Below are 57,319 nucleotides of genomic sequence, written 5' to 3'. Positions count from 1 at the left end.
TCCAGCGAGGTGACGTCGCCGTCGCGCGTGGGCTTGCGCACCACCCAGGCGGTGTGGACGTGGTCCGCGCGCACATGCAGGTTGAAGCCCGGGTCCATCACGTTCATCCATGGGCCCATGGGCCGCACCGTGCGCACCGGGCCGGTGTGGATCTGGATCGCGCCTGGGTTTCCCACGAACACCATGATGGGCAGCGCCGACGACGCGGCTCGCTCCAGCGTCCAGCCCAGTGCGTCCGGCGTCACCGGCTGCGCGAACTCCGTCCCGGCCAGCCGCAGTGCCTGCGTGCGAGCCACCTTGAACCGGTGGAGCAGCGCGAAGAACTCGTGCGTGTCCTGGAGCGCGCGCCAGCCGGCCTTGAGCCCCGGCGTGTCGATCTCCGAATCCGGCCGGGGCCCGGCGGGCGGAGCCACCGGCACCACGTCCAGCACGTGGCGCGGGTCCTCGTGCTGGAGCTCGCGCACCAGCCCCTCGAAGGCGGCGACGTTCGCGTCGTCCTGGAGGTAGAGCTTGTGCACCGCCGTGCCCGCCGCGTCGAACACCTGGAAGCCGCGGCGCACCTGGCCGGAGAGGTCCTCGCGCAGCGCGAAGACGAAGCACCAGCGCGACAGGAACAGCCGCAGGTCGATGTCCTCGTCCAGCACCAGCGCCCGCGCGCCGTGCAGCTCCACGTTGCGGTAGACGCCCTTCTTCTCATGCACGGCGGACGCGTTGCGCGTGAGCGCCATCACCCGGCCCAGTGATTCCAGCCGGGGCAGCAGTACGTCGAAGCGAGGCTCCAACCGCACCAGCTCGCCGCTCACTCCGGTGACGAGCAACTCCGCCTCGCTCACCCCCAGCCGCTCCGCCGCGTCGCGGATGCGCAGGCGCGGCTCGGCTTCACGCAGGGCCTGCCAGAGCTCCCGCAGCGCGGCGAGCGGGCCTGCCACCGCCTCCGTGCCGCCCATCACGGCCGCACCCCGGCCGGCGCGTCCACCTTCGCCCAGAGCAGCTTCATCATCCCGGGCGTGCCGGCGGCGTCGTAGTACGACTGCACCCGCACCTTGAAGTACGCCCCTGAATCCGAGCGCACGACGTAGAGCTGGTCGCGCGGCGTGAGCATGTGGGTCGACAGGTCGTAGAGGTACCAGCCGTCCCCCGCGTTGAAGACGGTGTCCGGGCTGCCGCCGGTGTCGGGGCCGTCCGCCGCGTCCGTCAGGTAGCCGGACGCGGGCGCCTGGGTGAGCGCCGCGAACGCCACGTTCGGCACGATGGCCACCTGCACGCCGCCCGTGCCGCTGACGCCGCCGCGCGCCTTCACCGTGTAGCGCTGGAAGGCCAGGTCCCAGACCGCGTCCTCCGCCGCGCTCACCTGCTTGCCCGTGTCCAGATCCACGCCCACCCACGCCTCCGCGTTGGACGCGTCCACGACGGAGGTGAAGGAGCCATCGCCGTTGTCGTGGTGCTTCAGGTTCGCGCCGTCCTGCGGCGTGACGATGGGGTCCTCGTCGTCGCCGGGCCCGGGCGTGGGCTGGAGGTCGTTACCGCACGCGGTGCCCAGGGCCGCGATGAGCAGCGCCGCGCGGGCGCGGCCCAGGAAGGTGGGACGGAGGGGAATGGGGAACATGCGGACTCCTTCAGGGTGCTGGGTGGAGGAATCAGAACCGGGCGGAGACGCCGGCCTGGAGGGTGCGGGGGGGAATGGGCAGGTCCGTCGGATTGCCCGCACCGGTGAGGTTGCTGCCCACTGCGAAAAGCTGGAGCCCGCCCGCTGGCATCCGCCAGGCGACCCGGGCGTCCAGGGAGACGGTGGGGCTGGCACGGTAGGAATCCGCCACACCGTCTCCGTTGGTATCGGGATGGAAGGGACGCTCGCCGGTGAGCGCGCCGCGCACGTGGGCCTCCAGGCCCCAGGGGCGGTGGCGCCACGTGGCCTGCGCGGTGAGCCGGTGGCGCGCCTGACCTTCCAGCGCGAGGCCGTTCTCCTCGTCGGTGCCGTCGGTGAGCGTGTAGCCCAGCTCCAACTGGACGCGGCCGGGCAGCGACTGTCGCAGCCCCAGCTCTCCGCCGCGCACGCGGGCCCGGGCGATGTTGACGTACGAGTAGCGCAGGAAGTCGCCCTCGGACTGGAGCGACGCGGAGATCATGTCGCGCAGCGAGTGCTGGAACAGGCCCACCCACACCCCGGAGTCGCGCGTGGGATGCGCCTCCACGTCGAGGCTGAAGCTGCGCGAGCGCTCCGGCTTCAGGTCCGGGTTGCCGCGCACGGTGTAGCCCACCGAGGGGTTCTCGAAGTCGATGAACAGGTCCTGGAAGCTCGGCGCTCGGTAGCCCCAGCCGTAGCCGCCACGCACGGTGAGCCACGACAACGGGTCCACCTTCAGCGCCACGCGCGGCGTGGCCGCGAACCCGAACCGCGAGTCCACGTCCAGCCTTCCGCCCGTCACCAGCACCAGCCCCGGCTTCTCCGCCAGCGTCCAGTGGTCCTGCGCGTACACGGAGCCGCGCCCGCGCCGGCCGCTTCCACCGTCCAGCCGGTCCGAACGCAGCCACTCGCCCAGGTACTCGGTGCCCATCACCAGCGCGTGTCCGCCGCCGGGGCGCGTGTCCACCTGCGCGCCCACGCGGGCCTGCTGGTCGCGCGTGTCCTCCACGGTGTCCAGCGCGGAGGCGTTGCGCTGGTCGCGCAGGTAGCGCCGCTCGAAGTGCCCGTAGGACACGTCCGCGCGCAGCGTCGTCGTGTCGCCCAGGCGCCAGGACGGAGATACGCGCGAGGCGATGCTGTTGTCGCGGCTGGCGCGATCGAACACCGCGCCCGCCGCGCCCAGGTCCACGCCGCGCTGGATGCGGTGGGAGAAGGACGCGGTGCCCTCCAGCGACATCGCCCCAGCGCCGCGCCAGTCCCCGCGCGCGGACAGGTCGTAGCCGCTCAGGCTGCTGCCCGTGGTGCCGATGTCCGAGGCGTCCAGGTCATAGGCCGAGCGCCGCTGGAGCCCGGCGCTCATGCGCAGGCCCCACGCGTCGCCGCGCGTCTCGCCCGTGGCGTCCAGGTCCAGGCGCCCGAGCGTGCCGTACGCGGCGCGCAGGTCCGCGCCCAGCATGCGCTGCGCGCGGCGGGTGATGAAGTTCACCACGCCCGCCACCGCGTCGCTGCCGTAGAGCACGGAGCCGGGGCCCTTCACGATTTCGACCTGCTCGATGTCCTCCAGAGACAGGCGCGACAGGTCGATGGTGCCGTCCACCTTGCCGGTGACGCGCTCCCCGTCCACCAGCACCAGCACGTACTCCGGGGCCAGTCCCTGCATGGACAGTCCTGCGCCCGCGAAGCCCTGCTGCACCACGAAGCCCGGGCGCGAAGAGAGCAACTCCGACGCGTCTCGCGCGCCGCTCGCGACAATCTCCGAACGGGTGATGACCTCGGTGGCCACCGGCGTCTCGCTCAGGCGCTCCCGCGTGCGAGAGCCCGTCACCACCGTCTGGAGCGCGGCAGGCTCATCCACCGCGAGCGCGGCATTCACCGCCTGAGCTGGCTTCGCGGGCACGGCTTCCGTGGCCCTGGCGGTGGCTGCCAGTTCCGACGGCGACGCAGCCGCAGCCTGAGCCACGCCTCCATCCGAGGCCGGCACGTCCTCCGCCCGGGCCAGGCCCGACAGGGCACTCCACAGCAGCGCGCACAGCCACCAACGCCCCTGCATCCCACGTCCTCCCGGCACGAAAGCCGGGGGCCTCCCCTCACGGGAAGCCTGACGGGCGCTGGGCTCAAAGGGCCTCGGGCCTCAGGAAACACACTGCCTCGGGCCCCTCACCGGAGGCCCGTCCCTTCACTGCGTCTCAGCCGCGACCCCTCCGGGGAGCACCGCCACCCCGTGGCTCCGCCGACGCCCCCGGCTCCAGCGGCACCACCCGCGTCCGGTGACACCGGCGGCACTTCAGCTCCACACCGCCCGGCACCAGCCGCGCCAGCAAGCTGCCGCACAGGCAGCGCAGCTCCCCGGCACCTCCCTGTGGCCCGCATCCCTCGTGCATCGCGGCTCCCGCGCTCGATGGGGCCAGACGATATTGATACTGACTCTCAAAGTCAAAAGACTTCCGGCGCCCCCTCCCAGTGGGCGTTCAGGGAAGGACCGTCTACTTCGTGCCCGTCTTCGCCTCGGGGCGCGGGGCGGGCGCGGCGGCCTTCGTGGGGGTGAGCAGGGGCACCCGGCCTTCGGGATAGAGCGCGGTGAGCCGGTCGCCGCGAAGCTCCAGCGCGGCCAGGTGGCGGCCGTAGTGGGTGCTGAGTCCCGTGTCGATGACGATGACGCGGCCACCGAAGCGGATGGAGAGCCGGCCATCCTTCGAAGGCGTGTGGCCCATCACCATGCGGCGGGCACCGAAGCGCTCCAGCACCTGCGTGAGGCCCGCGTCCCACTTCGCCTCGTCATCGATGGCGTAGCCGCGGAACCACACCGGGCCCTGCGGATCCACGCCGCCGCCGGGCGCCTGCCCCGGCGTCAGGTCCTGCCACACCCAACGGTTCACCTCCTCCAGCGTGGTGCCGGGGACGGTGGGCGCCAGGCCGCCGTGGAGGAAGAGCGTGTCGTTGATGCGGATGACCGCGGGGTGCGAGCGCAGCCACTTCCCATAGCGCCCGTCCGCGGCGTAGGCGGCGGCGTGGCCCCGGAGCCCCCGGGGTTCACCCGGGCCGTCAGCGACGGGGGACTGGTCCGCGAAGGAGGCGAACTCGCCGGGCGTGACGTAGCGCAGGTCTCCGCGCATGTTCATCAGCTCGTGGTTGCCCAGGAGCGGGTGCACGCGGCCGCCGGCCTTGCGCGCCTCGGTCTCCAGGCGCATGAGCAGCTCGAAGGCGTCGCGGGTGTGGTCGCCCCGGTCCGGCAGGTCCCCGGTCTGCACCAGGTGCGCCTTGCCGCCAATCCAGCGGTCCTTCGCGTCGATGAGCCCCGCGAGCCGGAGCACCTCCTTCAGCGCCTCCACGTCCCCGTGCACGTCCGCCACGGCGACGATGCGCTCCACGCCCTGGAAGACGTACGGGTCCTGCGCCTTCGGGGCGGCGGCACCCGCGAGCGCGGGCAGGAGCAGCAGGGACAGGAGAACGGGACGCACGGGCTTCCTTCCTTCGAAGAGGGCGGAAGCCTAGCGCACGTCCCGCCCGGCCTACGCGTTCGCCGCGGCGTAGATGTCCAGCAGCGTGACGCCGGCGACGGCGCCGGTCGCGGCGAGCAGGCGACCCTTGCGCACGCCCGGCTCGCGCAGGCCCTTGCCCAGGGTGGCCAGGTCCAGCGCGTCACCGGCCACGCGCGCCCACAGCCACGGGCGCTTCCTCGCGGGACTCAGCAGCGCCACCCCGGCGGCGAGCTCCCGGGCGCCGTAGGCGCGCACCCACCGGTCCCCGCGCGAGATGCCGAAGAACCGGAGCAGGTTCCACGCTCCCAACAGCTCCGTGACGCCCAGGCCCACGCTGAACCATCCCAGCGCGCGCGGCAGCTTGCCCATCGCCTTCGCCATGACACCGCCTCCTTCCAACAGAAAGGTCCGGTGGAAAGCTGAGGGCGTCTCCGGCGCACGCCAAGACCCTTGGCCGTCCGGGCGCTGGCGCATGCCGGGAGGCAGCCAGGCGACGGAGCCCCTGCCCTACGGGGAGTTGCCGCGGAAGCGGGCCGGGACGGCGCGCAGGAGCTGCGGATCCCTCCAGTCCCAGACGCGCTCCGTCGCGCTGTCCACGTCCACCGGCACGGAGTTCCACGCGTGCACGTCATAGGAGGTGGAGGCGCGCCAGTGGAAGACGACGCTGAACGCGGCCGTCGCGGCCAGCACGCCCGCCAGGACGCGGTGCTGGCGAGGCGCCTCCAGCGCGAGCTGCACCGGATTCGCGAGGAAGACGACGAGATAGGGCAGCACGTCCGTGAAGAAGCGCGGCCCCACCGAGTGCCCCGCCCACCAGATGGGGAACGCGGAGATGGCCACCCAGTGCAGCAGCACGATGACGGCGAAGGCCTTCTCGGCGGGCTCCAGCTCCCGGCTCCTCCACCGCTGGACGAACCCCACCCCGGCGAGCACCAGGAACGGCGAATAGAGGAGCAGCCCGCGCGACGGGCTCACCAGGTTCGCGGCCAGCGCCATGACGAAGCGCGACCCCATGAGGTCCAGCGGGTGCGTGTAGTACGGCGACAGGAGCGAGCCGTAGACGTGGAGGTTGTACCCGCAGAACGGCAGCGCCACGAGCGCCGCGCCCGCGAAGTACGCGGGCAGCAGCCGGCGGAAGCGCAGGACGAAGTACGCGGTGACGACGACCACGGAGAGCGAGTGCGTGGGCCGGCACACATACGCGAGCGCCACCGCGAGCCCGGCGAGCGACGCGGTGCGCGGCGTCTGCGCGGGCCGCGCCAGCAGCAGCACGACACAGGCGACGGCGAGCAGCCCGGGGCCGTGCTGCCAGAGGACGCGGCTGGCGGTGGAGTACGCCGTCGTCCCCAGCCCGAAGAGCAGCACGGTGACGAGCGCGGCGCGGGGGGACACGCGCCTTCGCAGCGCGACGAACAGCACGCCCGCGGCGGCGCACACGTAGAACGAACCGATGAGCTGCTCGGTGCGGTGGAAGGAGCCCAGGTCCACCTTGCCGGTGCTCCGGAACAGCTCCAGCCACGCCAGCGCCTCCGCGCCCGGAGTCCCCAGGTGCGCGAGCAGCGGCCGGCCCAGCGAGAACAGCCCCTCCGCGGCCGCCAGGAACGGGAGCGCGGAGACCATCACCCCGGGCGGGTACTCGTAGTAGGTGCGCCCGCCGTGGACGCCGCGCGCGTACGCGGTCGCCGGCGTGAATGACGGCGCGTACTCGTCCAGGTCGGCGTTGCCCTCGTGGAGGATGCTGGCCGCGGACGGGATGGACCACAGCGAGTCCGTCTGCATCTGCACCTGGCTCGCGGTGTAGACCGCGAACAATCCCAGACACAGCAGCCAGACCGCCAGGGACGAGGCCGCGAAGTCGCGAGGGGACGGGGAGGACGCCGGAAGCATGACATTGCTTCTAGCGAATCCCCGTCCACCCCGCGCGCCCTGACGTCACCTACGGCGTGGACACCTGCGTCCACTCGCCCATGACCATGGTCCAGTTGCTGAGGAAGTCGACCTTCTTCGACGGCTGGCTGGGGTCCGGCGCGTACGACAGGCCGGACTGGTTGTTGAGCCGGCTGGTCATGTAGATGAGCCGCGACATGGCGGGGCCCGGCGACTTCGGCTGGCCCTGGATGTTCGTCAGCCCCTCCTTGAAGCGCGCCGCCAGGTAGAAGGGCGGGATGGTCTGGTAGTTCACCCGCACCCGCGCGGACTTCCAGCCCGCCGCGCGGTTCGTGGGGACGCGGTACGTGACGCGGTCCAGGCCCGGCGCGGACTTCGCGCTGTAGTCCGGATCGCTGGTGACGCTCGTGTCACCGGCCCCCAGCACCGTGCTCATCGGCTCCGTCAGCGTGGCGAGCTGCTGGAGGTTGAGCCCCAGCAACGCGTCCGAGGGATTGCGCGCCGAGGGCGGCACCCAGCCCAGCGGCAGGATGCGGTTGTCCTTCACGCCCTGGAACTGCTGGAGCTCCGTGGAGGTGAGCTGCTTGTAGTCGTCCACCACGCGCAGCTCGTAGATCTGCGCCTGCGACTCGTCGGTGATGACCTGGCGGTGGGGCTGGAGCTGGCCGGCGGTGGTGGCGAACTCGGAGGGCAGCGTGTTGCTGCCAGCCACGTTGCACGCGCCCTGGCAGATGGCACCCCAGGCGTTCGGCTGACCGGACGCCCAGAGGACCCGGCCGCCGTCGCCCAGCAGCTCGAACTGCACGAAGGCCCGGCGGAAGCCCGCGCCGCTGGGGAACTTGTGCCCCACGTTGTTGGTGACGGTGACGGCGAAGTCCTGCGTGGCGCCTGCGTTGGTGGGCGGCGCGACGGACACCTGCACCGCCGGCTTCAGCGGGTTGAAGACGCCCTGCGACGTGTTCACCGCCAGGTCCAGGATGGACTGCTCCGCGTTGAGCAGGTTCTTCGCCACCGCGTAGCTCCGGCTCGCGTCCGTCAGCAGGGGCGCGGCGGACTCCGGCAGCGTCAGGGACAGGAACAGGTCATCCACCCCGATGTTGGCCGGCAGCACCACGGTGACCGAGCGGGTCCCAGGGCTCAGATGGACGTTCCGGTTGAAGCTCAGCCACGTGCTGTAGGGCGGGTTCTTGAAATCGGGCACGTCCGGGATGTGGCTCGAGCCCCCGAACGTGAGCTGGATTGGCAGGTTCTTCTCGAAGGCGTTCCGGTAGAACACGCTCGCGCCCCAGTTCAGGTCCACCTCGCCGCCGTTGCGGTCGATGTACTGGGCGTACTGGGACACGTCGAGCGTCAGCGTCGCCCCCTCGGTCCCGGAGGCGCCACCGCGCACGGTGAAGAAGTATTGGCCGTGCGCGGGCTTGACGGTCCCTTCGCTCTTGACGGCCTGCATCTGGGTGCCCGCGAGCACCTTCCAGCCCTGCGTGTCGCCATTCTCCGCGCCCGGGTTGAGGATGAGGTTGCCCGTGCGCGTGCGGATGGGAGCCGACTGGAGGAACGGCGGCACCACCGAGTTCTCAGACGGGTAGTACTCGATGCCCAGCACGTCCGGGAACTGCTGGAACATCTCGTGGACGAACAGGTTCACGCCCAGGAGCGTGTGCCGGTTGTACTGGCGCGGCGTCGTGGCCGTGTTGCCCTGGTAGAACTTCGCCAGGTCCGCGTTCACCTGCGCCACCGGCTCGAAGCCGTCGTTCGTGGACACGCTGGCCAACTGCATGTGGCACGTGAGGCAGGACGCCGTCTGGGTGGCGTAGCCGCTGTTGAGCCACTCGAAGTACGTCGTCTGCTCGTAGGCCAGCCCCACGCAGGGGTCCGTGAGGAAGTCGCCGGTGAAGTTCTTCTGGCCCGTCGGGCAGCTCGCCGGCTTCACGTAGCCGCCGCGCGACTGCGCCTCTTGAATGGTCAGCGCATTGCTGTACCGGTCCGGCACCTTGGGCAGCACCACCACGTGGCAGGAGCCGCACACCGTCGCGTCGCGCAGGTACGGTTGGCCTCCCGCCGCGTTGGTGGCCGTCTCCAGCCCCAGGCCCGCCGCGGCCATGGGCGCGATGTTGAGCCCCGTGTCCGGCCCCACCACGGAGCCCGGCCGGGTGTTCATGTGCGAGGTGAACGGGAACGGCGGAGGCTGGCTGGAGTCGCCCGCGTCCTTCAGGCGGTTGGACAGGTTCCCGCCGAACACGCTGTTGGCTTCGCTGCCGTAGAACGTCGTGAAGTCCTTGCCGTCCCAGGGCAGGCCCTGCTGGGGCGCCACGTCGTGGCACGCGGCGCACGACACGCCGTCGCGGCCCAGCGCGCCCAGCGTGGCGTTGGCGGGGCTCGCGTTCGGGTCGTGGACGGGGCTGGTGTAGCCGGAGCCCTCGGGCGTCGAATACAGCATGAAGTGGCTGAAGAGCTTCCCCTGCTGGTTCGCCTGCCGCTGGCCCAGCGGCGAGTGGCAGCGCAGACAGAGGTTGTCCACCTGCTCCGGCTGGTTCGGAGACAGGGCGCGCGTGTTCTCCACCTGCGCCAGGAAGACGGGGTCGCGCGCCGCCAGCGCCTTGATGGAGCCGCTCCAGTCCCCGAACAGCGACCAGTTGGACGCCAGGTCCCGCTTGCCGGAGGGGTCCACCCGCGCCACGCCGGGCTGCGCCCAGAAGGACATCTGCGGCAGGTCCGTGCCGGACGCCTTCCAATCGCTGTCATGGCAGGACTGGCACACCAGCGACGAGTTGAAGTTGCCCGACGCCAGGTCCAGGCCGTTGTGCGCGATGTCCAGCGACCGCTTGGGCAGCGCGAACAGCGACGCGCGCGTCAGGTTGGGCACCGTCACGCCGGCCCGCTGGCTGTAGTACGTCAGGAACTGCTGCACCGACGGGTGGCTGTCCGCCAGGGATGACGTGAGCGTGTTGCCGTGCGGGAACACCGGGAAGGGCGGCGACAGGTAGCCGTCCATCGCGGCCACGGCCTGGGTGGGTGGCGCGTCCAGGGTGCGCTCCCAGGAGGTGCACGCGCCCAGCGCGAGGACTCCGGCGAGCGGGAGCGCCCCCGCGGCGGCGAGCAGGTGGCGCGAAGGTCGATGGCGTCCGGTTGTCATGCGTTCTTCCCAACGGCGAGGGGGTTCAGGGCTGCGGCGAATGGAAGGGGTGCGTGGGATTGCTGGCGGTTGCGCCAGTACGGCGCCGTGGGCCAGCGGCGCTCCAGGCGGTAGTAGCCCTCGCGGATGCGCAGGTGCTCCTGGAACTCGTGCCGCGTCCGCGCCTCGTGCAGGCGCAGCGCGGAGGGGTCACCCCGGAGGTACCGGCCCACCGCTTCGGCGGCCTGATGCGCCGAGCGCAGGGCCTGGGACGTGCCCTGCGAGGACAGCGGATCCAACGTGCACGCGGCGTCCCCCACCGCGAGCCAGTCCTCGCCGTGCAGGCGGTCCAGGCAGGCGACGTTCGCGGACACCGCGCGCAGGCAAGCGCCGGTGAAGTCACAGGCCTCCAGGCGGCGGCGCGTCTCCGGCGCGCGCGCCATCCGGGCGCGCCAGGCCCCGGCGTCCTTCGGAGACAGCCCCTGGAGCGAGTCCCGGTCGCCCATCAGCCCGAAGACGACCTGGTCCCCGGGCATCCGCGCGGAGTACCACCAGCCGTCCTCGCACGCCTCCACCAGCGTGAGCGCGTCCACGTCGCGGCCGGGCTGGAGCGCGAACGTGCCGCACACGCCGAAGGCGCGGTCCACCGTGTGGCGCCGGGCCCCCCGCGACGTGGCGAACACAGCGCTCCGTCCCGTGGCGTCCACCACGAAGCGCGCGTCCACGAAGGCCCGGGGCGCATCCGCCTCCATGGCCAGGAAGAGCCGGTGGCCGCCGCTCGCCAGGGGCGCCCAGTCCGTCACCGCCGCGCCGGTGCGCACGTCCACGCCGTGGCGCGAGGCCTCGTCCGCGAGCATCCGGTCGAACCGGGCACGGTCCAGGTGCCAGCCCGTCCCCCACGGCGAGCGCAGGTGGTCGTTGTAGCCCAGCGCGGAGTCCCCCCAGCGCGAGCACGAACCCATGGAGCGCAGGTGCCCCTGGCGCGCGAACGCCTCCCAGACGCCCAGCCGCGCCAAGAGCCGCCGGCTGTCCGGAGGCAGCGTCTCGCCCAGGTGGGGCTGCGCGTAGGTGGAGCGCTCGAACAGGACGACGCGCAGGCCCGGGTGCCTGCGCAGCGCCAGCGCCAGCGCCGCGCCCGCGGGACCGCCGCCCAGCACGGCGACGTCAAACCGGAGGTCGCCCACGGCTCAGGCCGTCCTGTCCTTGTGCTCCAACGGCCGGCGCTCGACCTCCAGGAACAGCGGGCCCGGGCCGGACTGCTTGAGGATGAAGCCCAGGTCCTTCCAGTTGAAGACCATGGTCTCGTCGACGACGAAGTTGGCGCCGGCCGGACGCGTCCAGTAGTCCTGCTTCACCTGGCCGCCCTCCAGGTACGAGACGAAGTACGGCCGCTGCGCGGGCCACCACCAGAGGTTGGTGTAGTCGGTGGTCTGGTTGGAGCACTCGTTGAAGTCCGCCTGCCACGGCAGCGCCATGTACTTGGTGGCGTCTCCGGGCTGGAGGCCGTGGCCCGCGGTGGGCTCGGTGTCCCACTGGAGGCCCGCGTTGCCGGTGGACGGCATGGGCTTGATGCGGAAGGGCTCCTCGTAGATGGCCGGGTCGCGGCACAGCCAGGTCATCTCGATGCCCGGGCAGAACGGCCCGCCCACGCAGTTCTCCAGCACCCCGCGGTCCCACTGCTCGCCGGGCCCCAGCGTGGACGCGGGCGGCGGGTCCTTGGAGTACACCTGCTTGCTGAACTGCTGCAGCAGGAAGTACTGCGTGCGCGTCAGCGTGAAGTACTTGCTCGGGGCGCTGGGGATGACGTTGGGCTCGCCCTGCAGCGGATCATCCCCGGCCAGCTTGGGCATCAGGCCCGGCGTCGGGTCGTTCTCATGGCCCGGCTGGCGCAGGTAGCCGAAGAAGTTGGACGGAGACCCGTCCTGCCGCACCACCCCGTCATGTCCCTCGGTGCCCTGCGCGTTGATGTTGGCGACCCACTGGTAGATGGAAGGCCGCGCCAGGATGGGGCGGATCTCCGCCTGGAAGTTGGGCACGTAGCCGGGGTTGAAGCCGTTGGGGCCATAGAGGTCCGGCGCCAGGTTCCTCGAGCGCACGAGCGCGTCGTAGATGGTGTCGTGGAGCGTCACCATGTTGAGGATCTGCGGCGCGTAGGCCGGCGGCGCGACCATCACCCAGGCGGGAGTCACCTCCACGGAGGTGCCGTTCGGGAGGATGACCCGGGCGGTGACGGGGCCGTCCGAGGTGTCGTCCCACCAGAAGTTGTTGTTGGCGTAGTTGTCGATGCGCGGCTGCTCGTACGCAATCGCTTCCACGTCCAGGGCCAGGCCCGTGCCGACGTTCTGGCCGAAGATGCCGATGATGGCCGCCCGGAACGCCGCCTCCGTGGGATACCCGATGTCCGCGATCTGCCGCAGCCCCGCGACCGCGGCGGGCGGCAGGTAGCCGGGCGCGTTGATGTCGGTGGTGTTGACGGTGTTGAGCAGCGCCGTGGTGACCATCCACCGCGTGGAGCACCCGGAGCGCCCGTAGCCGCCCCGGAAGTCCATGCGGCCCTGGCCGTCCACGGAGAGCTGGCCCAGCGTGGTGATGTCGCTCTGCTCCGGCACCAGGCCCGTCGCCGGGAAGCTCACCGGGTAGCCCCGGGGCGCGTGCGCCGCGTCCAGGGCGGACTGGGACGGCAGCCCCGTGTATCCCCGGGCCGCGACCGTGCGGGGCCCCGGGTCGATGATGAGGCCATTGCGCTGCCCCGACGGCGTCCGAGGGTTGCGCAGCGGCTGGCCGGCGTGTTTGCCATCCACGCCGGAGAGCTGCTGGAACTCGTACCAGGCCGCCTTCTTGTTGGCCACGTGCACGGTCCACAGGACGTCCTGGACGTCCTGCCCCAGCGCCACGGGGCGGCCCCGCGGGCTCTTGTCGTCATAGACGAACACCTGGAAGCGCGCCGCCTGCCGGCGGATGCCGCCCTGGGCGTCGCGGAAGGCCTTCACCTCCGTCTGGCCATCCTTCTCCAGCGGCAGCCCCCCGGCCGTCACCGGGCCCAGGTAGTAGTCCTCGCTGTTGCCAACGCGTGCGATGCCAATGGCAGGGTGGATTCGGTAGGTCGGGCTCATGGCCATGCCCCACCCCGCTGCAATCCACACACCAGGAAATCCATGCACAAGCCGCAAAGGATTCTGGAGGGTTGCGCGGGGCGCTTGCGGGCGCGCGGGCCGCCTGACGTGTCAGGGGTTGCGGCCGTGACGTGTCAGCCCGCGCGCTGACGCGTCAACGCGCCTGACCCGGGCGGGGCAATCAGCGAGGATGGCGCGCATGAGAATCTGGGTCGATGCCGATGCATGTCCGGGGCCCGTGCGGGACATCCTGCTGCGCGCCGTGCAGCGCGTGAAGGTGCCCATCGTCTTCGTGGCGAACAAGCCGCTGGCGCTGCCGCGCCTGGCGTACGTGTCCACCGTGCAGGTGGGCGCGGGGCTGGACGTGGCGGACCGGCACATCGCCACGTCCGCGGAGGCCGGGGACCTGGCCGTCACACAGGACATCCCCCTGGCCGCGCTGCTCGTCCCCAGGGGCGTCGTCGTGATGGACCCGCGCGGGGAGCTCTTCACGCCGGAGACCATCGACGAGCGCCTGTCGATGCGGAACTTCATGCAGGAGCTGCGCGACAGCGGCGTGAACACGGGCGGCCCCGGCGGCTTCTCACCGCAGGACCGCCAGCGGTTCGCGGCCACGCTGGACCGCGAGCTGACCCGGCTGGCGAAGCAGCAGGGCTGAGGCCACGGCGTCTGTCTAATGGCCCGCGCCGCCGCTGCCCTCCGCGGGAGGCGTTCCGGTGGACGGCGCCACGGGGCTCGTGCCGATGCCCTTGTTGCGGTTCCAGGCCTCCGGGATGATGTCCAGCCGCGCGCCGGGGTTCTGTGACGGCACGGCCTCCGGGGCCAGGTTGTCCACGTCGCGCATGTCGATGCTGCCCGAGCCGCCCGTGCCCACCTCGTTGATGTCCACGCATTGCTGGTCCTCGGGCTTCGAGGACCATGGGCTGCCCGTGCCTCCGGTGGCTTCGGCGTTGGCCTGGGCCTCGGCGCCCACGGTTCCGTAGAAGTTCATGCCGTGCTTGGCCAGCATCTCCTGCGTGCGCGGCGACTCCTCCGAGTCCCAGGACATCTCGTCGCTGGCGAACGCCTTGGCCGGGGACTCCTGTGGAACGGACGCGGTCTGCGTGGCGCAGCCGCCCAGCAGGAGCGCGGACAGCGAGGCCATGAGCGGAAGCTTCATCGGGATGTCCTCCAGAAGTGTCGTCCGCCACTCAAGTTGGAGGCACTCGCGGCGGGGGCAAGCGACAGGGAGCCAGCCGGGCCAGCGGCCCCGCTCCAGGCCGGGGCCCTCTTCAATGGTCCGAGGACGCATCGCCCCCGTGCAGGCAGGCCAGCGCCGCCACGGTGAGTGACTCGCATCCCCCGCGCAGTGAGCCCGCGCGGTCCGGGGCGTAGCGGCTGGAGTGCGGCCCCGGCACGTGCGCCATCTTCTCCTGGGGTGTCGCGCCCGGCGCCTCCTCCCAGGTCTTTCGCGGCGTGATGCCCAGGTACCAGTACGCGGTGGGCACCGGGTGCTCCGGCCCCCGGGCGAAGAAGGGGAAGTCCTCGCTCGCGGTGACGAGCACGCCCGGCACCAGCGCGTCGCGGCCGAACCACTCCGCGTGCGCGTCCCGGACGCGGCGGAGGAGCTCCGGGTCGTTGCGGTTCACCGGCCCGCGGTTGACGACCTCCACCTGGGGAGGCGCTGGCGCGCCCGCCGCCGCGGCCTCGCCCTTCGCGATGCGCTCGATGGCGGCGAGCACCCGCGCCTGCACCGCGTCGTCCTCCGTGCGCACCGTCAGCTCCAGGAGCGCCTCCTCCGGAATCACGTTGGCGCGCGAGCCCGCCTGGAAGTGGCCCACCGTCACCACCGCGGACTCCAGCGGCGACAGCTCGCGCGACACGATGGTCTGCAGGCGCAGCACCACGCTGGCCCCCAGCACCACGGGGTCCACGGACAGCTCCGGCTGCGCCCCGTGCGCGCCCCGGCCGAAGAGGCGGATCCGCACGTGCGCGGAGCCCATCATCGTCACGCCCTCGCGGTGCATGAAGGTGCCCACCGGCAGCGGCGCCGTGTGCTGCCCCAGCACCGCGTCCGGCGTGCCGAAGCGCGAGTAGAGCCCGGCGTCCAGCATCGCCTTCGCGCCCTGGAGGGTCTCCTCCGCCGGCTGCCCCACCACCATCACCGTGCCGCGCCACGCGCCGCGCGAGCGCGCCAGCACCGCCGCCGCGCCCACCAGGCACGCGGTGTGGACGTCATGGCCGCACGCGTGCATCACCGGCGCACCGTCTTCCGTCCGCGCGCGGCTCGCGTACGGCAGCCCCGTCTTCTCCTCCACGGGCAGCGCGTCCATGTCCCCGCGCAGGAGCACCGTGGGCCCGTCGCCGTTGCGCAAGAGGCCCACCACGCCGTGGCCGCCCACGTCCCGGCTCACCTCGTAGCCCTCCGCCTCCAACCGGCGCGCCACCTGGGCGGCCGTGCGCGCCTCCTGGCCGGACAGCTCCGGGTGTTCGTGCAGGTCGAGGTAGAGCGCGTCCACGTCCGGCAGCACCGCGTCCAGGTGCGCGAGGACGCGCCGGGCACGGGCCTGGAGGCCTGAGACGGTGGACGGGCCCGCTGCGGACTGGGGATGGGCGGCGTCGTTCATGGCGGTGGGCTCCCGTCCCGGACGCGAGGAGGTGTCGAGGGCATCCGGGTACGGCTCAAGGTGGAAGCCACGCGTCAGGCATCACAGGGGAGGGGCAGGGAGGCAGGCGGGGGCACGGCCTCGCGCGCCGCCTCCCCCACCCTCCGGGGCGCCGTGGGCCTCCGGGGTACCGCCTGTCCGTTCGTTGTCCGCCCCTCCCCCGGAGGCCACCTTCTGGCTGCGCACGCGACACATGGAGGGAGCGGTCATGAGGCGAAGCATCGCACTGGGGTTCTGCCTGGCGGGACTGACGGGTGGCGCCGCCAGCGCCCAGGACCCACCGTCGGACGCGCCCACGCAGGTGGGACGCGTGGATTGGCAGGGCCCCTACTTCCTCCTCGGGTTGGGCGTGGAGGGCTACACGGGCAAGCTCGCGCCCAACCTGGATCCAGGGCCGTCGTATGGCGTCCTCGTGGGCTACCGCGCCAATGACTACCTGGGCGTGGAGCTGGGCTACAGCGGCGGCGTGAGCAACCTGTCCGTCGCGAACGGCTCGTTCTTCGGAACCCCGGACATCGTGCGGAACGGAGGGCAGGCGGCGCTCACGGTCGGCTTCACCCACACGCGGTTGCAGCCGTATGTGCTCGGGGGCATCGGCGTCGAGCGCTACTCTGTGCGCGAGGGCAACTTCTTCCGGTTCTTCGACGACACCGGGGGCTACGCGCCCGTGGGCGCGGGCGTGCGCTTCAAGTTCAACCCCCAGCTCACGGCCGAGGTGCGCGGCACCTACAGCTTCCTCTTCGGACAGGACTTCGCGCCCGCGCAGAACATTGGCGCGGGGGATGGCCGCTACGCGGGCCTGCTGATGATTGGCGGCAGCTATTGAGGTGCGAATGTCCGTCACGCTGATCGACCTCCTCGACGAGCGAAGCCGCCGTCCCGCGGATCCACGCCTCTACACCTTCCTGGAGGACGGCGCGGAGGTGACGCTCACCCGGGGTGCGCTGGCCTCCAGCGCGCACCGCATCGCCGCCGCGCTCCAATCGCTCGCGGCGAAAGGCGAGCGCGCGGCCCTGCTCTATCCGCCTGGCGCGGACTACCTCCGAGGGTTCTTCGGCTGCGTGTGTTCGGGGCTGGTGGCGGTGCCGGCGTATCCGCCGGACCCCTCCAGGCTGGAGCGCACCCTGCCCCGCCTGCGCGCGCTCATCGCGGACTCCGGGGCCACGGTGGTGCTCACCACGTCCGTCATCCTGTCCATGGCGGAGTTCCTCTTCACGGACGCGCCGGAGCTGCGCGCGCTGAAGTGGGTGGCGACGGACGCGCTGGGGGAAGGCGACGCGGGCACGTGGAAGCGGCCGGACGTGACGGCCGACACGCTGGCGTTCCTCCAGTACACGTCCGGCAGCACGGGGGCGCCCCGGGGCGTGATGCTCAGTCACGGCAACCTGCTGCACAACCTGGGGGCCATCCGCCGCGCCTTCCAGACATGCGACGACAGCGTGGGCGTCATCTGGCTGCCGCCGTACCACGACATGGGGCTCATTGGCGGCGTGCTGGTGCCGCTGGCGCAGGGCTTCCACACGGCGCTGATGTCGCCGCTGACGTTCCTCAAGCGGCCCCGCGCATGGCTGGAGGCGCTCACCCGCTTCGGCGGCACCATCAGCGGCGGGCCCAACTTCGCGTTCGACCTGTGCGTGCGGCGCATTCCGCCCGCGGAACGGGAGGGCCTGGACCTGAGCCGCTGGGAGGTGGCGTTCTGCGGCGCGGAGCCCATCCGTCCGGAGACGCTGGCGCGCTTCACGGAGGCGTTCGGACCGCAGGGCTTCCGGCGAGAGGCGTTCTACCCATGCTACGGCCTGGCGGAAGGGACGCTCATCGTCTCCGGCGGCGAGAAGGACGCCGCGCCCGTCCTGCGAGACGTGGACGCCGCCGCGCTGGAGGCAGGCAGCGCGAGGGCCCCCATTGGCGCGGCCCGGACGCTGGTGGGCAGTGGCGCCACGCTGCCGGATCAATCCCTGCGCATCGTGGCGCCGGACACCGGCCACGTGCTCCCGCAGGGCGAGGTGGGCGAGGTCTGGGTGAAGGGGCCCAGCGTGGCGAAGGGCTACTGGAATCGCGAGGAGGAGTCCGCGCGGGTGTTCCAGGCGAGGACCGCGCAGGGAGACGGGCCCTACCTGCGGACCGGGGACCTGGGCTTCCTGGACAACGGGGAGCTGTACGTCACGGGGCGAGCGAAGGACCTGATCATCGTGCGAGGCCGGAACCTGTACCCGCAGGACCTGGAGACGGTGGTGGAGGAGAGCCACCCCGCGCTCAGGCCCGGATGCGGCGTGGCCTTCGGCGTGGAGGTGGACGGAGAGGAGCACCTCGTCGTGGTGCAGGAGGTGGATGCCCGCAGGTGGGACGGCGAGGTGGCCCCCGTGCTGGGCGCCATCCGCGGACGGCTGGCGACGGTGCACGAGGTGAGACCCCGAGCGGTGGTGCTCATCGAGCCCGGGAGCCTGCCGAAGACCTCCAGCGGCAAGGTGCAGCGAAGGGCCACACGGGAGGCGTTCCTCACCGGAGCGCTGCGCGAGTTGCACACCTGGTGCACGACCGCGATGGGAGGCGCGGGCCCGAACACCGAGCGTTCAGCGCGGGAGTTCCGGGTCCTGGCCCGAGTACCAGCACGCGTGGGGGACCTGGACGCCCACCTCCCCTGAGCCCAGGGGGCCCGCCGCGCGGCGGAAGCCAGGCGCCACCGGGGCGCGGTCCAAAGCATGAAGCCGGGGCGCCCAAGCCCCGGGCAACGGACCTCCCCCCGCCCGGCACAGGTCCAAAACCTGTCCGACAGTCGGACAGCTTTGAGCTTTCCGCTGTCCGGACGACGGGGGCCCCGCCAGCCCCGGTCCACAAACCTGTCCGACGGTCCGACAGGTTCTTGTCTCCCAGGCGGACAGGGGCGCCCCCACAGCCCGGTCCACAAACCGGTCCGACTGTCCGACAGGCTTTTGCTTCCCTGGCGGCAAGGGGCTCCCCCCACAGCTCGGTTCACAAACCTGTCCGACCGTCCGACAGGTTCTTGTTTCCCGGGCGGAAAGGGACTCCCCCACAGCCCGGTCCACCAAACCTGTCCGACTGTCCGACAGGTTCTTGCTTCCCGGGCGGAGGGAGGGAGTTCCTCGAGCCTCGGTTCTCAAGACCTGGTTGGTGGTCGGATGGGTTCGTGCGGTGGGCCGCTGACCGGAGGCTCGTGGGGAACTCGAAACCGGTCCGACTGTCCGACAGGTTTTGCTTCCCGGGCGGAGGGAGGGAGCTCCACGAGCCTTGGTTCTCAAGACCTGGCTGGCAGTCGGACGGGGTCGTGCGGTGGGCCGCTGACCGGAGGCTGATGGGGGACTCGAAACCGGTCCGACAGGTTTTCCGGCGCGGCGCTGGGGGACCTGGCGCTTGGGCGGATCCGTGCGGGAGGTCCGCGCGAACTCGTGGCCGGTGCTTCGGGCCCGGCGTGTCCCTGGCGGCCCGGGCGCGCCCTGCTAGCATCGGGTGCATCCCCCCGCTGAAAGCCGACTCCGCTGAACACCACCGAACCGCGCCATCTGGCCGGCCTGGACCTGCTCCGGTGCCTGGCCATCCTCGTCGTCGTCGTCTACCACTACCCCCGCCCCGAAGGTCACGAGGCCTACCAGTCGTTCGCCAACTTCGGCTGGACGGGCGTGGAGCTGTTCTTCGTGCTCAGCGGCTTCCTCATCGGCTCGCAGATCCTGGAGCCGGTGTCGCGAGGTGAGACGCCGTCACTGCGGCGCTTCTATCTGCGGCGCGCGCTGCGCATCCTCCCGTCCTTCCTCGTCGTGCTGGGCCTGTACCTCTTCGTGCCCTCCTGGAGCGAGCGGCCCCTGGTGACGCCCGCGTGGCGCTTCCTCACCTTCACGCAGAACTTCGGCCTGCGCATCAACGGCTTCTCCCACGCGTGGTCACTGTGCGTGGAGGAGCACTTCTACCTGGTGCTGCCGCTCACCGTGCTCGCGCTGCGCGGACGCCTCCGCGCGCCGTCCCTCATCGCGCTCGCGGCGGCCGTGATGGTCGGCGGCATGCTCCTGCGCGGCGGGCTGTGGCAACGCCACTTCTCCATGCTCGGGCCCGAGGAGCCGGGGTGGCGCGACTTCGACATGCTCCTCTACTACCCGACGTACGCGCGGCTCGACGGGCTGACGTGCGGCGTGCTGCTCGCGGCCCTGCGTGTCTTCCGGCCCCGGGCCTGGGAGCGCTGGACCCGCGGCGCCCGTGCGGGAGGGATGGCCGTCGTGGGACTCGCGTGCCTGGGTGGCGTGCTCTTCATCAACGAGGAGCACTACCGCTACCTGCCTTACGTCCTGCTGTCGTTCCCCCTGGCCGCGCTGGGCTTCGCGGCGCTGTTGCTGGCACTGGCGGGCCCCACAGCCTCGCGCGTCTGCGCCCGCATCCCGGGCGTGAAGACCTTCGCGGTCCTGAGCTTCACCGTCTACCTCACGCACAAGGCCGTGCAGCACGGCGTGCGGGAGGCGCTGGCGCCTCATGGCATGGACGCGTTCCACCCCGTCACGCTGCTGGGCGGCGCGGTGGCGGTGCTGCTCGCCTCGCTCGCGCTGCACCATGGCGTGGAGCGGCCCGCGCTGAAGTGGCGGGAGCGGCTGGAGCGGGGGCTCCTCTCCAGCAAGCCCCAGGCGCGGCCCGCCTTGCCCTGACGGCGGCCCGCTCTTCTGCTCGGCAGAAGCCACGCACGGGGGTGGCCCTGGGCCCGGGCGTCGCGTGCGCGCTAGACCTCGCGCATGCGCCCCTTCCTGACGGCGACGTGGCGGTACCTGCTGATGCTCAACTACGAGGTGGATCCGGCGGTGCTGCGGCCCCTCGTCCCCCGTGGCACGGAGCTCGACGCGTGGCAGGGCCGCACGTTCGCGAGCATGGTCGGCTTCCGCTTCCTCGACACACGCGTGCGGGGAATCGCGGTGCCGTTCCACCGGGACTTCGATGAGGTGAACCTGCGCTTCTACGTGCGCCGCCTGGGCCCCGAAGGCTGGCGGCGCGGCGTGGTGTTCGTGCGCGAAATCGTGCCCCGGTGGGCCATCGCCACCGTGGCGCGCGTCCTCTACAACGAGCCCTACGTCGCGCACCCCATGCGCCACGCCGTGACCATGGACGGCGCGGACACCGGCGCGCCCGGCCACGTCGAGTACGCCTGGAAGTCCCACGGCCGCTGGCACCAGTTGTCGGCACGGACGCTCGGCGCGCCGGCCGAGAGCGCCCCCGGCTCCCAGGAGGAGTTCATCACCGAGCACTACTGGGGCTACACCGCCCAGCGCGACGGCGGCTGCGCCGAGTACCGCGTGGAGCACCCGCGCTGGACCGTCTGGCGCGCCCAGGAGACCGCCTTCGACTGCGACGTGGCCCGCTTCTACGGCCCCGCCTTCTCCGAATGCCTCCGGGGCACGCCCCACTCCGCCTTCGTGGCCACCGGCTCGGAAGTGTCCGTCTTTCCTGGAAATGAACTCCCGCCCTTGCCAAGCCCGTAGAAATCAATATTCTCAAACTCTAAATTGATTTTCTGAAGAACCATCCATGACGACCTCCAAGTCCACCTGGCCCGTGCCCACCCGCTGCCCCGTCTGTGGAGGCGGCACCGTCATCGAGCGGGTGCGCTGCGATGGGTGCGCGTCCGCGGTGGAGGGGCGCTTCACGACGGGCTGGGTGCAGCAGTTGTCGCCGGAGCAGCTCGCGTTCGTGCGCGTGTTCATCGCGTGCCGGGGGAAGATCAAGGACGTGGAGCAGGCGCTGGGCCTCTCCTATCCGACGGTGGTGGCGCGGCTGGACGACGTGGTGGAGGCCCTGGGCCAGGCGCCCGGAGTCCCGCCGCCTCCCGCCCCTCCTCCGCCGCCACCTCCGCCCCGGGAGCGCGGCGCGCCGCGCCGGGCGCAGATCCTCGATGACCTCGCGGCCGGGCTCATCGACGCGGACGAGGCCGCTCAACGTCTCAAGAAGGCACGGGAGTAACCCCATGATGGACCCTGAAGCCACGCCGTCCTCCGACGCCTCGTCTTCCTCGCGCGAGGGCACCCAGCGCCACGCGATCCCGTGGGGACAGCACGCGGAGCTGGTGCTGCACGCGCCGGCCGCCACGCTCGTCGTGTCGCCGCTGCCGGAGGGTGAGAAGCCCTACCTGGTGACGCACGGCCGGGTGGAGGCGCGCATCCAGGAGCACGGCCGGGTGACGAAGGTGGAGCTGGTGCCGCGCGAGGCCGGCTTCCTGTCGCTGTTCTGGCGCCACGGCGGACAGGCGGAGCTGTTCGTGCCGCCGGACGTGCGCGCGAAGCTCCTCCTGGACGCGGGCGCGGTGCGCATCTCCGGCCTGAAGGACTGCGAGCTGGAGCTGAACACCGACGCGGGCACGGCGAGCCTGCGCGACGTGCACGGCAAGCTGACCCTGCGCACGGGCGCGGGCCGCATCATCGGCGAGCGCGTGGGCGGCACCCTGCACGTCCACGCCGCCGCGGGCGCGGTGAAGCTGGACGTGGACGCGCTGGACGTGGGCGAGCACCGCATCGGGACGCAGGTGGGCGCGGTGGAGCTGCGCCTGGTGCCCGGGCTGGATGTGAACATCTCCGCCCATACGTCGCTGGGCTCAGCGCAGACGCGCTACCCGTCCAACCCCCAGGCGGCCACCACCCTCCTGATGGAGACGGAGCTGGGCTCGGTGCGCCTCCGCGAGTCGGGGCGTTCACGCGGCGAGGACGCGGAGGCCTGGGAGGAGGACTCGCTGCGCTGGCAGCGTCAGGCGGAGCGCTGGCAGCGCCGCGCCGAGCGCCACGCGAACCAGTGGGCCCACGCCTGGGCGAACTCCTGGGGCGCGCCGCCCTGGGCAGGCCCTGGCGCCCGGCACCACCACCGGCCGCAGCCGCCCGCGCCGCCCCCGCCGCGCTCCCAGGGCATCCCCGACGAGGAGATGCGCCGCGTGCTGGACCTGGTGGAGGCCGGCAAGCTCAGCGCGGAGGACGCGCACAAGCTGCTCAAGGCGATGCAGCGCTGAGGCTCAGGCGCCCTGGGTGAGGAAGCGGAAGGGGCGCACGCAGTCCTCCCGGGTGCACCGGAAGAGGTAACCCCGGCCGTTGTCTCCGAAGTCCAGGCCGAACGGCATCGCGGCCAACTGCGCGACGAAGCGCATGGGGGCGTCGCAGCACTCCGGCGTGGCCTCGCCGTTGAGCCACCCGGGCACGCCGCCCACCTTGCTCTCCGGCGCCTCCTCCTGCGCGCGGTCCAGCGCCAGGAGCTGCTCCTCGGTGGCCTCGTTGACGTCCACCGACAGGGCCTCGGTGTCCTCGGTGGCGGGCTCGAAGCCGAGCGTCCACTCCGCGTAGGGCTTCACCGGCCCCGGCGGCGCGCTCACGGACGGCGCGCCCGCCATCACCGGCACGGCCGCGTTGGCGCCCTCCTCCGGGTCCCAGCGGAAGCAGGTCGTGTCGGGGTTCTCGCACTGGAAGACGTGGACCGACGCGTGGGGCGCCAGGTCCAGCCGTCCTTCGACGTGCGGCAGTTGGAAGAGGAAGCGCTGGGGGCCGCCGCACATCGCGCAGGCGGGCCACTCCAGGGGACCTGGCGCCTCGGGCGTGCCCCCCACCTTCATCAGGGGGACACCGGTGCGGCCAGGGACGAGCGCCCACAGGGGCGCGAGCGGACGGGACATGCCCGGGAGTCTAGAAGTCCGCGATGCGGTCGGCCAGCGACGCGTCGTCCACGAAGGGGTTGCGGTTCTGCTGGTAGGTCTCGATGGCGTCGTTGCGCGCGACTTCCGCCGCGTCCACCTTGTCCAACTGGTTCCACTGCTTGAGCACGGCCTCGTCGTCCGCGGGGATGTGCTTGTTGTAGACGGTGGAGAAGTAGAACAGCGCGCGCGCCACGTTGCCCTTGTGCTCGTCGGGCGGCTCGAAGACGGTGCGGCCCTTCTCGTCGGTGCCGAACTTGGCGCCGTTCTCCTGCCACTTCACGTTCTTCACCGTGCCGAAGGGGTAGTTGCCGCGGATGGAGTTGGCCTTGCTGTCCGTGGGGAACAGGTGGTGCAGGTCCGCCTTCGCCGCGCCCGTGGCGCCCTTGGACTGGGGCCAGGTGTGCTCGGTGTTCATCACGTTGCTGCTGGGAATCTTGTTCGTCTGCACTTCCTTGCCCGTGTAGACGCACTTCACCTTGCCGTCGTGGTTGTCCAGGGTGGTGAAGATGATCTTCCGCGCGCCGTTGTAGCCCAGGTCCTTGTGCTTGCTGACCGCGTCGTGCAGCGCGTTGATCAGCGCCTGGTCCTTCAGGCCGTCGTAGCGGGGATCCGACTTGGGCGGCACGTCCTCCACCGGCACCTGCGGCGCGGGCACGGGCACGGGCGTCGTCGGGGCCTTCTTCGCCGTCGCGCCGGCCTCGAACGTGGAGACCGAGGAGAACGCCTTCGGGGTGATACGGGCCGTGTTGGCCGGGGCCGACGCGGAGTTCGTCGAGGGGCGGGTCGCGGAGAGCGGGCGGGACGGGATGATCATGACGGCCCTCAAGATTCGAGGTGGGGGGATGACGCATTGTCGTCCGGGCGCGCCCCCGGTTGCGTGACGCGCCGCATTTTCCCTTCGAGCCAGTGGGTTTCTCCCGCCCGACCCGGGACATCCCGGGAAATGCCCCACCCCCGCCCCCCCGGAGCCGGGGAAAAGCGGGGCTCATCGGCGGCACCAGGACGGCCCGGGGGCCGCCTTCCGGGAGCCGGGCGGTCCGGACGGGGCGCGCGCTATGCCTCCGGGGGTCGCACCACATGAGGGGGTTTCGTCCATGAAGGTCGTGATTCCGGGTGGCACGGGGCAGGTGGGCGCCCTGCTGGCGCGGGCGTTCAGCGCGCGGGGGGATGACGTCGTGCTGCTCAGCCGGGGAGGACAGGGGGCGGCGCGCACGGTGTCCTGGGACGGGCGCACCCTGGGTGCTTGGGCGAAGGAGGTGGATGGCGCCGACGCGGTCATCAACCTGGCGGGGCGCAGCGTGAACTGCCGCTACACGGAGGAGAACCTGCGCCAGATGATGGACTCGCGGGTGGACTCCACGCGGGTGGTGGGCCAAGCCATCCAGCAGGCCGCGAAGCCGCCGCGCGTGTGGCTGCAGATGAGCACCGCGACGCTGTACGCGCACCGGCTGGACGCGCCCAACGACGAGGCCACCGGACTCATGGGAGGGAGTGAGCCGGGGGTGCCCGCGTACTGGAAGCGCAGCACCGACATCGCGCAGGCGTGGGAGCGCACGCTGGCGGAGGCCGTCACGCCCCACACTCGCAAGGTGGCGCTGCGCACGGCGATGGTGATGAGCCCGGACCGGGAGGGCATCTTCGACGTGCTCCTGGGCCTGACGCGCCGGGGGCTGGGAGGCCCCGCGGGCAGTGGGCGGCAGTACGTGTCGTGGATCCACGACCGGGACTTCGTGCGCGCGGTCCAGTTGCTGCTGGAGCGTGAGGACCTGGACGGGCCGGTGAACCTGGCCGCGCCGAACCCGCTGCCCCAGCGGGAGCTGATGGCGAAGCTGCGCGAGGCGGCGCACGTGAGCGTGGGGCTGCCGGCGGCGAAGTGGATGCTGGAGGTGGGCGCGTTCTTCATGCGCACGGACACGGAGCTTTTGCTCAAGAGCCGCCGCGTGGTGCCGGGGCGGCTGCTGGACGCGGGCTTCACCTTCGAGTACCCCGACTGGGGGACCGCCGTGACGAACCTCGTCGAGCGCTGGCGCGCGGGGAGCGGCCCCGTTCGGAGCTGACCGTGTCCACGAAGACGTACCGCGTCCGCTGGGGTCGCATCGCCGCGCTGGGGCTCGCGCTGGGCGCGCTGGGCACGGGCGGCGTCACGACGGTGAGGGGGCTGCGCACGGCGCAGGCGCTGGTGCACCCGGCGCGAGTTCCGGTGGCGCGGCCCTCCGGCGCTGACGCGCTGCCGGGCCTGGAGGACGTGTCCTTCGAGGCCGCGGGGCGGAGGCTCCGGGGGTGGTACGTCCCGTCGCGCGACGGGACGGCGGTGGCGCTGGTGCACGGCTTCGCGGACAACCGCACGCGCATGCTCTTCGAAGCCAGGGTGCTGTCGGAGGCGGGGCACGGCGTGCTGCTCTTCGACCTGCACGGCCAGGGCGAGAGCGAAGGCGGCGCGATTGGCTGGGGCGACAGTGAGCGCGAGGACGTGCGCGCGGCCCTGGCCTTCGTGCGGGCGCGGCCGGACGTCACCCCGGGACGCGTGGGCCTGTTCGGGTTCTCCATGGGCGGGACGACGGCCCTGCTGGTGGCGCAGGAGGACGCGAGGGTGAAGGCGGTGGCGGCGGCGGGAGCGTTCCCGGACCTGGCGGGGGACATGGGCTCGCACTACGGCCTGAGCACCTGGGCGGTGTTGTGGGGGCTGCGCCGCTCGGGCATCCACGTGGACGCGGTGCGCCCCGTGGACGGCATGTGCCGGCTGGAGGGCCGGCCGCTGCTGCTCATCAACGGAGGCAGCGACCCGGACGGCCCCCAGAAGCTGGACGGCCGCCTCTACCGCGCCGCCTGCGAGCCCCGAGAGCAGTGGGTGGTGCCCCAGGCGGCCCACGGCGAGTACGCCCAGAAGGACCCCGAAGGATACGCCCGCCACCTGCGCGACTTCTTCGCCCGCGCGCTATGAGCGCCGGCCCCGGGTGACGAGATCCAGCCGGCCGTCGGTGTCGGTTCTCTTGTAGATCTCTTTCGTGTGTTCCTTCACCGTGTGGAGGGAGAGCTTGAGTTCACGGGCGATGTCCGCATCGCTCGCCCCGTCGCTCAACAGGTCCGCCACCTCCAGTTGCCGGTCAGACAAACGCGGGACCCACTCCGGCCGCATCCAGTGCAGCTCCTCGCGGATGCGCACCTCCCACAGCGTGCATCCCGGGCGCAGGACGGTGGAAGGCTTGAAGCTCACCTTCAAGGTGTCGAGGCCCCGCGTCTTGTCTGGGAAGGGCTTCTCGGTGGGGAGCAGGAGACCGTCCAGGCTCGAAAGCCACTTCACGTAGTCCACCCACTCCTTCGGGACGTCATGGCTGAGTTCGTGGGGAGAGAACCACTGGCTCAGCAAGGCCCTGGCGGTGCCCGTCTCCTCGATGCGGCGTCCCATGGCGTTGAGGACCATTCCAGGCCACGCCTCCATCGACAGCGCCGCCAGGAGGTCCGCCTTAAACCCCTTCGCCTCGATGTACTGGACGGTGGACACCGCATCGTTGATGAGCGGGATGAACGACTGAAGCAGCGCCTCGTCCCGCTCCGTGAAGGCCCGGGCGGAGTCCTTGTACATCGCGATGCCGCCCTGGAACTTCTGCCGGGTCTCGAACAGCAGGGTGGCCAGCACGTGCTTCAGCTTCAAGCCGGCGGCCCGGCTGCGCTCATAGGTCTCCGTGCTGTCCAGGGAGCGCCCTTCCAGCATCTGGAGCTCCCTCGCGGCCTGGTTGGGCCGGGCCAGCGTGTACTGGAACACGAAGCACCGGGACGCCCACGGCGAGTACCCCGCGAGCAGGGGCTGCACGCTCGGCGCGACCCACTCCAACCCCGGAGACCCATCCGCGTGGGTGAACCCCACCGCGAGGTGATCCGCGCGGCAGATGCGCTCCATCACCGCCTGGATGGCCGCGTAGATGTCCTCGAAGGTCCTGACATTGCGCAGGCGTTTATCCATCTCCTGGATCAGCCGCAGCTCGCGTGACGTGAACGTCAAAGCCATGTCCATGGGTACCTCCCTCCCCGCGTTTCCCTACTCCTCAAGAATGACATGACCGGGACCCGGCCCCACCCCCTCCGAAGAGGGGGGGTGTCAGGGCAACACGGTGGCTACGCGCGGCGGCCCTTGGCGACGAACTCGCCTCGGCTGTGGATGCCGGTCTTGTCGAACAGCGACTTGATGTGGACCTTCACCGTCTCCACGGAGCACCCGAGCCGGGCGGAGATCTCCTTGTTCGCCAGGCCTTCGTGAAGACAGTCCGCCACGCGTGACTCCTGGGCGGTCAGCTTCTCCTTCCAGTCCGGGCGCAGCCAGTGGACCCGCTCGTGCATCCGCACCTGCCACAGGTTGCGGCTCCCCCAGTTGACGGCGGAGGGACTGAACGTCACGTCCAGCCGGTCCGCGTCGCGCTCCAGCGTGAGCGACTCCAGCCGCGGATCCGCCGCGACGTCAAAGCGGGACAGCGCCCTCACCCGCTCCGCCCAGGCTCGGGGGACCCCGTCGCTGAGTTCGTGGGACGGAAACCACCGCTCCAGCAGCGGAATCGCCGGGCCCGTGTCCACCACCTTGCGCCCCAGGCTGTTGAGCACCAGCACCGGGCTCGCCCCCATCGCGATGGCCTTCAGCAGGTCGCGCTCGAAGCGGACGGCGTAGAGCTCCTGGAGCCGCGCCACCGCCCGGGAGATGTACGGGATGATCTGCTGCAGGAACCACTGCGCCTTGAGCGTGAAGGGCCGGGAGGACTCCCGGTACATCGCGATGCCGCCCTTCAGGTCCTGCTCCGTGAAGAGCAGCGACGCCAACACGCGCTTGAGCTTCAACCCCGCGCCCTGGCTGCGCCGGAAGGTCTCCGTCTCCACCAGCGGCTGCCCCCGCAGCATCTGGGCGTCGCTCAGCACCAGGTTGGGCTGCACCACCGTGGCGCGGAAGACGAAATCCTCCTGCACCCACTCCGCGTAATCCTTGAGGAGGGGGTGGACGGTGTCGGTCCTCCACTGCAACCCCGCCGTCCCATCCGGATTCGCGCAGCCCACCGCGAGGTGGTCCGCCTCGCAGAGCGAGAGGAGCGCCCGGGACAGGGCCTCGTAGACGTCCTCCAGCGTCCGGGCGTCGCCCAGCGCTTCCTTCAACTCCGCGACCAACGCCTGCTCACGCGACAGGAACTTCCGTGCCTTGCCCATGGGTACCACCCCCGTTTGCAATACCCATCAAGTATTACGAGCGCGGAAAGAGGGCCCATCCCCCCAAAGAGGTATGACAGGCCTGTCGGCGGCGTCCGCCGGCTACACGCGGCGCCCCTGCGCGAGGAACTGCGTGCGGCTCGAGGTCCCGGTCTTCCGGTAGATGGACTGCAGTTGCTTCTTCACCGTCCCCTCCGTGCTCCCCAAGGGAATCGCGATGTCCCGGTTCGAATCCCCCCGGTGGACGCCATCCGCCACCTTGAGCTCCGCGGGCGTCAGCAATCGCAGCCAGTCCTCCCGCAGCCAGTGCGGGCGCTCGATGATGCGCACCTGCCACAAGGGATTGCCCGCCCAGAGGATGGTGGACAGCGAGAACGTCACCTCCAATCGCTCGCCGTCCTTCTCCCGCTCATCCTTGAGCAGGTCCGGGGGGAACATCCCCTTCACGCGCGACAACGCCTCCACGCGCTTCACCCACGCCTGGGGAATCCCTCGCGGCGCCAGCTCCGAGCGCGTGAACCACTTCTCCAACAGCCGCGTGGCCGCGTTCGTCCGGACCATCTCCCGGCCCCAGGGCGTCAGCACCAGCAGCGCCCCGGTCTCCACGGCGCCGGCCTTGAGCAGGTCCAACTCCAATCCCTGTGCATGCAGCCTCTGCACCCGGCTGACCGCGCGGTGGATGGCGGGCACCAACTGCTGCAACAACTGCTGGCTGCGCGCCGGGAAGGGGCGGGAGCCCTCGCTGTACACCGCGAGCCCGCCCTTGAGCCCCTGCTGCTCTTCAATGAGCAGCGTGGCCATCACGTGCCGCAGGTCCAGCCCCGCCTCCACGCTGCGGTGACGCGTCTCCATGGCGTCCAGCTTCTTCCCCTGGAGCATCTCCGCCGTGCTCAACACGCGGTTGGGCTGCGCGAGGGTGGCCTGGAAGACGAAGTCCTGCGTCACCCATTCGGAGTAATGCTTGAGCAGGGGCATCGTCGTGCGGCTCGTCCACTGGAGCCCCACGGAGCCATCCAGGTTGGCGCAGCCCAGCGCGAAGTGGTCCGCCCTGCACAACTGGAGGACGCGCGCCTCCAGGACGTCGTGGATGTCCTTGTAGCTGCCGACGTCAATCAGGTCCGTCAGCAGCTCCGTCCGAATCGACTCCTCACGCGACGTGAATCGCAACGCCCCACCCATGCGGAATGCCTCCCCCGGCAATGCCATACGTCTGGAGCATGACATGGACAGGCCCGGGGGCTGGAGGCCCCTCCCCCACCCGCCCGCCCTTCCGCTCCCCAACGGGGCGGCGACGTCGGGCTGGACGGCTCCCCCCCTGGCAGGTCAGCCTGGACATCCTTGGAGGATGCAACCCACATGGCCGCCCCGCTGCCCCCTGAATCCCGGTTCCACATCGAGGTCATCAAGCTCCTGCTCCAGGTGGCCACCAGCGACGACCGCGTCACCCGCGAGGAGATTGACTCCATCATCGAAACGGCGCGCGGCTTCAGCGTGCCCCTGACGGACCTCAGCGCCCTCACCCGCTGCCTCCAGGAGGGCCACCCGCTCCCGCCGCCGGACCTGGGCCTGCTCCGCGAGGACCCCAGGGCCGTCCTCGACGCCGTCCACGCGCTCATCGCCGGAGACGGCCACGTGCACGAGTCGGAGATCGCCATGGCCCGGCAGATCCGCGAGCTGCTCGGCATCGCCCCCTGAGGGCTCCACGTCACGCCGTCGCGTGCAGCGGGTGCCCGTCCTTGTGCTCGGGCGCGCCCGCGAGCCTGCGGGTGAGCCGGCGGCGCACGACGTCCACGTGCTCGCGGAAGAAGTACAGGTTCTCCGCGTAGGCGAGCGGCACCGCGATGCGGTTCACCTCGCGCTCGGCCTCCTCCAGCCGCTTGAGCATGTCCTGGAGCAGCTCCGGGTCCGGGTCCTCCTCCAGTTGGATTTCAATCTCCTTCAGCCGCGCGTACCACCGGTGGATGCGTGAGCGCACCCGCCACAGGAACACCGCGGGCACCGCGCGCCCCAGCGGCACCACCACCGCGATGATGGGCACCAGCATCACCCACAGCCGGTCCACCAGGTTCGCCGCCCAGAAGGGCAGGTAGCGCTGGAGCAGCGGAACGCCCGTCGCGTAGTAGCGCTTCGCCTCGCTGCTCAGCGCGAAGCCCGCCGCGAGCGGCGCGGGGAACTCGCCCGTCTTGTCCAGGATGCCCGCCGTGCCGTGGATGTCGCTGGCCGCGCGCATCAGCAGGTACGCGAGCGCCGGGTGCAGCGAGTCCTTCGCCAGCAGGAGCGCGTTGGGCGCGAGCAGCACCACGTCCTCGTCCGGCACGTTCCTGGCGAAGTCGAACACGCCCTGCGGCAGCACGTGGCGCGACAGGTACGGGTAGCGGCGCGTGTAGGCCTCCGCGCGCTTGAAGCTCAGGAGGCGCACGTCCTTCACCGCCGCCAGCTTCTGGATGCGCGGCGACTCCGCGGGCGACACCAGGAACACCGCGTCCACCTTGCCCTGCGTCAGCGCGTCGATGGCGGCGTCCCGGTCCAAGGGCAGCAGCTCCGTGGGCGCCGCGTCCACCTTGTTCGCCTGGAGCAGCGTCATCGCCAGCGCGCGCGTGCCGCTCTCCTCGGGCCCCACCGCGATGCGCCTGCCCTGGAGGCCGCGCACGTCGTCCACGGGCTCGCCCCGGTAGAAGACCCACAGCGGCACGTAGGAGAGGCTGCCCAGCGACAGCACGCGCTCCGGCACCTCCTGCCCCTTGCCGCCGGTGGTGCCGCTCTGCGCGAAGGCGATGTCCACCCCGCTGTCCTCCGCGCTCAACAGCGCCACGCTGCCCACGGAGCCCTTCGTGTTGCGCAGCTCCAGCGTCACCCCGTGCTGCGCGAGGAACTTCTGGTAGCGCTTCGCCATGTAGTTGAAGCCGCCTTCGTCCGGCGCCAGCGCCATCACCAGCGTCTTGGGCGGCGCGGGCTTGACGAAATAGAACGTCACCGCGAACGCCACCGCGATGAGCAGCGTCGCGGGAGCGACGGCGATCCACAGGTCGCGCCGCAACGTGCGCTTGAGCTGCGCCTTCAACGAGTCCGTCTTCATGAAGCCGCGCAGTATACCGACCGCGCCGTACGAGACCCCGCCGTACACCGCGTCGGTCCAGGCAGGCGAGCACGTCACGACCCGGGGGCACTTGGCGCAACCCCTTGCGCGACACACCCTCCCTCCCAGGCCTTTTTGAAGGGGTGCGGCATGGGTTGGCGCGGCGGGTGGGTGTGGTCCTTGCTGGTGGTGGGGGTCGGCTGCGGCGGCGCGCTCCCCGAGGAGCAGGCGGAGGCAGCGCTCGCACAAGAACCCACCTCCGCCCCCGACGTGACAGCGGAGGGCCTCTGCCTCCCCACCGCGGCGGGCACCCAGCGGGTGAAGACCCTCCTGCCCCCCTCGGAGCTGGGCATCCCGCGCTTCGCGATGGGACCGGGCAGCTTCGTGGACTTCCAGGGCACGCTGCACTTCGCGGTGAACGGCGAGGATGGCCGCCGCGGCCTGTGGCGGAGCACCGGCACGGACGCGGGCACCACGGAGGTGCGGTTCTTCCCGCCGACGCAGGGCCGGGAGACGCCGCTCCTGTCGGGGCTCACCGCCACGCCGTCGCGGCTCTTCTTCCAGGCGCCGGACGCGGCGCACGGGCTCGAGCTGTGGGTGAGCAACGGGACGACGGCCGGCACCCGGATGGTGAAGGACCTGACGCCGGGCGTGGAGAACTCGTACCTGACGCACCTGGCGGCGTCCGGGGACAGGCTGATCTTCTTCAAGGAGACGTACGACGCCTCGGCGTCCACCACGCGGTATGAGCTGTGGAGGTCGGACGGCACCGCCTCGGGCACGGTGCGCGTGCGCGACTTCGGCACGAGCGTGGACGTGAGCTACCTGGACGCGAAGCAGGGCAACGCGCTGCTGTTCTTCGTGCGCGAGCTCCAGGGCGCCACCTCCCTGTGGCGCACGGACGGCACCGCCGGGGGCACCTTCGCGTTGAAGCGGCTGGACGCGGGCCCCGACACCTACCCCAACGACGTGCGCACCTCCGGCGCGCTCACCCTCTTCAAGCTGGAGGAGAGCAGCGGCCTGTCGGAGCTGTGGAAGACGGATGGGACGGCGGGCGGCACGGTGCGGCTGGCGTCCTTCGGCCCCACGCGCGCCATGCGCGTGCTGGGCGCGCTGGGCTCGTCCGCGTACGTCACGACGACGTCCTTCAGCACCCAGTACATGGTCGTCTACCGCGTGCCGCTCGCGGGCGGCAACCCGGAGCCCGTGGTCACCCTGCCCAACGACTACGCGTCGCAGGGCCCGGCGTTCCCAACCATCGACGCCGTGAGCCAGGCACCGGGGGGCAGGAAGCTGTTCTTCTCGGTGGCCATCGGCAGTGACGGGCCCGCGCCGCGCGACACGCAGTTGTGGGTGACGAACGGCACCGCCGGGGGCACCACGCTGCTGCGCCGGCCGCTGAGCCTTTCGGACGAGTACAGCTCGCCGGTGTACGCGGTGGCGGACAACCTGGTCTTCTTCAGCGCCTATGAGACCCCGGCCGGCATCGAGCCCTGGGTGAGCAACGGCACGGTGGCCGGGACGCGCCGCCTCAAGGACATCGCCGGGCCGGCCCAGGGCGGCTCCTCCTACCCTCGCGAGTTCTTCCGCCTGGGCAGCCGCGTCTACTTCAGCGCCTATGACGACACGCAGAACTCGCAGCTCTGGTCCTCCCACCTGAGCACCGCCTGCGTGGCGCCGGAAGACGCACAGTAGGCGCGGGGCGCCTCCCCGCCTGGGCTCCAGGCGGGTGGCCGTGCCGGGCGGAGGGGTGGGTGTTAGACACCGGCGCATGCCCACCGTCAGCGACAGCGCGCGCAGCGCGGGACTCCGCCTCGAACGCAGCCGGGCCTCCCGTCAGTTCGAGGGTCACGGCTTCCGCAACACCGCCCCCGTGGGGCCCGGCCTCCAGGGGAACCCACTGCCCCTCCTGGGCGAGTACTTCTTCGGGGGTACGCAGCGCACGCCGCCCGCGCCGCTGCCGGTGGACGACCCTCGCGGCGCCTGGGCCCGCGCGCCGGACACCGGCCTGCGCGTCACCTGGCTGGGCCACAGCACGATGCTCCTGGAGGTGGACGGCGCGCGCGTGCTGACCGACCCCGTCTTCGGCGACCGGGCCTCGCCCGTGTCCTTCGCGGGCCCCAAGCGCTTCCACGCCCCGCCCGTGCCGCTGGAGGCGCTGCCGGACCTGGACGCGGTGCTGGTGTCGCACGACCACTTCGACCACCTGTGCCGGAGCACCATCCAGGGGCTGGCGAAGCGGCGGGTGCCCTTCGTCACCGCGCTGGGCGTGGGGCGCCACCTGGAGGCCTTCGGCGTGGCTCCGGAGCTGATCACGGAGCTGGACTGGTGGGAGGAGCACCGCATGGGCCCGGTGGCGTTCCGCGCGACGCCCTCGCAGCACTTCTCCGGCCGGGGCCTGGGCGACCGCAACGCGACGCTGTGGGCGTCGTGGGTGCTCACCACGGACAAGCACCGGCTGTTCTTCAGCGGCGACACCGGCCTCACGGCGGAGTTCGAGGAGATTGGCCGCAGGTGCGGCCCCTTCGACCTGGTGATGCTGGAGGTGGGCGCGTTCCACCCGAGCTGGGGCGGCATCCACCTGGGCCCGGAGAACGCGCTCAAGGCGCACGCGATGCTGGGCGGCGGCACGCTGATGCCGGTGCACTGGGGCACCTTCAACCTGGCGCTGCACGCGTGGGACGAGCCCGTGGAGACGCTGGTGAAGCTGGCCACGGAGCAGCAGGTGCGCCTCTTCACGCCGGGCCTGGGCAGGAGCCTGGAGCCCTCGCGCGTGGAGGGCGTGACGCCGTGGTGGCGCGACGTGGGCGAGCCCCGCCTCGTGCCCCGGCTGGCGCCGTGACGCCAGGGCTCGACGCCCACCCGACGCCCGGGCGTAGAGTCCCAGGCCATGCGCCCCTCCCTCCGGCTCCCCGTCGCGCTGTCCCTGGCCGTCGTGCTGTCGCCGCTCGTGGCGTGCGACCCCGCGGCCGGGGGGCCATCCCAGCCGGATGATCCGGCCCCCGCCGCGGCGAAGAGCGCGAAGCGGGGCCTGGGGTATGGCTATCACTCGGCGGCGGACCTGAAGGCGCTCTCCCCGGGGATGAGCTGGTGGTACAACTGGTCGCCCCGGCCGGAGAGCGGCGCGGCCAGCGTCTACGTCTCGGAGCAGGTCTCCTTCGTGCCCATGGCCTGGGGCGGCACGCCCACGGTGGCCCAGCTCGAGTCGGAGATTCCGGCGGGCGCGCGGTACCTGCTGGGCTTCAACGAGCCCAACTTCAAGTCGCAGGCGAACAAGACGCCCCGCCAGGCCGCGGCGCTCTGGCCCGTGCTGGAGGAGGTGGCCCGCCGCAAGGGGCTCGAGCTGGTGTCCCCGGCGGTGAACTACTGCGGCGACTGCGTGTCGGAGGACGGCGTCACCTTCAGCGACCCCGTGGTGTACCTGGATGCCTTCTTCGAGGCCTGCGCGAACTGTCAGGTGGATGCCATTGCCATCCACTGGTACGCGTGCGACCTGAGCGCGCTCCAGTGGTACGTGGAGAGGTTCAAGAAGTACGGCAAGCCCCTCTGGCTGACGGAGTTCGCGTGCGGCGACCTGCCGCCCCCTGCCAAAATCACCTTGGACTTGCAGAAGAAGTACATGGTGGATGCCATTGGCTATCTGGAGTCGGAGCCCGCCATCGAGCGCTACGCGTGGTTCTCCGGGCGCAACAACGAAATCCCCGCCATCAACCTGCTGGGCGACTCCGGCGAGCTGACCGAGCTGGGCCGCCTGTACGTCACGCTCGCCGCCGGGGCCTCCACGCCGTCTCCCTGAGGGGTGAGGCGCCAACCTACACACGGGGTTGGACAGACGCGAAGACGTCTATTCGGTGCTCCCAGGATTCTGGGGCTAAGGTAGACACCTCATGGCGCTTGAAGCGGGGGACACCTTCGGAAGGTATGAGCTGGTGTCCTGGCTGGGCCGGGGCGGCATGGCGGAGACGTGGCATGCCCAGTTGGTGGGCGCGGCGGGTGTCACCAAGTCCGTGCTCATCAAGAAGGTCCTCCCGGAGTACGCGGACGACGAGGCCTTCATCTCCATGTTCATCAGCGAGGCGCGCATCTCCGCCACGCTGTCCCACGGCAACGTCGCGCAGGTCTTCGACTTCGGGCAGGTGGAGGGCGAGTACTTCCTCGCCATGGAGTTCGTCGACGGCAAGCCGCTCGACAAGGTGCTCAAGCGCGCGATGCGCAGCGGGCTGCCCGCGCTGCCCATCCCCGTGGCGGTCTTCATCGCGATGGAGATGTGCCGGGGGCTGCATTACGCGCACTCGCGTACGGACAGCAGCGGCAAGCCGCTGGGCATCGTCCACCGCGACATCTCTCCGGACAACGTGCTCGTCAGCTACGAGGGTCAGGTCAAGATCGTCGACTTCGGCATCGCCAAGGCGCAGTTGCTGCGCGGCTTCAAGACGGAGCCCGGCGTGGTGAAGGGCAAGTATCTCTTCTTCTCCCCGGAGCAGGCGCGTGGTGAAGAGGTGGATGCGCGCACGGATGTCTGGGCCACCGGCGTCGTGCTGTATGAGCTGCTTTGCGGCCGGCTGCCCGTGGAGGGCCCGCCGCATGTCGTGATGATGAAGATTGCTCACGGCGAGATTCCACCGCTGAGCCAACCGCGGCCGGACCTGCCGGAGGCGCTCAACCGCATCGTCCTCCAGGCGCTGAGCCCGGATCCGTCCCAGCGCTTCGCCACCAGTCACGCGTTCGGGGATGCGCTGGCGGGGTTCCTGTATGCGAATCATCCGCGCTTCTCGTCGTTGAGCCTGGCGCACCTGCTGCGGGTGCTGTTCCGCGGAGACCTGCTGAACGAGGGCCGGGAGCTGGCGGTCCCCGACGACTTCCTGGCGGAGCTCAAGGCGTGGCGGCAGCCCGTGACGCCAGACCAGGTCCCCACGGTTCCCCACCTCCGGGCCGTCCCGACGCCCCGGCCGTCCCCCGCGCCGGTGGTCGTCACGCGCGAGTCCCAGGAAGAGGAGGCACCGGCTCCGCCCACGGCGGAGCTCGCGCCGGTCCGCCGCTCCCGCCTGCCTTGGGTGGGGCTCGCGGTGGGGAGCGCGGCGCTGCTCATGCTGGGCGGCGGCCTCTGGTGGACGCGGTTCCGGCGCGTGCCGGAGGTCCCGACGGGCGCAAGCCGCACCGAGCAGCCCGTGGTGGCGACGGCACCGGAGCCGGCACCCGCGCCGGTGGAGACCGTGGATGCGGATGCGGGCGTGAAGCCGGAGCCATCGCCGCCCCCTCCCGCGCCGCCTCCCGAGGACGCATGGAGCGAGACGCGGGTGCGCAAGCTGCTCGACGACGTGTACCGGCTGGGCAAGAGCAACAAGGAGCTGATGCGGGCGGCGAAGCTGGTCCAGCTCTGCGTGGACGCCGTGCCTGACAACGCGGACTGCCGGCTGGCAGCGGGGCTCACCCATGAACGGCTCCGCGCCTTCGACAAGAGCGCGCTCCACTACCGGGCCTTCTTGCAGCACACCCCCACCACCGACCTCCGGCGGAGCGCGGTGTCGGAGCGTCTGGCGGCCCTGCCGCTGCGCAAGCCATTGGACTCCACGCCCGCCAACGAAGCGGACCTGGAGTCCTCCCGCAGCGCGGTCCTGATGCACCTGACGCGAGGCCAACTGAAGGAAGCGCTCGACGCCGCCAGTCACTGCGTGGCACGGCTGCCTCGCGAGCCCGAGTGTCACCTGTTGCAGGGGGACGTCCTGGCGAAGATGAACCAGGTCCCGGAGAGCACGCGCAGCTACGAGCGCTTCCTGGCGCTCGCGCCCGCGGATCACCCCCGGCGTCCCTCTGTCTTGCGGAAGCTCGTCGAGCTGCGGGCCACCGCCCCCTGAGAGCCCCTACGGCCTCACGCCGCGAAACGGACGGGGATGCTCGTGAGCAGGGCAGGCAGGGAGCCTGCACTCGGGGTTTCCCAGGTTCCGTATAGGATGCGCGCCCTTATGGAATTGCAAGCCGGAGATACCTTCGGACGGTATGAGCTGGTGTCCTGGCTGGGCCGGGGCGGCATGGCGGAGACGTGGCGCGCCCAGTTGGTGGGCGCGGCGGGCGTCACCAAATCCGTGCTCATCAAGAAGGTCCTGCCCGAGTACGCGGACGACGAGGCCTTCATCTCCATGTTCATCAGCGAGGCGCGCATCTCCGCCACGCTGTCCCACGGCAACGTCGCGCAGGTCTTCGACTTCGGGCAGGTGGAGGGCGAGTACTTCCTCGCCATGGAGTTCGTCGACGGCAAGCCGCTCGACAAGGTGCTCAAGCGCGCGAGGAAGGCAGGCCTGGGCGCATTGCCCATCCCCGTCGCCGTCTTCATCGCGATGGAGATGTGCCGGGGGCTGCACTACGCGCACTCGCGCACGGACAGCAGCGGCAAGCCGCTGGGCATCGTCCACCGCGACATCTCCCCGGACAACGTGCTCGTCAGCTACGAGGGCCAGGTCAAGATCGTCGACTTCGGCATCGCGAAGGCGCAGTTGCTGCGCGGATTCAAGACGGAGCCCGGCGTGGTGAAGGGCAAGTACCTCTTCTTCTCCCCGGAGCAGGCGCGCGGAGAGGAAGTGGATGCGCGCACGGATGTCTGGGCCACCGGCGTCGTGCTTTACGAATTGCTGTGCGCGAAGCTCCCGGTGGAGGGGCCGCCCCAGACGGTGATGATGAAGATCGCCCATGGGCAGGTCCCCCCGCCGACGACGCTCCGGCAGGACCTGCCCGAGGAGCTGAATGCGCTGGTGATGAAGGCGCTGGCTCCGGACCGGCGGCGGCGCTTCGAATCCAGCCATGCCTTCGGGGACGCGCTGGCGGAGTTCCTCCATTCCCACTACCCGCGCTTCTCCTCGCTGAGCCTCGCGAACCTGCTGCGGGTGCTGTTCCAGGCGGACCTGACGCACGAGGGCCGCGAGCTGTCCGTGCCCGCGACCTTCCGCGACGAGGCGAGGAAGTGGGGCGAGCCCGCGCTGGCGAAGCTGCTGGAGGCCCCACCGCCGGAGCAGGTCCAGACCCGGCGGCTCCCGCGCGCCGTCGTGAAGCCCCCGCCCGTGGAGACGACGCAGCCGGACGCGCCCACGGTTCCCACAGGCCCCTCCCGCAAGGTGCTCTACGGCGCGAGCGCGGCGGGAGGCCTGGCCGTGGCAGGGGCCTGTCTCTGGTTCCTCATGGGCTCCCGTGCGCCGGAGCCCGTCGCGCGGCCCGCGCCCATCCCCGTGCCCCAGACGGTCGCGGTCGAAGCCCCCGCACCGAAGGTCGAACCCGAACCGCCAGCCCCGAGTCCGTTGCAGGAGGACGATCTTCTGGCCGGGGAGCCCATCCCTCCAGAACCCACGCGGCCCGCGCATCCGACGCGGAAGCCGTCCAGGCCCGTCCGCGCGACCCGACACGCCGTGGCCGAGGAGCCCAAGCCCGTGCCGGTCATCGAGCAGCCCACGGCCGTCGCGACCAGTGCCGCCCAGGAACCGCCGCCCGCCATCCCGGAGAGCGCACCCGCGCCCAAGAAGGGCGTCTTCGGGCTGCTCGACTCCAAGCGGCAGGAGGTGCAGCAGAAGGTCTCCTCGCTGGTGAAGACGAAGCAGCAGGAGGTCCAGCAGAAGGTCTCCGGTCTGCTCCAGAGCAAGGACTACGACGCGGCCCTGGAAGCGGCCAATGACTGCGCGGCGAACAACCCAGACATGCCGGAGTGCCACCTCATGCTCGGGGCCGTCCACGCGAAGCTCAACCATCCTCGCGAGAGCACGGAGCACTACGAGACCTTCCTGAAGCTCGCACCCGCGGACCACCCGCGCCGGGCGAAGGTCGTCGAGCTGCTCGGAAAGACTGGCGCGGACTGAGCGGTCAGCGCTTTCCACTCGCGGACATCCCAGGCATCCAGCCAGGAGAAAGACAGCCTCGATTCCGCCATCCCAGGCATCTGGGTTTAGGATGTCTGCCTCATGGCACTGCAAACGGGGGACGCCTTCGGGCGTTATGAGCTGGTGTCCTGGCTGGGCCAGGGCGGCATGGCGGAGACGTGGCGCGCCCAGTTGGTCGGCGACGCGGGCGTCACCAAGCCCGTGCTCATCAAGAAGGTCCTGCCGGAGTACGCCAACGACGAGGCCTTCATCTCCATGTTCATCAGCGAGGCGCGCATCTCCGCCACGCTGTCCCATGGCAACGTCGCCCAGGTCTTCGACTTCGGCCGGGTGGACGGTGGGTATTTCCTGGCCATGGAGTTCGTGGACGGCCAGCCCCTGCACCGCTTCCTCAAGCGCGCGATGAAGAGCGGCATGGGCGCCCTGCCCGTGCCCATCGCCGTCTTCATCGCCATGGAGATGTGCCGGGGCCTGCACTACGCGCACACGCGCACGGACAGCAGCGGCCAGCCGCTGGGCATCGTCCACCGGGACATCTCCCCGGACAACGTGCTCGTCAGCTACGAGGGCCAGGTCAAGATCGTCGACTTCGGCATCGCCAAGGCGCAGCTCATCCGGGACCTCAAGACCGAGCCCGGCGTGGTGAAGGGCAAATACCTCTTCTTCTCCCCGGAGCAGGCGCGCGGAGAGGAAGTGGATGCTCGCACCGACGTCTGGGCCACCGGCGTCGTGCTGTACGAGCTGCTCTGCGGGAAGCTCCCCCTGGAGGGGCCGCCCCAGGTCGTGATGATGCGCATCGCGCGCGGCGAGCTCCCACCGCCGGGCGAGTCACGGCCGGACCTGCCAGCGGAGCTCCAGCGCATCGTCCTCAAGGCCTTGCATCCGGAGCGCTCCGAGCGCTTCGAATCCAGCCATGCCTTCGCGGAGTCCCTCGCCGGCTTCCTGTACGCGAACCACCCGCGATTCTCCTCGCTGAGCCTCGCGCATCTGCTGCGGACGCTGTTTCGCGACGACCTGCTGTCGCACGGCCGCGAGCTGGCCGTCCCGGACTCCTTCCAGGAGGAGCTGGCGTCCTGGCGCGAGCAGGAACCGGCGCTCGCGAAGAAGCCCCCGCGCCCCAGGCCGTTGCTCCATACCGGCAGGATCCCCCTCCCCGAAGCCAGCGTCGAAGTCATGGAGGAGGAAGCCCCGGCCGCGCTCGCCCCCGCGACCTCGCGCAAGTGGATGCTGGGATTGAGCGCCACGGGCCTGGCCGTCGGCGCCAGTTGCCTGTGGCTCCTGTCCCCCACCGGGGTGCCTCCTGAGCACCCTGGAGCCCCGCGCCCCATCGAGCGTCCTCCCAGCGCGGCTCAACCCCTCCGGCCCTCCACCCTGGCGACCGCACCGGCCCCCGAGGCGACAGGCAACGCGCCCCTCACGGTGGAGCCGCTCCCGGAAGCCCCCCTGTCGCTGGCCGACTATCAGGGCCGCGTCCAGGCGCGCGTGCAGCAGGGGGCGCTCCAGGACGCCGTGGAGCTGGCGCACCAGTGCGCGACGCGGTTCCCCCGGGAAGCGGAGTGCCAGTTGCTGCTCGGGATGCTCTACACGCGGCTCAATGACAGCCTCACCAGCGTGACGCACTACCAGCGCTTCCTGGAGTACGCCCCCGCCACGCACCCCAGCCGCGCGAAGGTGGTGAACATCCTGGACGACGCGAAGGCCCTCTCGTCGGCCTCGGGCCTCATCGTGAAGCCAGAGACCTTCGCGGACATGATGCAGACCGGCCGCGCTGCGTTTCGCGACGAGAAGTACCCGGAGGCCGCCGCCACCTACCGGAACGCGCTGGCCCGGAAACCCGACTCGCTCGACGCGAAGCTCGAGCTGGGCCTCACGCTCGTCAAGCTCAAGCCGGGCACCCGGTCCGACCACAAGCAGGCCGTGAAGCTCCTGGAGGACGTCACCCGCGACAATCCGGGCCTGCGTCGCGCGTGGCTGGGATTGGAGACCGCCTACACCCTGACCGGCAACAAGACCAAGGCCCGGCGCGCCCATGACCGGTACATGCTGATGTCCCCCAGCAACAGGGCGAACCCGGCGAAGGCGCGCGAGCGCATCAAGAGCCTCGGCTTCTAGTCCGCACCGGGCTGGAACCCCAGCCCCTCCGCCACCTCCGCTTGCGTCAGCTCGCGCCACGCCCCTTCCGCCACGTCCAGCACCACCCGTCCCACCGCCTCACGGTGCAGCGCGAGCACCGGGTGCCCCACCGCCGCGAGCATCCGCTTCACCTGGTGGTGCCGTCCTTCCGTGAGCGTGAGCGCCACCACGTCGGGCGCGCGCAGCAGCGCCTCCGCCGGGCGCGTGGGGCCGTCCTCCAGCGTCAATCCCTCTCGCAGCCGCGTCAGCGCCGCCTCCGGGGGCTGCCCCTCCACGCGCGCCACGTATCGCTTGGGCAGGTGCGTGTCCGGCGCCGTCGCGTGCCGCACCAGCCGCTCGTCGTTGGTGAAGAGCAGGAGCCCCGTGGTGTCCCGGTCCAGGCGGCCCACCGCGTACCACTCGAAGCCCTGGAGCTCCGGCGGCAGCACCGCGCGCAGCCTTTCGAAGACGGTGCCCATGCCTTCGGGATCCGACCCGTGCACCACCGGCCCCGCGGGCTTGTGGAACATCAACACCCGCACGTGGCGCGTCAGCGCGCGCTCCACGCCGTCCACGCGCACCCGCGTCCCCTCCCCCACCGGCGCGAACGGCTCCCGCTCCACCCGGCCGTCCACCTCCACGCGGCCGTCGCGGATGGCCTGCTCGGCCTCGGCGCGGGGCAGCACGCCGGCCCGGCCCAGCGCTCGCGTCAGCCAGTCCGCGCCCGGACCCGCCGGGGCCTCCGGCCCCCTGCGCCTCGCGGCCTCCAGCCACCTGGGCGTCCGTTGCTTGCGTGCCATGCGTCCTCCCGTGTGCCGCCCGCTGTATCAGATGCGTCACGCCAGGGGATTTCCCCGAACACCTCGAACATGGGTACGAGCAGGAGGGCTTCCATTGAGACTCCACGCCGTTTGACTCCCCCGGGCGGCTCTGCGCATGTGCGCGCCCGCCGTGTCCACGCCTCCCTCCGACCTCGCTGAAGCCGCGCCCGAGCTCGCCGCCTCCCTCGCGCCCCCGCCGCCCGGCCCCGCGGTGGCCTTCGTGCTGCGCCTGGGCCAGGCCCTGCACCGGCACGGCACGCCCGCCCACCGCCTGGAGGGCCTGATGATGCGGGTGAGCGAGCGGCTGGGCCTGGAGGCCCGCTTCTTCTCCACCCCCACCTCCATCTTCGCGTCCTTCGGCCCCGCCGAGGACCTGCGCACCAGCCTCATCCGCGTGGAGCCCGGCGACTTCGACCTGGAGCGCCTCATCCTGCTGGACATGCTCGCGGACGACGTCATCCAGGGGCGCCTCACGCCCACGGAGGGCGCCACCCGCGTGGAGACCATCCTCTCCCGGCCGCCCCGCTACGGTCCCGCCCTGCAGTTGCTCTGCTGGATGCTGGCGGGGGCCTCCGCGGCGCTGCTGTTCGGCGGCGGCTGGAAGGAGATGGGCGTCGCGGGCTTCAGCAGCCTGGCCATTGGCGGGGTGGACCTGCTGACGCGCAAGCAGCCCACCACCGCCCGGGTGCTGGAGCCCGTGGCGGCCGTGCTGTCCGCCGCGTTCGCGGGGCTCGCGGCCCACTTCTTCGGCCCGCTGCACGGCGAGGTGGCCACGCTCGCGGGCCTCATCGTCCTGTTGCCCGGGCTCACGCTCACCATCGCCGTCAACGAGGTCGCCACGCGCAACCTCATCTCCGGCACGTCGCGCCTCACCCACGCCGCGCTGGTGTTCCTCCAGTTGGGCTTCGGCGCGGCCCTGGGCAGCCGCGTGGCCACGGTGCTGCCTCCCGTGCCCATGCCCTCGCCGTCCCTGCCCACGGTGCTGCCCCCGGGGGTCGCCCTCGCCGCGCTCGTGGTGGCGGGCTTCGCCATCGCGGTGCTCTTCCGCGCCCGGCCCCGGGACTGGGGATGGATTGCCCTGGCGGGCGCCGCCGCGTTCATGGGCGCGCGGCTGGGGGCGCTGCTGCTGGGGCCTCAGTTGGGCGCGTTCGCGGGCGCGCTGCTGCTGGGCATCGGGAGCAACGCGCTGGCGCGGCTGCGCAACCGGCCCGCCGTCACCACCGTGGTGCCGGGGCTGATGCTGCTGGTCCCCGGGAGCGTGGGCTTCCGCAGCCTCGCGTCGCTGCTGGAGCGCGACGTGGTGGCCGGCGTGGACACGGCCTTCTCCATGCTGATGGTCGCGGTGGCGCTGGCGGCGGGCCTGCTGTCCGCCAACGCCCTCATGCCTTCGCGCAAGGTGCTCTAAGCGCCCGGCCTCACGCCAGCCGCAGCAGGTACACGCCCGCGAGCGCGACGATGAAGTACGGCACCAGCACCGCCGCGCCCGCGTACTCCTTCGCCATGCGCTGACCGAAGAAGAGCGCCAGCAGCGACAGCGCGGAGAGCACCGCGCCCAGGTACGCGAGGAACGGGTTGCCGTTCACCAGCAGCGCCACCGCGCCCGCCCCGCTCAGGGCCCCGGCCGCCAGCTCCATCAGGGTGATGACCGCCAGCATCGGCGTCACCACGCCCTTCAGGGGCGACTTGGAGAAGTGGCCGGTCAGCCACCCCAGGTTCCCCTTCCAGTCCACGACCTTGTCCAGTCCGGACTGCAGGAAGAGGATGGCCAGGAAGGCGGCGCACAGGAGCTGCGGAAGCCAGAGGGTGAAGCGGGCGGAGTCGAAGGGCGGCATGCGCGCACTCTAGCGCCCCCTCCGCCGCCCCCAAGCTCCGTGAGCAGGCAGGCGGCCGGGCCGGGGGGAATGTTCTGGAGACAATCCGGCCGGGCAGGCTCCCGCCGACAGGTCCGGCTCCATAACTTGGCAAGGCCATGGCCTCCGATCAGGTAGCGCGACGCGTCTTCGTGGGTCTCATCCTGCTGTCCATCGTCCTGTTGTGCCTGGTCATCCGGCCCTTCGCCGAGGCGTTCTTCCTGGCGGCGGTGCTGGCGGGCACCTTCTACGGGCTGTACACCCGGCTGAAGAAGCGGCTGCGCGGCCACGGCAACGTGTCCGCCGGGCTCATCGTGGGTGGCATCCTGCTCGCCCTGCTCCTGCCGCTGGGCGGCCTCACCGCCTTCATCGTCGCGGAGGTGTCCGAGGGCGCGCGCTTCGTGACGGAGGCCGTGCAGAAGGACGGGATGACGGGCCTGATGGAGAAGCTGCCCGGCGGCATCCAGGGCCCGGTGAGCAAGCTGATTGAACGGCTCCCGCTGGAGCAGGCCGAGCTGGACCAGAAGCTCCAGGAGCAGGTGACGACCCAGGGCGGCACCGCCGCCAAGGCCGTGACGGGCGCGGTGGCCGCCACGGGCACGCTCATCCTCCAGTTGACGATGATGCTCATCGCCCTGTTCTTCTTCCTCACCGACGGCGCGCGCCTGGTGCAGTGGTTCGAGAGCGTGTCGCCGCTGAGGCGAGGGCAGACGCGGGAGCTCCTGCGCGAGTTCAAGAGCACCTCCGTGTCGGTGCTCGTCTCCACCATCGCCACCGCGGGCGTCCAGGCCGTGGCCGCGCTCATCGGCTTCCTCATCGTGGGGGTGCCCGCGCCGCTGTTCTTCGCGGGCCTCACCTTCTTCCTCGCCCTCATCCCCGCAGTGGGCGCCGCGGTGGTGGTGCTCTTCGCCGCGGGCCTGATGTTCCTCAGCGGCCACCCGTGGGCGGCCCTCTTCCTGGCCATCTGGGGCGTCGTCGTGGTGGGGCTCGTGGACAACGTCGTCAAGCCGCTCCTGGCGCGCAAGGGCATGAACCAGCACGGCGCCATCGTCTTCTTCGCCCTGCTGGGCGGCCTGGCGGCGTTCGGCGCGGTGGGCCTGCTGCTGGGGCCCCTCATCGTCGCCTTCTTCCTCTCCGTGGTGCGCATCTACGAGCGCGACTACGGCCGGCCCAACGGGCGGATGGGCGACCCGGCCACGCCGGGGGGCCCCATCGAGCCGGGCACCCACCGCGTCGTGCTCACCACGGAGTCCGGCACGCCCATCCCGGACTCCGACAGGCCGTCCAACCACTGACGGCCCCGCTCAGGGCGTGGACTTCACCGGCGCCGCACCCTTCTTCGCGGGGGTCGGCGCCGGAGCCGTGTCCGGCCCCAGCGCCTTGAAGGCTTCACGCACCGCGTCCGGCGAGCCCGCCACCTTCGCGGCGACGCGGCGGGCCTCCCCGGGAGACAGCCGGCCCAGCAGGCTGCGCTCCAGGTGCTGGTCCACGAAGGCCTGGGTGGTGTCCTCCTTCAGGTCCACCAGCTCCCCCTTCGCGTCCAGCACCGGCACCACGCGCGGCGAGTTGAGCAGCAGCACCGTGGGCACGTCCACGGCCTTCACCCGGCGGGCGACCTCGTCGCGCAGCTTGGGGTCGAAGTGGATGCCCTTCTCCTGGACCAGCGCGCGGATGCCCTCGTAGTCGCCGGTGGCCTTGATGACCATCAGCTTGGAGAGCAGCGCGCCCACGGCCTCGCGCATCTTCGCGTAGTCCGGAATCACCAGGTACGTGCGGCCGTCCTCCGTCACCTGCTTCACCGCGCCCTGCTCCTCCAGGAACGTCACCGTCATGTGGTGGCCGCGCTGGTGGTCCTCCTCGAAGGCGTTGCCTTCTTCCACGCGGCGCAGGTTGGTGAGCCCCTCCACCAGGAAGTCCCGGTACATCTGCCGGGCGATGGCCTCGTGGTCCGGCGACAGCTCCGCGAGCGCCGGGTCGAACGCGTGCCACAGCGCGACCAGGTCCGCTCGCGCCTCCTCCAGCGTGTTGTCGTACTCCTTGAGGAAGACGGACGGGGACTGGCCCTTGAGCTTCGGATCCACCTGGCCGGAGGCGTGGCCCAGGACTTCATGGAAGGCCACCAGCCACTTGCGCGCGGTGACGGAGTACTTCTGGGCCTGCTCGCGGTCCTCCGCCGTGCGGGAGAACTCCAGCGCCAGGGGCAGCCGCGTCACGGCGGAGGCGGCGTCCATGACGTTGGTGATCATCACGCTCTTGCTGCCGTACTTCTCCCGGATGTGCTGCTCGTTGGGCAGGTTGATGCCCGCGGGCGGCTCCGGGTTGGACGTGATGAGGTTGATGGCCTTGGCGACCGGCGGCGCGACCTTCTTGCGGCGGTACTTCTGGGGCCAGGGCAGCCGGTCCTCGAAGTACTGGGCCTTCTGGCCCATGAGCACCATGATCTGGTTCTCCGCCGTGTCGCGGTAGTTGATCAGCGCCTCCCACTGCCCCTTGTGGCCGCGCGGGTCGACGTAGGTCTCGATGAAGCCCAGGTTGGCGTCCACCTTCGGGTCCACCTTGAGCCACGCGATGTTGTACGCGTCCCAGTCCCTGGGGCTGCCCGTCTGGAAGTAGCGCACCAGCTTGCCCAGCGCGGCCTTCTGCGCGGGCCCGGCGGACTTCATCGCCTCCTGGAGGTGCGCGATGACGCGTGAGAGCTCCTTCGCGTACAGCCCGGGCTTCACCTTGCCGTCGGGCGTGCCCGCGCGGAACACCTGCTCCGTGAGCTTCCCGTCCTGCTTCACCACGCGCGAGTTGAGCGGGTACTTCTCCGTGAAGCCCACCAGGTCCTTCTCCGTCACGCCGGGGCCGTAGGCGGTGTTGGAGGACGCGGTGAGGAGGTCCTGTCCCGGCGGCGGGGCCTTGGAGGTGAGCTGCGGCTCGAAGCTGGCGTCGAAGAGGGTGGGCTTCAGGTCCTGGAGCCAGGCCTGGAGCGCGGCCTCGTCCTTCACCGTCCAGGGAGCGCCGGCCTTGAGCGCGCGGGAAGCACCGGCCGCGAGCTGCTCCGCGGTGAAGGCCGGGACGAACTTCTGGCCGGTGGTGCTGTCGTGGTTGCCGCCGTGCCCGTAGAAGCGCAGCAGGTAGTCCGCCAGCTTCGCGTCGAAGCCGGACGCGGCGCTCTGCGCGTCCCGGCCGAAGAGCCAGACGCCCTCCAGCAACTGCTTCGCCGGCACCAGCTTCCAGCCGAGCTGATCCAACGCGATGTCCTCGCCCGCGTGCGCCGCGAGCGTCAGGGACCACGCCACGCGCTTCTCCGCCAGGGACAGCTCCGGGATGCCCGGCGCGAACATCTGGGCGACGGCGGTGTTGCCGGAGCGGGCGCGGAGGAACTTCCCTCCGGGCACGGTGAGCGAGGGCTGCGCGGCCTGCGCGAGCCCGGCGTCGGGCGACGGGGGCTTCTGCGGGGTGGCGGGCGCGGCGGCGAGGACGGCGGCCAGCAGCAGGGGCTTCATGGGGGGCTCCAAGGAGACGTGACGGGACGTGGCTACCCCGCGCGCGGGGTGGACTCAAGCCACGCGCCGCCGCGCCCGTCACGGCCAGACAGAGTGCGCGGCCGGGGCGGCCTGGCCCGGGGGCCTCGTGCGTCGGAGCCGGAAGCCCGGTCCGGTCCCGGCGCCCACGGCTCCGAGCCAGCCTCCAGGAAGGGGCGTGCCGGCGCGCCGCGCAGGGAATGCGTGGGATGCCGCCGGCTCGCGCAAGGTTTGCGCCGGGGCCCTCCGGCGGGATGCGCGCCCACCGCCACGGAGGCACGAACTCCCCCCGGTACGGGGCATGCAGTGTAGAAGGCCGGACAGGCTTCATTCCTCCCCTCCGTTCGAGCCAGTGACCATGACCTCTCCGCTCTCCCTGCCCCGCGCCGTCCTGCTCGCCGCCCTCGCAGCCACGGGGTGCGCGGGCTCCGCGAGGGAGACGCGCGCGGAGTTCGCGCCCCCGCTGCCGCCGCCCACCTCGGTGGCGCTCACCGTGGGATACGACGAGGCGGTGAGGCTGGGGGCCGCGTTCGCGCGGAGCCAGGACCAGGCGCTGGAGCTGGTGATGGCGAAGCAGGGGGTGGCGTCCTGGTGGCTGCGCTTCGCCTCGCCGACGGGCCCCACGTCCCTGGACCTGCGCGTGGACGGACAGACCGCGAAGGTGGAGCCCGTCCCCCTCCCGCCCTCCGCCGGGGCGCCCACCCGGTAGCGCGAGGCGCGCGGCGGCGGCCCTTCCGGGTCCCCGGCGCTCCTGAATCGCCCCGCTGCACGGTTCCCACGACCCAGGCCCATGGAGTCTCCGCTGCCCACCCTCATGATTGTGATTGTCAGCGCGGTGGCCGTGCTGGTGGCGATGATTGCCCATGCCGCGGGCCATCTCACCGCGAACCGGCTGGGCCGGCTGGTGCTGCTCGGAGGGCTGGCGCTGCTGCCGCTGGCCGTCAGCGGCGCCGGGGTCGCGGTGGGCGTGCGCGAATCGAGCCAGACCTCGTTCTGCATGGGTTGCCACGAGATGGAGCGCTACGGGCAGAGCCTGTTCGTGGACAACCCCAACGCCCTGGCCGCGGTCCACTACCAGAAGCGGCTCATCAGCCGCGACTCCACCTGCTTCTCCTGCCACACGGACTACGCGCTCTTCGGGGACGCGAAGGCCAAGCTCAACGGCCTGCGGCACGTCTGGGTCCACTACTTCGGGACCATTCCCCCGGAGCCCCGGCTCTATCAGCCGTATCCCAATCACAACTGTCTCCACTGCCACAACGATGCGCGCGGCTACCTGGAGGCCGGGCCGCACCAGGAGCTCCAGGCGGAGCTCCAGAGCGGGGCCCGCTCGTGCCTGAGCTGCCATGACCTCGCGCACGACCTGGAGGGCGTGAAGGCCCAGGACTTCTGGCTGCCGGAGCGACCGCGTCCATGACCCACGACAAGCGCATCCGGGTGGCGGCCCTCTTCGTCCTGGCGGGGCTGCTGGTCCAGTTGTTCGCCTATCTCCACTGGACGCCCCTGACCTTCGTCATCTCCACCGCCGTGGGCGTGCCGCTGGTCCTGCTGGGGGTCCTGCTCTACGGCGTCACGGTCTGGAGAATCTTGAAGGAGCAGAAGGCCCTATGAGGCGCTCCGCTCGAGAGGGACGGTGGCGGGTGGGGCTCGTCGCCCTGCTGCTGTTCACGACGCCCATCTTCGCCGTGAACACGCCGCAGGACGTCCGGTTGCCTCCGCTCAAGGAGCGCGCCGCGCCCGCTCCGGCGCTGTTCTCCCATTGGGGGCATGGCACCATGTATTGCTATAGCTGCCACCCCGGCACGTTCCCGCAGGCCCGGCTGGGCTTCACGCATCAGGACATGCGGGAGGGCCGCTACTGCGGGCGCTGTCATGACGGGCAGGCGGCCAGGGCCTGGCGCTCCATGGACTGCGAGGCGTGCCATGCGCGTCGCTGACCTGAGCACCTGGACGCTGTTCGCGTGCGCGATGGTGCTGTCCGTGCCAGGGCCCGCGCGGGCGCAGTCGCAGGAGGAGAAGCGGCGGCAGCTCCAGGAGAGGCTGGGCATCAAGCCGCGCCCCGCGCAGGCAACGCCCGATGCGGGCGTCCCAGTACCGGAGACGCCGTCCCCTGCTGACGCCGCCGTGAAGCCCGCCGAGTCCCCTGCCCGGAAGCCCGCTGGCGCGAACCGGCCCCGCGTGCCGGGCTTCGCGGAGGACGTCCGGCCCATCCTGGAGAAGGAGTGCGGTTCCTGCCACGGCCCGGAGGGAATGGCGTCCCGGTCCCGCTGGGTGCTCCGGAGCGAGCCCGCGGACTACGAGGCCACCCTGCGCTTCGTGCAGCCCGCCGCCGCCGCACAGAGCCCGCTGCTCAAGAAGGGCCTTGGCACCACGATTCATGGAGGCAAGAAGGTCCTCGCGGAGGAGTCGGCCGCATACGCGACGCTCCTGCGATGGATTGAAGGAGGCGCCCCGCCCGGCAAGGCACGAGGAGGCCCGCCCGCGCTGACCACGGCAAGCCCTGGCGCGCCCCAGCCCGCTCACAACAGCGCGCCCGCGTCCGCGCATCCCGGCGCCACTTCAGCGCCCGGTACGTCCAAGCCTTCCGGCGCCACTCCGGTAACCGGCGCGTCCACGCCTTCCGGCGCCACTTCAGCGCCCGGCATGTCCGCGTCTCCCGGCGCCACTCCTGCGCCCGGCATGTCCGCGTCTCCCGGCGCCACTTCATCGCTCGGCACGTCCACGTCTTCGGGCGCCACTCCAGCGCCCGGCACGCCCATGCATCACGGCGCCAATCCGGTGCCCGGCGCGTCTACGTCTTCTGGTGCCACTCCAGCTCCCGGCACGTCCACGCCCTCAGCCTCTCCTCCGGCACCAGCCGCGTCCGCGAGCGCGGGGCCTCCTCACGGCGACACTGCGGTCGCGCCGAGCTTCGCTCCCCAGGTGCACGAGGCGCTGCTGGCGGATTGCTCCAGTTGTCATGCATCGGACGGGATGGCCGGCGCCAGCCGCTACGTGACTCACGCGGATCCGGAGCAGCACCTCCGTTCGGTGGAGCCCCTGGTCGCTCCCGGCTCCGCCGCCACCAGCCTCCTCTACCAACGCGCGATGGGTGACTCGCACCCGGGCGGCGCGGTGTGGGAACCCGGCAGCGCGCAACTGGCGCTCCTGGCCCGGTGGATTGACGCGGGCGCGACGGGAACCTCCTCGCCCGCCATCGTCGCCACCGCTCCGCCCGCCATCACCGCGCCCGGACCCGCTGTAGCGCCCCCCGCACCGCCGTCCGCTCCTGCGAACCCGCACGGTCCGGCCGGCCCTCACGGCGGCGTGTCGCTGGGGACCTTCCCGGTCGTCGGCTCGCTGAGCCTGAACGGCCGCTTCGACCTCAACTACGAACGCGTCAACTACAACGACCACCCCTTCAAGTCGGAGGGCGAGAGCGCGCTGCGCAGCTACCACCACTTCCTCTTCCTGACGCGGCAGTCCGCCGAGGACCCGGTGACCCTCACCCTGGAGGTCCTGTCGCTGCAATTCTGGGAGGTGGGCTACCGGATCAACAGGGCGTCCTGGCCGGTGAAGGTGTTCGCCAAGGGGGGCAAGGTGCTGGTGCCCTTCGGCGGAGACCCGCTCTTCCATCACAGCTACGGAGGACTCGCGGGCTTCGACCAGCGGGTGCTTCCCGTGGTGTTCGCCCGGGAAGGGCTGACGGTGAACGTGGAGCGCCGCCTGGGGCCCGTCGCCCTCTCCGGCGACGCGTACGTCATCGCCGGCTACCGGCTGAAGCGCGCCGACGCGGTGCTCAACCTCCAGTCGGACCTGGCGCCGCTGGAGGACACCCGCCTGGGCGTCGGAGCGCGGCTGGGCGGCGCCTGGGGGCCCATCAACGTGTGGTACTCGCCCTACTTCAATTCGCTGGGGTTCGGGCGCCGCCTGTTCCTCCAGGCGCTGGACGTGGCGGTGTGGCGTCCGCGCGGGCTCCCGGTGCTGGAGCACTTCTCGCTGGGCGCCGGGCTGCTGCGCGCGGATGTCTCCGGCGGAGAAGCGGAGGGCTACGGCGGACCGGGCGCGGACTACTACCACTTCGCCAGCTACCTCCAACTGCGCTACCACCCCACGGACTGGCTCTACGTCCAGTACCGCCAGGGGCTGCGCACCTTCGGAAACCGGCGAGGCCTCATCCTGGACTCGAACGCGCTCACCCGGGAGGACGCATCCAGCCACAACGTGGGCGTGGTCGCGAGGTGGCGGGGCTTGAGCGCCGGCCTCTTCCAGTTCTGGAACCTGGAGAAGACCGACGAGACGCCGGACGACTTCACCCGGCTGGTGGTGGCGTATGAGTTCTGACTCCCGAATCCAGACACGGGCCGCGGTCCTCACCGCGATGGTCACGCTGGCCCTGGGCTGCGCGGACTTCGAGCGGGGCCCCGTCGCCGCCGACGCCGGTGCACCCCCCATCGACGGCGGCGGCGAAGGAGACGGAGGCGGCGCCGTGTCCTTCGCGAGCGACGTCCATCCGCTCCTCACCACCGGCTGCCAGAGCTGTCATCGCGGCGGAGGCGCCGCAGGCAACACCTCCTTCCTGCTCACGGGCGAGGCCGACGCGGACTACGCGGCGACCGTCTCCCTCACGGACACCTCCAATCCCTCCGCCAGCCGGCTGCTGCGCAAGGCCTCCGGCGCGGGCCACGGCGGCGGGGCCATCTATGGAGCGGACACCCCGGAGTACCAGGCCCTCCTGGCGTGGATCTCCGGAGGCGCTCAACCATGACGCACCTTCTTCCCGAGGCGGCCCCCATGCGACGACCCCTCCTGCTCCTGGCCGGACCCCTGCTCCTGGCCTGCGCGCTGAGCGCCTGCGCCAAACTGGAGACCCCCCACCCGGAGGTCCTCACCGACGGCCCGCATTCCGTGCTCGTGGGTCAGGCAATCCAGCTCACGGCCACCACGCGCGAGGCCACCGACGACGGCTACCACTGGGAGAGCGAGGCCCCGGCCATCGCGACCGTGGACGACACCGGGCAGGTGACGGGCGTGGGCGCGGGAGAGACCGCCATCAAGGTCACCGGCGCGAACTCCAGGCTGGAAGCGCGCCATGTGGTGGTGGTGATGGGCGGCCTCGCGAGCGACGGCGGCATCGACCCCAGCCAGGTGCCCTACTACCTCGCCTGGTCAGGCTCTCCGCACGCGGACACCACCGCCGAGGCCTTCTCGCACTGGAACGAGGACGGCCTCGTCCCCGCCACCTGCGCGCGGTGCCACAGCTCGGAGGGCTACATCGACTTCCTGGGCGGTGACGGGACCGCCCCTGGCAAGGTGGACGCCCCCGCGCCAACAGGGTCGGTGGTCCGCTGCGAGACGTGTCACGACAGCGCCGCCGCCAGCCTGACCTCGGTCACCTTCCCCTCGGGCAAGCAGGTCACCGGCCTGGGCCCGGAGGCGCGGTGCGTGGTGTGTCACCAGGGGCGCGCCTCGGGCAGGGACCTCGACGCGCAGGTCGCGGACGCGGGCGTGGTGGGCGAGGACACCGCCTCCCCCGCCCTGAGCTTCACCAACATCCACTACTACCCCGCGGGCGCGACGCTCTTCGCCGGTCAGGCCGCGGGCGGCTACCAGTACGCGGATCAGGTCTACGACTCGCGCTTCCGCCACGTGCCCGGCTTCGACAAGTGCAACGAGTGCCATGACGCGCACACCACGCGCGTCCGCTGGGAGGCCTGCGCCACCTGCCACCCCGGCGTGACCGACGTCACGAAGGCCTGGGACATCCGGCAGATCGCCTCGCGCAACCAGGACTACGACGGGGACAGCAACCGCGCCGAGGGCATCTACTACGAGATCCAGGGGCTGCGGGACCGGCTGCTCGCCGCCATCCAGCGGTACGGCGCGGAGCGGGCCCAGCCCCTCTGCTACGGCAACACCCACCCGTACTGGTTCCGGGACACCAACGGGGACGGGACCTGCGCCCAGGGCGAAACCACCCCGGCGAACACGTACGCCCAATGGACTCCTCGGCTTCAGAAGGCGGCGTACAACTACCAGTTGTCGCGCGTGGACCCGGGCGCGTTCGCGCACAACGCGAAGTACATCCTCCAGTTGCTGCATGACTCCATCCAGTCGTTGAACACGGCGCTGAGCGTGCCCTTCGACACGTCGCTGCTGGTGCGCAACGATCCAGGCCACTTCAACGGCGCCAGCAAGGCGGCGCGCAACTGGGACTCGGGCGAGGCCGTGCAGGCCAGTTGCTCGCGCTGCCACAGCGGCGCGCAGGGCTACCGCTTCTTCGTCCAGTACGGCGTCGGCCAACTGGTGCCGGAGACCGCCAACGGCCTGGAGTGCTCCACCTGCCACCAGAACTTCGAACCGGACTACGACGTCTTCGTCCCCGCCCAGACGTGGCTGCCGGACGGCAAGACGGTGAACCTGCCGGGCCAGGACAACCTCTGCGCCAACTGCCACATCGGCCGCGCATCCAAGGCCACCATCGACACGGCGCTGAGCGCGGGGGGCACTCCGCGCTTCCAGAACGTGCACTACCTGCCGGCCGCGGGGACTCGCGAAGGAACGCTGGCGCGGATCGGCTACGAGTACCCCAACAAGACCTACGCGGGCCGGCTCACGCACATGGGCGGGGTGCAGTGCACGAGCTGCCATGTCCCGGGCAAGAGCAACCACACCTTCCGCATCCAGGACGTGTGGAGCGAGCGCTGTGAGACGTGCCACGCGGACCAGAGCACGGCGGAGCAGATCCGCCTCGTCCACCTGTCGGACTACGACGGCGACGGGAACACGGCGGAGTCCCTGGAGGCGGAGGTGGAGGGCATGGCCGCGCGCCTGCTGACCGCCATGCGCGGGGTGACGAGCAACGGCCTCTGCTACAACGGCGACGTCAATCCGTACTTCTTCAAGGACACGGACAAGAACGGCACCTGCGGCGCCACCGAGTCCGTCTCCGCCAACGCGTTCGCGCCGTTCACGCCGGCGCTCGTGAAGGCCGCCCACAACTACCAACTGAGCAAGAAGGACCCCGGGGCCTGGGCCCACAACTTCAACTACGTGGGGCAGCTCCTCTACGACAGCGTGGAGGATCTGACCGGGGCGGCCCCCTTGAACATGCTCCGGCCTTGAGGCTGGAATCCGCGTGAGCGCCGTTGCTCGCCGGGACAACCCCAGCGAGCGCGGTCGCCAAGGAACGCGGACCGATGAAGCCCCTCCTGTTCTCGCAGCCCTCCAGGCCGGCGCGCCTGGCCTCCTGGGCGTCGCTCGTCTCCCTGCTCATGGTGCTGGGAGGACCCGTCGCATGTGGCGGTGACGACCCGGATGATCCACGCCCCGACAGCGGCACCCAGACCGTGGACGCTGGCTCGGACGCGGGAGCCAACATCGATGCGGGCACGGACGTGGACGCAGGCACGCAGAGCGATGCGGGCACAGGTGCCGATAGCGGCACGCAGACCGATGCAGGCACGCAGACCGATGCAGGCACGCAGACCGATGCGGGCACGGACGCCGATGCGGGCACAGGCGCCGATGCGGGCACGGACGTGGACGCAGGCACGGACGTGGACGCAGGCACGCAGACCGATGCGGGTACGGAGACCGATGCGGGTACGGAGACCGACGCGGGCACGGAGACCGACGCGGGCACGGAGACCGACGCGGGCACCGACGGCGGCGTGGTGGCGTGCACCCCGAGCGGCTGGGTCGACACGCCCCCGGACCTGAGCGTCATCCAGAACACGTCGCTGGACATCCGGACCCGGCTGGAGGCCATCCCGGGCCTCATCGTGGACCTGGACCGGACCGGCGGCAGTGTCCCTGCGGGATACCGGCACTTCGTCCTGCGCTACAACCAGCCGGCGGACCACGCCCACCCGGAGTGCCAGCGCTTCGAGCAGCGCTTGACGCTGATGCACAAGGCGGACACCAGCCCGATGGTGCTCTCCACCAGCGGCTACAACGTCTCCACCGGAACCGGCCGCTCGGAGCCCGCGCAGCTCCTGGCCGCCAACCAGGTCGCCGTGGAGCACCGCTTCTTCCCGCCGAGCATCCCGTCGCCCGCGGATTGGAGCCACCTCACCATCCGCCAGTCCGCGGATGACTTCCACCGCATCACCCAGGCGCTCAAGCCCATCTACACCGGCAAGTGGGTGTCCACGGGCGGCAGCAAGGGCGGCGAGACGGTGGTGTTCTTCCGCCGCTTCCACCCGGACGACGTGGACGCCACCGTGGCGTACGTGGCGCCCATCGCGAAGCGCAACGACGAGCGGTTCGTGACGTTCCAGGACACCGTCGGCGGCGACGCGCAGCAGGCCTGCCGCGAGCGGCTGTGGGCCTTCCAGCGCGAGGTGCTCTCACGCCGGGACCTGATGCTCCCCCTCGTGGACGCCTACGCGGCGAGGTTCAACCTGACGTACTCCCAGTTGGGCCGGGAGCTGGCGCTGGAGCACGCCGTCATCGAGACCTACTTCGCCTTCTGGCAGTACGACGCCGCGGCGAACTGCAACCGGAACATCCCCCCCACCACCGCGACGGAGCAGGAGCTGTTCGACGCGATGGACTACCAGGTGGGCATCAGCTCCTTCTCGGACCAGGGCATCACCCCGTACGCCGCCTACTACTACCAGGCCGCGGCGGAGCTGGGCTGGCCCCAGCCCTACGAGAAGCACCTGGGCGCGCTCATCCACTTCCCGGACACGGACACTGGCGAGGTGTACTCGCCGCCGGGCATCCCGTTCGAGTTCCGCCCCCAGGCCATGCCGGACATCCAGGACTGGGTGTCCACGCAGGGACAGCGCCTGATGTTCATCTACGGCAGCGACGACCCGTGGACGGCGGCGGCCTACGTGCTGGGCAACTCGCAGGACTCCTACCTGTACATGGTCGAGGGAGGGAACCACAGCGCGCGAATCAGCCAGCTCCCAGCGGCCCAGCAGGCGGAGGCGAAGGCCACGCTCAACCGCTGGATGGGCATCACGCCGCTGAAGCGCGCCCCGAAGTTCGTGCAGTCGGAGGAGCCGCCCGTCTTCGGCCCCCACGTGCCGCCCTGGCTGCGCGCGACGTCGCACTGAGCAGGAACGCGGCAGCACGGCTCGAACGGATGCGCCCGCCCCCCCGCGACGCAGGCCTTCTCACCAGGGAGGCCTGCGGTGCGGACAGGCGGCAGCAGCGGCGAAGCGCCATTGCGCTCGACCTGAGCCTCCACCGCCGCAGCGGGCCCTCCTCGTCCCAGCATCGGCATCCCACCACGGGGGTCTGACAAGGACGCGGGGAGCAAACCGTCCGCGTCGCAGCCTCGGCCATGCGCCCCCGGGCCTCGGGCTGCGAAAACCTGTCCGACTGGAGGTCTGCGCGGAATAAGCAGTCCTACGAGCCGCATAGAGGTGGGGTGACATCGCAAGAAGAAGCCCCCAGCGGG

46 protein-coding genes (1 of these 46 cut by a window edge) are annotated in these 57,319 nt (G+C 71.2%); 26 read left to right on the top strand and 20 right to left on the bottom strand.

Features of this window, described 5'->3' with window-relative positions; translation table 11 throughout:
- From K8556_RS29145 to K8556_RS29105, 9 genes are all read right to left on the bottom strand, one after another.
- Positions 1-947: the 5' portion of a hemin-degrading factor gene (locus tag K8556_RS29145; RefSeq protein WP_223743459.1), read on the bottom strand. 136 nt of this gene lie to the left of the window's left edge; 947 of the gene's 1,083 nt are visible here — the first part of the coding sequence; its start codon is at positions 945-947; the stop codon falls past the left edge of the window.
- Positions 947-1,606: an HmuY family protein gene (locus tag K8556_RS29140; protein ID WP_223743387.1), complete on the bottom strand. Its 660-nt coding sequence runs from the start codon at positions 1,604-1,606 to the stop codon at positions 947-949. Before K8556_RS29140 ends, K8556_RS29145 begins: the two co-directional genes overlap by 1 nt.
- 31 nt (positions 1,607-1,637) lie before the next feature.
- Positions 1,638-3,674 (bottom strand): TonB-dependent siderophore receptor, encoded by a 2,037-nt coding sequence (locus K8556_RS29135; RefSeq protein WP_223743386.1) that lies wholly within the window; start codon positions 3,672-3,674, stop codon positions 1,638-1,640.
- Positions 3,675-4,107: 433 nt separating this feature from the next.
- Entirely contained in the window at positions 4,108-5,082 is a 975-nt protein-coding gene (locus K8556_RS29130) for a metallophosphoesterase (protein WP_223743385.1), read from the bottom strand.
- A 51-nt stretch (positions 5,083-5,133) separates the two neighbouring features.
- Complete coding sequence (locus K8556_RS29125; protein WP_223743384.1) at positions 5,134-5,484, bottom strand: hypothetical protein; 351 nt, start codon at positions 5,482-5,484, stop codon at positions 5,134-5,136.
- 126 nt (positions 5,485-5,610) lie between these two features.
- Entirely contained in the window at positions 5,611-6,990 is a 1,380-nt protein-coding gene (locus K8556_RS29120; protein WP_223743383.1) for a hypothetical protein, read from the bottom strand.
- Positions 6,991-7,039: 49 nt separating this feature from the next.
- Positions 7,040-10,123: a hypothetical protein gene (locus K8556_RS29115; RefSeq protein WP_223743382.1), complete on the bottom strand. Its 3,084-nt coding sequence runs from the start codon at positions 10,121-10,123 to the stop codon at positions 7,040-7,042.
- On the bottom strand, positions 10,120-11,286 hold the full coding sequence (locus K8556_RS29110; protein WP_223743381.1) for a tryptophan 7-halogenase: 1,167 nt from the start codon (positions 11,284-11,286) through the stop codon (positions 10,120-10,122). Before K8556_RS29110 ends, K8556_RS29115 begins: the two co-directional genes overlap by 4 nt.
- 3 nt (positions 11,287-11,289) lie before the next feature.
- Complete coding sequence (locus tag K8556_RS29105) at positions 11,290-13,215, bottom strand: LodA/GoxA family CTQ-dependent oxidase (protein ID WP_223743380.1); 1,926 nt, start codon at positions 13,213-13,215, stop codon at positions 11,290-11,292.
- Between the two features lie 199 nt (positions 13,216-13,414).
- On the opposite strand from K8556_RS29105, the gene K8556_RS29100 reads away from it, so the two are divergent.
- Positions 13,415-13,873, top strand: a complete 459-nt coding sequence (locus tag K8556_RS29100; protein WP_223743379.1) for a YaiI/YqxD family protein — start codon at positions 13,415-13,417, stop codon at positions 13,871-13,873.
- Positions 13,874-13,888: 15 nt separating this feature from the next.
- Here the strand turns inward: K8556_RS29100 and K8556_RS29095 are convergent, their stop codons facing one another.
- Positions 13,889-14,374 (bottom strand): hypothetical protein, encoded by a 486-nt coding sequence (locus K8556_RS29095; protein ID WP_223743378.1) that lies wholly within the window; start codon positions 14,372-14,374, stop codon positions 13,889-13,891.
- Between the two features lie 112 nt (positions 14,375-14,486).
- Positions 14,487-15,821 (bottom strand): amidohydrolase, encoded by a 1,335-nt coding sequence (locus K8556_RS29090; protein ID WP_223743377.1) that lies wholly within the window; start codon positions 15,819-15,821, stop codon positions 14,487-14,489.
- Positions 15,822-16,068: 247 nt separating this feature from the next.
- On the opposite strand from K8556_RS29090, the gene K8556_RS29085 reads away from it, so the two are divergent.
- The 6 genes from K8556_RS29085 (at position 16,069) to K8556_RS29060 (ending at position 22,839) form a co-directional block, all read left to right on the top strand.
- Positions 16,069-16,686, top strand: a complete 618-nt coding sequence (locus tag K8556_RS29085; protein WP_223743376.1) for an outer membrane beta-barrel protein — start codon at positions 16,069-16,071, stop codon at positions 16,684-16,686.
- 7 nt (positions 16,687-16,693) lie between these two features.
- Positions 16,694-18,502 carry a fatty acyl-AMP ligase gene (locus K8556_RS29080; protein ID WP_223743375.1) on the top strand — a complete coding sequence of 603 codons (1,809 nt, stop codon included), beginning with the start codon at positions 16,694-16,696 and terminating at the stop codon, positions 18,500-18,502.
- An 852-nt stretch (positions 18,503-19,354) separates the two neighbouring features.
- A complete protein-coding gene (locus K8556_RS29075; protein ID WP_370639984.1) occupies positions 19,355-20,503 on the top strand; it encodes an acyltransferase family protein in 1,149 nt (382 codons plus the stop codon).
- 84 nt (positions 20,504-20,587) lie between these two features.
- Positions 20,588-21,328: a YqjF family protein gene (locus K8556_RS29070; RefSeq protein WP_223743374.1), complete on the top strand. Its 741-nt coding sequence runs from the start codon at positions 20,588-20,590 to the stop codon at positions 21,326-21,328.
- A gap of 46 nt (positions 21,329-21,374) precedes the next feature.
- The gene (locus K8556_RS29065) at positions 21,375-21,806 is read left to right on the top strand and encodes a DUF2089 domain-containing protein (protein WP_223743373.1); all 432 of its coding nucleotides are present in this window, start codon (positions 21,375-21,377) and stop codon (positions 21,804-21,806) included.
- Positions 21,807-21,810: 4 nt separating this feature from the next.
- Positions 21,811-22,839 carry a hypothetical protein gene (locus tag K8556_RS29060; RefSeq protein ID WP_223743372.1) on the top strand — a complete coding sequence of 343 codons (1,029 nt, stop codon included), beginning with the start codon at positions 21,811-21,813 and terminating at the stop codon, positions 22,837-22,839.
- A 3-nt stretch (positions 22,840-22,842) separates the two neighbouring features.
- Here K8556_RS29060 and K8556_RS29055 read toward each other — a convergent pair whose 3' ends face one another.
- Together K8556_RS29055 and K8556_RS29050 are read right to left on the bottom strand one after the other, a co-directional pair.
- A complete protein-coding gene (locus K8556_RS29055) occupies positions 22,843-23,493 on the bottom strand; it encodes a hypothetical protein (protein ID WP_223743371.1) in 651 nt (216 codons plus the stop codon).
- 10 nt (positions 23,494-23,503) lie between these two features.
- Positions 23,504-24,328 carry an endonuclease I family protein gene (locus tag K8556_RS29050; RefSeq protein ID WP_223743370.1) on the bottom strand — a complete coding sequence of 275 codons (825 nt, stop codon included), beginning with the start codon at positions 24,326-24,328 and terminating at the stop codon, positions 23,504-23,506.
- A gap of 280 nt (positions 24,329-24,608) precedes the next feature.
- Between K8556_RS29050 and K8556_RS29045 the strand changes: the two genes are divergently transcribed.
- Entirely contained in the window at positions 24,609-25,571 is a 963-nt protein-coding gene (locus K8556_RS29045) for a TIGR01777 family oxidoreductase (RefSeq protein ID WP_223743369.1), read from the top strand.
- Positions 25,572-25,573: 2 nt separating this feature from the next.
- Complete coding sequence (locus K8556_RS29040) at positions 25,574-26,455, top strand: alpha/beta fold hydrolase (RefSeq protein ID WP_223743368.1); 882 nt, start codon at positions 25,574-25,576, stop codon at positions 26,453-26,455.
- Here K8556_RS29040 and K8556_RS29035 read toward each other — a convergent pair.
- The 3 genes from K8556_RS29035 to K8556_RS29025 form a co-directional block, all read right to left on the bottom strand.
- A complete protein-coding gene (locus K8556_RS29035; protein WP_223743367.1) occupies positions 26,450-27,520 on the bottom strand; it encodes a helix-turn-helix transcriptional regulator in 1,071 nt (356 codons plus the stop codon). The two genes, K8556_RS29040 and K8556_RS29035, sit on opposite strands and share 6 nt — an antisense overlap.
- 107 nt (positions 27,521-27,627) lie before the next feature.
- On the bottom strand, positions 27,628-28,698 hold the full coding sequence (locus tag K8556_RS29030) for a helix-turn-helix transcriptional regulator (protein WP_223743366.1): 1,071 nt from the start codon (positions 28,696-28,698) through the stop codon (positions 27,628-27,630).
- A gap of 102 nt (positions 28,699-28,800) precedes the next feature.
- Positions 28,801-29,877: a LuxR C-terminal-related transcriptional regulator gene (locus K8556_RS29025; RefSeq protein ID WP_223743365.1), complete on the bottom strand. Its 1,077-nt coding sequence runs from the start codon at positions 29,875-29,877 to the stop codon at positions 28,801-28,803.
- 177 nt (positions 29,878-30,054) lie between these two features.
- Between K8556_RS29025 and K8556_RS29020 the strand changes: the two genes are divergently transcribed.
- Positions 30,055-30,393, top strand: coding sequence for a TerB family tellurite resistance protein (locus tag K8556_RS29020; protein ID WP_223743364.1), 339 nt, complete (start codon positions 30,055-30,057; stop codon positions 30,391-30,393).
- Positions 30,394-30,403: 10 nt separating this feature from the next.
- On the opposite strand, the gene K8556_RS29015 is transcribed toward K8556_RS29020, so the two are convergent.
- Positions 30,404-31,774: a TAXI family TRAP transporter solute-binding subunit gene (locus K8556_RS29015; protein WP_223743457.1), complete on the bottom strand. Its 1,371-nt coding sequence runs from the start codon at positions 31,772-31,774 to the stop codon at positions 30,404-30,406.
- Positions 31,775-31,924: 150 nt separating this feature from the next.
- Here K8556_RS29015 and K8556_RS29010 point away from each other — a divergent pair, with 150 nt between their 5' ends.
- The 6 genes from K8556_RS29010 (at position 31,925) to K8556_RS28985 (ending at position 41,745) form a co-directional block, all read left to right on the top strand.
- The gene (locus K8556_RS29010) at positions 31,925-33,469 is read left to right on the top strand and encodes an ELWxxDGT repeat protein (RefSeq protein ID WP_223743363.1); all 1,545 of its coding nucleotides are present in this window, start codon (positions 31,925-31,927) and stop codon (positions 33,467-33,469) included.
- Between the two features lie 76 nt (positions 33,470-33,545).
- Positions 33,546-34,616, top strand: coding sequence for an MBL fold metallo-hydrolase (locus K8556_RS29005; RefSeq protein ID WP_223743362.1), 1,071 nt, complete (start codon positions 33,546-33,548; stop codon positions 34,614-34,616).
- 48 nt (positions 34,617-34,664) lie between these two features.
- Positions 34,665-35,570, top strand: a complete 906-nt coding sequence (locus tag K8556_RS29000) for a glycoside hydrolase family protein (protein WP_223743361.1) — start codon at positions 34,665-34,667, stop codon at positions 35,568-35,570.
- Between the two features lie 91 nt (positions 35,571-35,661).
- The gene (locus tag K8556_RS28995) at positions 35,662-37,629 is read left to right on the top strand and encodes a serine/threonine-protein kinase (RefSeq protein ID WP_223743360.1); all 1,968 of its coding nucleotides are present in this window, start codon (positions 35,662-35,664) and stop codon (positions 37,627-37,629) included.
- A gap of 108 nt (positions 37,630-37,737) precedes the next feature.
- Positions 37,738-39,612 (top strand): protein kinase, encoded by a 1,875-nt coding sequence (locus tag K8556_RS28990; RefSeq protein ID WP_223743359.1) that lies wholly within the window; start codon positions 37,738-37,740, stop codon positions 39,610-39,612.
- A gap of 102 nt (positions 39,613-39,714) precedes the next feature.
- Entirely contained in the window at positions 39,715-41,745 is a 2,031-nt protein-coding gene (locus K8556_RS28985) for a serine/threonine-protein kinase (RefSeq protein ID WP_223743358.1), read from the top strand.
- Here the strand turns inward: K8556_RS28985 and K8556_RS28980 are convergent.
- Positions 41,742-42,545, bottom strand: a complete 804-nt coding sequence (locus tag K8556_RS28980; protein WP_223743357.1) for a pseudouridine synthase — start codon at positions 42,543-42,545, stop codon at positions 41,742-41,744. The two genes, K8556_RS28985 and K8556_RS28980, sit on opposite strands and share 4 nt — an antisense overlap.
- A gap of 136 nt (positions 42,546-42,681) precedes the next feature.
- Here K8556_RS28980 and K8556_RS28975 point away from each other — a divergent pair, with 136 nt between their 5' ends.
- Entirely contained in the window at positions 42,682-43,971 is a 1,290-nt protein-coding gene (locus K8556_RS28975; RefSeq protein WP_255652404.1) for a threonine/serine exporter ThrE family protein, read from the top strand.
- Between the two features lie 10 nt (positions 43,972-43,981).
- On the opposite strand, the gene K8556_RS28970 is transcribed toward K8556_RS28975, so the two are convergent.
- Positions 43,982-44,398, bottom strand: coding sequence for a DoxX family protein (locus tag K8556_RS28970; RefSeq protein ID WP_128795351.1), 417 nt, complete (start codon positions 44,396-44,398; stop codon positions 43,982-43,984).
- 137 nt (positions 44,399-44,535) lie between these two features.
- Between K8556_RS28970 and K8556_RS28965 the strand changes: the two genes are divergently transcribed.
- A complete protein-coding gene (locus K8556_RS28965; RefSeq protein ID WP_223743355.1) occupies positions 44,536-45,711 on the top strand; it encodes an AI-2E family transporter in 1,176 nt (391 codons plus the stop codon).
- Between the two features lie 9 nt (positions 45,712-45,720).
- On the opposite strand, the gene K8556_RS28960 is transcribed toward K8556_RS28965, so the two are convergent.
- Positions 45,721-47,907, bottom strand: a complete 2,187-nt coding sequence (locus K8556_RS28960; protein WP_223743354.1) for a dipeptidyl peptidase 3 — start codon at positions 47,905-47,907, stop codon at positions 45,721-45,723.
- A 376-nt stretch (positions 47,908-48,283) separates the two neighbouring features.
- Between K8556_RS28960 and K8556_RS28955 the strand changes: the two genes are divergently transcribed.
- From K8556_RS28955 to K8556_RS28920, 8 genes are all read left to right on the top strand, one after another.
- Positions 48,284-48,634, top strand: a complete 351-nt coding sequence (locus tag K8556_RS28955; RefSeq protein WP_223743353.1) for a hypothetical protein — start codon at positions 48,284-48,286, stop codon at positions 48,632-48,634.
- Between the two features lie 81 nt (positions 48,635-48,715).
- Positions 48,716-49,342, top strand: coding sequence for a NapC/NirT family cytochrome c (locus K8556_RS28950; protein ID WP_223743352.1), 627 nt, complete (start codon positions 48,716-48,718; stop codon positions 49,340-49,342).
- Positions 49,339-49,536 (top strand): hypothetical protein, encoded by a 198-nt coding sequence (locus tag K8556_RS28945; protein ID WP_223743351.1) that lies wholly within the window; start codon positions 49,339-49,341, stop codon positions 49,534-49,536. Before K8556_RS28950 ends, K8556_RS28945 begins: the two co-directional genes overlap by 4 nt.
- Positions 49,533-49,862, top strand: coding sequence for a c(7)-type cytochrome triheme domain-containing protein (locus K8556_RS28940; protein ID WP_223743350.1), 330 nt, complete (start codon positions 49,533-49,535; stop codon positions 49,860-49,862). Before K8556_RS28945 ends, K8556_RS28940 begins: the two co-directional genes overlap by 4 nt.
- A complete protein-coding gene (locus tag K8556_RS28935; RefSeq protein ID WP_223743349.1) occupies positions 49,849-52,248 on the top strand; it encodes a hypothetical protein in 2,400 nt (799 codons plus the stop codon). Before K8556_RS28940 ends, K8556_RS28935 begins: the two co-directional genes overlap by 14 nt.
- Entirely contained in the window at positions 52,238-52,672 is a 435-nt protein-coding gene (locus tag K8556_RS28930) for a hypothetical protein (RefSeq protein ID WP_223743348.1), read from the top strand. The genes K8556_RS28935 and K8556_RS28930 overlap by 11 nt, the downstream gene beginning before the upstream one ends.
- A gap of 26 nt (positions 52,673-52,698) precedes the next feature.
- Positions 52,699-55,029 (top strand): Ig-like domain-containing protein, encoded by a 2,331-nt coding sequence (locus K8556_RS28925; protein WP_223743347.1) that lies wholly within the window; start codon positions 52,699-52,701, stop codon positions 55,027-55,029.
- A gap of 74 nt (positions 55,030-55,103) precedes the next feature.
- Positions 55,104-56,972 (top strand): S28 family serine protease, encoded by a 1,869-nt coding sequence (locus tag K8556_RS28920; protein ID WP_223743346.1) that lies wholly within the window; start codon positions 55,104-55,106, stop codon positions 56,970-56,972.
- Positions 56,973-57,319: the final 347 nt, after the last annotated feature.

The sequence above is a fragment of the Corallococcus sp. AS-1-12 genome (assembly GCF_020036995.1).
GTDB lineage: Bacteria > Myxococcota > Myxococcia > Myxococcales > Myxococcaceae > Corallococcus.
The sequence above is the reverse complement of the archived record's forward strand: the minus strand, read 5'-3'. Positions and strand labels throughout refer to the sequence as shown.

Coding starts and splice junctions, on each gene's coding strand:
- K8556_RS29140 (WP_223743387.1), bottom strand. CDS start 1,606: ATGTTCCCCATTCCCCTCCGTCCCACCTTCCTGGGCCGCGCCCGCGCG.
- K8556_RS29135 (WP_223743386.1), bottom strand. CDS start 3,674: ATGCAGGGGCGTTGGTGGCTGTGCGCGCTGCTGTGGAGTGCCCTGTCG.
- K8556_RS29125 (WP_223743384.1), bottom strand. CDS start 5,484: ATGGCGAAGGCGATGGGCAAGCTGCCGCGCGCGCTGGGATGGTTCAGC.
- K8556_RS29120 (WP_223743383.1), bottom strand. CDS start 6,990: ATGCTTCCGGCGTCCTCCCCGTCCCCTCGCGACTTCGCGGCCTCGTCC.
- K8556_RS29115 (WP_223743382.1), bottom strand. CDS start 10,123: ATGACAACCGGACGCCATCGACCTTCGCGCCACCTGCTCGCCGCCGCG.
- K8556_RS29105 (WP_223743380.1), bottom strand. CDS start 13,215: ATGAGCCCGACCTACCGAATCCACCCTGCCATTGGCATCGCACGCGTT.
- K8556_RS29100 (WP_223743379.1), top strand. CDS start 13,415: ATGAGAATCTGGGTCGATGCCGATGCATGTCCGGGGCCCGTGCGGGAC.
- K8556_RS29095 (WP_223743378.1), bottom strand. CDS start 14,374: ATGAAGCTTCCGCTCATGGCCTCGCTGTCCGCGCTCCTGCTGGGCGGC.
- K8556_RS29090 (WP_223743377.1), bottom strand. CDS start 15,821: ATGAACGACGCCGCCCATCCCCAGTCCGCAGCGGGCCCGTCCACCGTC.
- K8556_RS29085 (WP_223743376.1), top strand. CDS start 16,069: ATGAGGCGAAGCATCGCACTGGGGTTCTGCCTGGCGGGACTGACGGGT.
- K8556_RS29080 (WP_223743375.1), top strand. CDS start 16,694: ATGTCCGTCACGCTGATCGACCTCCTCGACGAGCGAAGCCGCCGTCCC.
- K8556_RS29070 (WP_223743374.1), top strand. CDS start 20,588: ATGCGCCCCTTCCTGACGGCGACGTGGCGGTACCTGCTGATGCTCAAC.
- K8556_RS29065 (WP_223743373.1), top strand. CDS start 21,375: ATGACGACCTCCAAGTCCACCTGGCCCGTGCCCACCCGCTGCCCCGTC.
- K8556_RS29060 (WP_223743372.1), top strand. CDS start 21,811: ATGATGGACCCTGAAGCCACGCCGTCCTCCGACGCCTCGTCTTCCTCG.
- K8556_RS29055 (WP_223743371.1), bottom strand. CDS start 23,493: ATGTCCCGTCCGCTCGCGCCCCTGTGGGCGCTCGTCCCTGGCCGCACC.
- K8556_RS29050 (WP_223743370.1), bottom strand. CDS start 24,328: ATGATCATCCCGTCCCGCCCGCTCTCCGCGACCCGCCCCTCGACGAAC.
- K8556_RS29045 (WP_223743369.1), top strand. CDS start 24,609: ATGAAGGTCGTGATTCCGGGTGGCACGGGGCAGGTGGGCGCCCTGCTG.
- K8556_RS29035 (WP_223743367.1), bottom strand. CDS start 27,520: ATGGCTTTGACGTTCACGTCACGCGAGCTGCGGCTGATCCAGGAGATG.
- K8556_RS29030 (WP_223743366.1), bottom strand. CDS start 28,698: ATGGGCAAGGCACGGAAGTTCCTGTCGCGTGAGCAGGCGTTGGTCGCG.
- K8556_RS29025 (WP_223743365.1), bottom strand. CDS start 29,877: ATGGGTGGGGCGTTGCGATTCACGTCGCGTGAGGAGTCGATTCGGACG.
- K8556_RS29020 (WP_223743364.1), top strand. CDS start 30,055: ATGGCCGCCCCGCTGCCCCCTGAATCCCGGTTCCACATCGAGGTCATC.
- K8556_RS29015 (WP_223743457.1), bottom strand. CDS start 31,774: ATGAAGACGGACTCGTTGAAGGCGCAGCTCAAGCGCACGTTGCGGCGC.
- K8556_RS29010 (WP_223743363.1), top strand. CDS start 31,925: ATGGGTTGGCGCGGCGGGTGGGTGTGGTCCTTGCTGGTGGTGGGGGTC.
- K8556_RS29005 (WP_223743362.1), top strand. CDS start 33,546: ATGCCCACCGTCAGCGACAGCGCGCGCAGCGCGGGACTCCGCCTCGAA.
- K8556_RS29000 (WP_223743361.1), top strand. CDS start 34,665: ATGCGCCCCTCCCTCCGGCTCCCCGTCGCGCTGTCCCTGGCCGTCGTG.
- K8556_RS28995 (WP_223743360.1), top strand. CDS start 35,662: ATGGCGCTTGAAGCGGGGGACACCTTCGGAAGGTATGAGCTGGTGTCC.
- K8556_RS28990 (WP_223743359.1), top strand. CDS start 37,738: ATGGAATTGCAAGCCGGAGATACCTTCGGACGGTATGAGCTGGTGTCC.
- K8556_RS28985 (WP_223743358.1), top strand. CDS start 39,715: ATGGCACTGCAAACGGGGGACGCCTTCGGGCGTTATGAGCTGGTGTCC.
- K8556_RS28980 (WP_223743357.1), bottom strand. CDS start 42,545: ATGGCACGCAAGCAACGGACGCCCAGGTGGCTGGAGGCCGCGAGGCGC.
- K8556_RS28975 (WP_255652404.1), top strand. CDS start 42,682: ATGTGCGCGCCCGCCGTGTCCACGCCTCCCTCCGACCTCGCTGAAGCC.
- K8556_RS28970 (WP_128795351.1), bottom strand. CDS start 44,398: ATGCCGCCCTTCGACTCCGCCCGCTTCACCCTCTGGCTTCCGCAGCTC.
- K8556_RS28965 (WP_223743355.1), top strand. CDS start 44,536: ATGGCCTCCGATCAGGTAGCGCGACGCGTCTTCGTGGGTCTCATCCTG.
- K8556_RS28960 (WP_223743354.1), bottom strand. CDS start 47,907: ATGAAGCCCCTGCTGCTGGCCGCCGTCCTCGCCGCCGCGCCCGCCACC.
- K8556_RS28955 (WP_223743353.1), top strand. CDS start 48,284: ATGACCTCTCCGCTCTCCCTGCCCCGCGCCGTCCTGCTCGCCGCCCTC.
- K8556_RS28950 (WP_223743352.1), top strand. CDS start 48,716: ATGGAGTCTCCGCTGCCCACCCTCATGATTGTGATTGTCAGCGCGGTG.
- K8556_RS28945 (WP_223743351.1), top strand. CDS start 49,339: ATGACCCACGACAAGCGCATCCGGGTGGCGGCCCTCTTCGTCCTGGCG.
- K8556_RS28940 (WP_223743350.1), top strand. CDS start 49,533: ATGAGGCGCTCCGCTCGAGAGGGACGGTGGCGGGTGGGGCTCGTCGCC.
- K8556_RS28935 (WP_223743349.1), top strand. CDS start 49,849: ATGCGCGTCGCTGACCTGAGCACCTGGACGCTGTTCGCGTGCGCGATG.
- K8556_RS28930 (WP_223743348.1), top strand. CDS start 52,238: ATGAGTTCTGACTCCCGAATCCAGACACGGGCCGCGGTCCTCACCGCG.
- K8556_RS28925 (WP_223743347.1), top strand. CDS start 52,699: ATGCGACGACCCCTCCTGCTCCTGGCCGGACCCCTGCTCCTGGCCTGC.
- K8556_RS28920 (WP_223743346.1), top strand. CDS start 55,104: ATGAAGCCCCTCCTGTTCTCGCAGCCCTCCAGGCCGGCGCGCCTGGCC.